The sequence below is a fragment of the Streptomyces sp. NPDC007929 genome (assembly GCF_042959065.1).
GTDB lineage: Bacteria > Actinomycetota > Actinomycetes > Streptomycetales > Streptomycetaceae > Streptomyces.
Genome location: NZ_JBIBKD010000004.1, coordinates 113426 through 171096, shown reverse-complemented (window position 1 = coordinate 171096; position 57671 = coordinate 113426). Strand labels below are relative to the sequence as shown.

The following is a 57671-nucleotide window of genomic DNA, read 5'->3' as shown; positions in this document are numbered from 1 at the left end:
GCTGGAACGGGGTGCCGGTCAGGCGCAGTTCGACGGTGAACTCCTTGAGTTCGCCCGCGAAGTAGGCCTTCAGCTGCTCCTCAGCCTGCGCGAACAGGGTGTCGTCGCGGGTGCCGAAGGTCTCCTGCCGCGGACGGTGGCGCTGGTCGGTCATGTACAGGCCGCACAGGACGCCGTCCTCGGCGACGAGGGTGAGGGGGCCGTACGGGCTGTCGGTCACGGTGTGCTGCTTCATCGGACGTCCCTATACCGGAAGGAAGTTGATCGGGTGGCTGTCGGTCGCCCAGAGGTACTGGACGGCGTAGGCCCGCCAGGGGCGCCAGGCGGCGGCGCGTGCGGTGAGCGCGGCGGGGGTGGACGGCAGGCCCAGTTCCCGGGCCGCGCGGCGGATGCCGAGGTCGGTGGGGAGGAAGGCGTCGGGGTCGCCCAGGGCGCGCATGGCGACGACGTCCACCGTCCAGGGGCCGAAGCCGGGCAGGGCGAGGAGCAGGGCGCGGGTGCGCGGCCAGTCGCTCTCCACGCCGAGGTGGAGGTCGCCGTCGGCGAGCCGGTGGACCAGGGTGGTGAAGGTGGTGCGGCGGGTGCGGGGCATCGCCAGCGACGCGGGGTCGAGCGCCGCGAGGGCCTCGGGGGCCGGGAAGAGGTGGGTGAGGCCGCCCTCGGGGTCCTCGACCGGTTCGCCGTACGCGTCGACCAGGCGGGCGGCGTGGGTACGGGCGGCGGCGGTGGAGACCTGCTGGCCGAGCACGGCCCGGACGGCGAACTCGGCCTCGTCGACCGTGCGCGGCACCCGCCGTCCCGGCGCCTTGTCGACCAGGGGCGCGAGGACCGGGTCGGTGCGGAGCTGGTCGTCGATGGCGACGGGGTCGGCGTCCAGGTCGAGCAGGCGGCGGCAGCGGCTGATGGCGACGGTCAGATCGCGCAGGTCGCTGAGGGTGAGGCGGCAGGCGATGTGGTCCGGGTTGGGGGTGAGGGCCACGATGCCGTGGCCGTACGGCAGGCGCAGGGTGCGGCGGTAGGAGCCGTCGCGCCACTCCTCCACGCCGGGTACGGCCGTGGCGGCGAGGTGGCCGAAGAGGTTGTCGGGGTTGAGCGGGGCGCGGAACGGCAGCCGCAGGGACAGCGCGCCGGGGGTGCTCGCGCCCTGCCGTTTCGGGGCGCGGGCGCGCAGCTCGCTCGGGGGCAGGGCGAAGACCTCGCGGACGGTTTCGTTGAAGGTGCGGATCGAGGCGAAGCCCGCGGCGAAGGCGATCTGCGCCATGGGCAGGGCGGTCGTCTCGATGAGCAGCCGGGCCGTCTGGGCGCGCTGGGCGCGGGCGAGCGCGAGGGGGCCCGCGCCCACTTCGGCGAGGAGCTGGCGCTCGACCTGCCGGGTGCTGTAGCCGAGGCGGCCGGCGAGGCCGGGCACGCCCTCGCGGTCCACGACGCCGTCGGCGATCAGCCGCATGGCGCGGGCCACGAGGTCGGCGCGCTGGTTCCACTCCGGGGAGCCGGGGCTGGTGTCGGGCCGGCAGCGCTTGCAGGCCCGGAACCCGGCCTGCTGGCAGGCCGCCGCGCTGGGGTGGAAGACCATGTTCTCCGGCTTGGGCGGCACCACCGGGCAGCTGGGACGGCAGTAGATTCCGGTGGTCAGGACGGCCGTGAAGAACCAGCCGTCGAAGCGCGCGTCCTTGGAGCGGACGGCGCGTACGCAGCGCTCGGTGTCGGTGTGCATCCCCATCTGCATGGGTCCAGCATCCGGCACCGGGCGGGGGCGGGGCTGGCGAGAATCCGACATCGACGTGCGCCGACCCCGCGGTCGGCCGGTACAGATGAAGATTCATTCATGTGTGCGGACGGGGCCGGTACGATGACGGCATGGGTCATGGAGCCGTCACCCCCGCACCGGAAACCGCCGACCGGGTACGCCTGGACGCGGACAACGTCGCGAAGGTCGCCACCACACTCCAGGCCCTGTCCACGCCCTCCCGGCTGCTGATCCTGGCGCGGCTGCGCGAAGGCCCGCTGCCGGCCACGGAGTTGGCCGCCGAGGTGGGCATGGAGCAGTCGGCCTGCTCGCACCAGTTGCGGCTGCTGCGCAATCTGGGTCTGGTCGTGGGCGAGCGGCGGGGCCGTTCGGTGGTCTACGCGCTGCACGACCACCATGTCGCCGAGCTGCTCGACCAGGCGGTGTTCCACGTGGAGCATCTGCGCCTGGGGATCAGCGACGCCGCCGACTGAGGCGGCGCCGCTGTCCCACCGCCGGTTCTAGTCGGTGGCGGTCGGCCGTCGTGAGGCCTCCATCGCCTCGCTCACGCGCGTCAGCGGACGCAGCCGGTAGGTGTACGCGTAGTCGCGGTTCGCGAGCAGCTTGAACTCGTCGTGCGTGTGCGCGCCCCAGCTGTTGTCGCCGCCCACTCCCATCTGGCGGTGGTTGACCCGCAGGACCACCGCGTCCCGGGGGGTGAGCTGGTAGTCGTGCCGGGCCCCGACGGACAGGTCCTCGGGGGTCAGGTGCGAGGCGTTGACCTCCAGCAGCGGCTCACCGGACACGAGCAGTCCGCGTCCCCTGCCGTCGGTCAGCGCGGCCCACCGCACATCGGTCTTGTTGCCGTTCTCCTGGGGGCGCAGATACGAGGTCCACTGCCCGGAGACGGTTCCCGAGTACAGGCCCACGTCGGTGGCGTTGTCGCGGTCCCACATGTTCTCCTCGGGGCCCCGGCCGTAGTAGTGCAGCCGGTCCAGGCTCCGCGGCAGGAACAGCAGGGTGCCGACCTCCGGGATGTACGGCAGGCCGGCCGCGCCCGGGTGCAGGGTGTTGTCGACCTTGATCTCGCCGTTGCCGAAGACCGTGTAGGTGGTGCTGTACGCCGACTCGGTGGTGGTGGGCAGTGTGCCGGTGACGGTGACCTCGACGGCCCGGCCGTCCAGGGGCCGTACCCGTACGTCGGTCACCTTCCGCTTCGCTCCGGCGTCGCGCCAGGTCTGGTTGCGGGTGTGCTGGCCGTTGCCGCGGTCGTTGTCGGTGGGCGCGCGCCAGAAGTTGGGGACGGGTCCGGAGGTGATCAGACGGGTGCCGCCCGCCTCGTAGGAGGTGATGGTCCCGGTGCCCTTGTCGACGGTGAGGGCGAAGCCCTTGCCCTTGACGGTGACGGTCTTGTCCCCGTCGGTGTGGCTCACGGCGGGCACGCTCCGCAGGGGCGTGGGCCGCACGGCCGGACTGCCCGCGTCCAGGGCGAGTTGCTGCTTTGCCACCTCGAAACCGGCCCTGGCCCACGGGGTGGATTCCCTGGTGGTGAAGGAGAGCTGGAGGAAGTACTCCGTGCCGGGCGCGGGCCGGGCCGGGAGCCGCACCGGGATCTTGACGTCCTTGCTGCTCAGCGGCGCCACGTTCAGCTGGTCGCGGGTGAGGCGGCCGCGCTGGACGACCTCGCCGTCGGCGACGAGGGTCCAACGGCCGTCGAACTCGCGGAGGTTGGTGAACAGGTACTCGTTGGTGAGCGTGACGGCACCCGGGCCGCCGGCGGCCGACGTGGCGTTGACGGCCTGGTAGACCTGTTTGACCTCGGCGGACTTGCCGGTGAGGCCGCGGTCGGCGGTGACGATGCCGTCACCGGCGAAGGCGCCGTCGTTGGGGTTGTCGCCCCAGTCGCCGCCGTAGGCGTAGAACGTCTTGTCGCGCGGGCGCTTCTCGGTGAAGCCGGCGGTGGCGGCGTCGAACCAGAAGCGCACGCCCTCGTCGTCGGGCTTGCGGGCGGTGGAGGCCAGTTCGGCGGCGCTCAGCGCCCGGGCGTACACACGGGCCCGGCGGATGGTGCCGCTGAACTCCCGGGTCGGGTTGTCGATGTCGGTGGCGAGCGACAGGGACGCGGTGTTGTTGGCGGGGCGCCGGGTGGTGGTCCTGGTGCCCCGTACCTGGCCGTCGACGTACAGGGTGAGCGTGCCGGCGTCCGCGTCGAAGACACCGGCGACGTGGTGCTCCGCGCCGGTCCAGCCGTCGGGCAGCGCCCAGCTCGCGGTGACCCACTGGCCGCCGCCGTGGATGAAGAACTCCAGGTTCTCGTCGGTCTGCTTGAGGGCGTACTGGGTGTCGCCCTTGGCGAGGATCGGCTGGTGGAAGCCGGTCACGCGCGGGGTGACCCAGGCCTCCAGCGTCAGGGAGCCCGTGAGGTCGAGGCCGGGGTCGCGGGGGAAGACGGTGCCCCCGCTGACGCCCTTGTCGCGGTCGAAGGTGCCGGCGGGCGCCATGACCTCGCCGCGCAGCGCGCCCGGGCCGGACTCGGTGAGCAGCTTGCGGGTGGGAGTGGGCCAGCGCAGGGCCTGGTCGGCGAAGTCCCAGATCCAGCCGCCCTGGAGGACGTCGTAGCGGCGGACGATGTCCCAGTACTTCTTGAAGTTGCCGCTGGAGTTCCCCATCGCGTGGGAGTACTCGATCATCACGTACGGCCGGGTGTCGCCGGTGTCCTTGGCGCGCTGCTCGACCCGCTGCGGGCTGTCGTACATCTCGGAGCGGATGTCGCTGATGCCCGGGCGGTCGTCGCCCTCGTACTGGATGACGCGGGTGGAGTCGTAGGAGCGGATCCAGTCGTGCATGGCGTTGAAGGTGGTGCCGCCGCCGGCCTCGTTGCCGAGCGACCAGATGACCACCGAGGCGTGGTTCTTGTCGCGGTGGACCATGTTCTGGGCGCGGACCACGCACGCCTCGGTCCACTCCGGGTGGCCGCTGCCGGGGAACTTGTCGCGGATGCCGTGGGTCTCGAGGTTGGTCTCGTCGACGAGGTACAGGCCGTACTCGTCGGCGAGTTCGAGCCAGAGCGGGTTGTTGGGGTAGTGCGAGGTGCGGACGCTGTTGATGTTGAGGCGCTTGATGATCCTGATGTCCTCGACCATCTGCGCGCGGGTGAGCGCCGAGCCGGTGACGGGGTGCATCTCGTGCCGGTTGGTGCCGCGGAAGGAGACCGGTTTGCCGTTGATGCGCATCAGGCCGTCCTTGAGCGCGAACTCGCGGAATCCGACCCGGTGCGAGAGGGTCTCGACCACCTTGCCGGCCGGGTCGCGCAGGCGGAGCACGGCGGTGTAGAGATTCGGGTGCTCGGCCGACCACAGCCTCGGCCCGGGGACGGCTCTGGACGCCTTGACGGTGGCCTCGTCGCCGTCGGGGACGTCGACGGGCCGGTTCAGGGGCCGCGACCAGACGGCGTGGCCGCGCGCGTCGTACAGCTGGGTCTCGACGGTGTAGCGGCCCGCGCCCTTGCCGCCGTAGTCGCGGACGTGCGCGGTGACCTTGAGTTCGGCGCTGGTGTAGCCGTCGCCGAGCGGGGTGTCCAGGCGGAAGTCGCGCAGGTGGACGCTCGGCGTGGAGTAGAGGTGGACCGAGCGGAAGATGCCGCTCAGCCGGATCATGTCCTGGTCCTCCAGCCACTCCGCGTCGGAGTAGCGGTACACCTCGACGGCGATCTGGTTGGTGCCCGGCTTGAGGTGGCGGGTGATGTCGTACTCGGCGGGGGTGTAGGAGTCCTCGTGGTAGCCCACCAGTTCGCCGTTGATCCACACGTAGTGGGCGGACTTGACGCCCTCGAAGTGCAGGAAGGTGCGGCGGCCGGACCAGTTGCGGGGCAGCGTGAAGGTGCGGCGGTACTGGCCGACGGGGTTGTAGCGGGTCGGGGCGGCGGGCGGCTGGGCGTCCTCGCCACCGCCGTTGGGGCCCCACCAGGGGTAGGTGATGTTGACGTAGATCGGGAAGTCGTAGCCGTGCAGCTGCCATGCCGAGGGCACCGGGACGGTGTCCCAGCCGGAGTCGTCGACGTCGGTGCCGTAGAAGTCCTTGTCCCGGTCGTCGGGGCGGTCCGCGTAGGCGAACTTCCAGGTGCCGTCCAGGCTCAGCCGGTACGGCGAGCGCTCGCGGTCGCCCTTCAGGGCCTGTCCGAGGTCCGCGTAGGGCATGAGGGTGGTGTGCGGCGGCTCGGTGCCGACCCGGTAGACGCTCAGGCCGTCGTTCCACTCGGGCGGGCCGTCCGCCGCCGGACGCCGGCCGGCCGCGTGGGCCGCGGCAGGCGACGCGGACAGGGCGAGCGCGCCGAGTACGGCGGCACCCCCTTCCAGCAGACGGCGGCGGCTGACGACGGGCCGTTCGGCGGGGGTCGGGTGGCTGGGGTGTGGCATGAACGTGGCCTTCCTCGGTTCGACAGGTGCGGTGCCGCACGGACTGAGGGCACGTCAGATGCGATCCTCAACTGCGAACCCGGGATGGGTGTTTCTGTTGAGTCGCGTGACAACTGACGGTGAGGGAGCAACTGCTGAGCAGGCACACCCTAGGACTCGCACACAATCGAAGCAATGATCCCGTCGGACTTTGTTCGGTCCTGATGGTTCCCCGAGGGTGGAGGGCGTCTCAGGTCGTGAGGAAGGTGAGCAGCTCGCTCGTCAGCCGGGCGGGGGCGTCCAGCGGGACGAGATGCCCGGCCTTGGGCACGGGCACCAGCCGCGCCCCCGGGATCAGACCCGCGAGCTCCTCCCCCTTGGCGAACGGGATCCAGGTGTCCTCGGTGCCCCAGCAGACCGTGACGGGCAGGTCCATCGACGGGTAGAGCGGCTGGATCTCGTCGGTGTAGCGCTGGTCGGCCTGCGCGATCTGCCGGTAGAAGGCGGCCTGCCCCTCCTCAGTCGTCCACGGTCCGACCAGCGCGTCGAGCGTGGCGGGGCGCAGACCGGTGTGGCTCGCGGAGGAGACGTACTCGCGCACCAGGGCCTCGTGGAGCGCCGCCGGGAGCTGTTCGAAGACCCGGCTGTGCTCCCCGACCAGCCGGAAGAAGGGCGAACCCCAGGGCCGCAGGGCCACCGGGTCGACCAGGGCGAGCCGCCGGTAGCGGGCCCCGTGCAGGAGGTGCGCCCGCAGTGCCACGCACCCGCCGAAGTCGTGCGCGATCACGGACGGCTCCCGCAGCCCCCAGTGCGCGAGCAGCTCGGTGAGGATCGCGCCCTGGGCACGCAGGGACACGTCCTGGCCGGCGTGCATGGCGGAGGAGCCGTAGCCCGGCATGTCCCAGAGGTGCACCCGGTACCCGGCCGCGGCGAGGGCGGGCGCGATCTCGTGCCACACGTACGACGAGAAGGGCGTCCCGTGCAGCAGCACGACCGGCTCGCCGCCCGGATCGCCGAGCCGCTCCCAGCGCACCGTTCCCGACGCGGTGACCAGGCTCTCCCCCAGGGTCCGGACCTTCATGCCGCCACTCCCTCCCACCACGGGCGAGGACCCGCGGTTTTTTGTCATTTCGGCGCGACAGTGCCGCCGCTCCGCCCGTAATGTGACCTCATCGGACAGCCCGCGCAACAGATCATGGCGGTACCTTTTGCCGCGCCGGAAGGAGCGGCTCGCATGAACGGGTATGCGACCTCGGATCGCGATGCCGTCACGGCCGCGCCCGGCGGGCTGCTGGATCTGCTGAAGGTCGCGGCGGTGGTCCTGGACGCCGGCGGGCACATCGCGCTGTGGAGCCCCGAGATCGAGCAGCTGCTCGGCTGGAGCGCCGAGGAAGCCCTGCGCCAGCGCGCCGACACCCTCCTGGTCTCCCCCGAGAACCGGCACCGGGGCAGGGAGCTGTTCGCCCAGGTCAGTACCGGCGCCCGCTGGGCCGGTGTCTTCCCGCTGCGGCACCGCGACGGCACGGAACGCGCCGTGGAGTTCCGCACGATGCGCCTCCTCGACCCCGACGGCCAGCCCCATCTGCTGGGACTCGCCACCGACGCGACGACCGTACGGCAGGTCGAGCGCGACCTCGCCCTCTCGCACAGCCTCGTCAACCAGACCCCGCTCGGCATCGCCGTCTTCGACAACGAGCTGCGCTGGGTCGGGGTCAATCCCGCCCTGGAGCGGATCAACGGCCTGCCCGAGGAGGCCGTGCTGGGGCGCCGGGTCGGGGAGGTGCTGCCCGACCTCGATGTGACGGCCATCGAGGCCCGGATGCGGCACGTCCTGGAGACCGGCGCGCCCCTGCTCGACCAGCAGACCGTCGGACGGACGGCGGCGGACGCCCGGGACCGCGCCTACTCGGAGTCCTACCACCGCATCGAGGACACCGAGGGCCGGGTCCTCGGCCTGGCGATGGCGGTGCTGGACGTCACCGAGCGCCAGCAGGCCGCGGCCGAGGTCGCCCAGGCCCGCCAGCACCTGTCGGTGATCGCCGACGCGGGAATGAAGATCGGCACCACGCTGGACCTCCAGCAGACCGCCCGGGAGCTGGCCGACGTGGTCGTGCCGCACCTGGCGGACCTGGCCGCCGTGGACGTCCTGGAGTCGGTCGTGGCCCGTGGCACCATCGCCCCCGTGTCGGGCGGCTCCCCGGCCGAGTTCCGGGCGCTGGCCGTGGCGGCCGGCTATCCCACCGACGCCATCCACGCCGCCGACCCGGTGGGCGAACTGGCCACGTACGGCTCGTCGCGGATCATCACCCAGTGTGTGCGCAGCGCCCGCCCGGTCCTGGTCGAGCGCGTGGACGGCAAGATGCTGCGGCGGCTGGCCCGCGACTCCCGCGCCGCCCTGGCCCTGCACGAGGCCGGCGCCCACTCCTACCTGGCGCTGCCGCTGGTGGCCCGGGGCAAGGTGCTCGGCACGCTCTCGCTGTACCGCACGGTCAACGAACGCCCCTTCGACGACCGGGACCAGGTGCTCGCCTCGGAGCTCGCCGCCCGCGCCGCGATCTGCATAGACAACGCCCGCCTCTACGGCCGTGAGCGCGGCACCGCCCTGACCCTCCAGCGCAGCCTGCTGCCGAGCACGCCCGCCCAGCGGGAGGGGCTGGACATCGCCGCCCGCTACCGCCCGGCCCTCAGCGAGGTCGGCGGCGACTGGTACGACGTGCTGCCGCTGGGCCCGGGGCGCACCGGGCTGGTCGTCGGGGACGTCATGGGCAAGGGTGTCCAGGCCGCGGCGATCATGGGGCAGCTGAGCACGGCGACCCGGGCGCTGGCCCGGCTGGACCTGCCGCCCGCCGAGCTGCTGCGGCACCTCGACGACATCGCCGGCTCCCTCGGCGACGCGATCGCCACCTGTGTGTACGCGGTGTGCGACCTGCGGCGCGGGACCTGCGAGCTGTCCAGCGCCGGGCATCTGCCGCCGGTGCTGGCCAGGGCGGACGGCGGTGCCGAGCTCGTCGAGGTGCCGGGCGGGGTCCCGCTCGGGGTCGGCGGCGTGGAGTTCGGCACGGTGGAGGTGGAACTCGCCCCGGGCTCGCTGCTCGCCCTGTACACGGACGGGCTGGTCGAGAACCGCGGGGAGCCGATCGACACCGGCCTGGACACCCTGACCCGGCTGCTCGGGAACGCGGGGCCCAGTCTGCAACGCGCCAGCGACAGCCTGCTCAGCGCACTGAGCCCGGAGCCGGACGACGACGTCGCCCTGCTGCTGGTACGCACCCGCACCTGAACGCGGGGCGAAGGGCCCGGCGCGCCCGTACCCGCGGGGGCCGAGGGCGTGGTGCGGCCGTACCCGCGGGAGCGAAGGGCACGGCGGGGCCGTACCCGCGGAGGCGAAGGGCCCGGCCTGGCCGTACCCGCGGGGGTCGAGGGCGTGGTGCGGCCGTACCCGTCCCTTCCGGGCGGGCACGGCCGGACCGGGGGCCGGCTCCTACATGTCGCTCCTCTTCACGGTGCACAGGGCCCAGATGATGAACGCGGACATCGCGATCATCACCACCGACCAGACCGGGTAGGCCGGCAGGGAGAGGAAGTTGGCGATGAGGACGAGTCCGGCGATCCCCACGCCGAGGACGCGGGCCCAGGTGGAGGCCTGGAACAGCCCCACGCTGATGAGCACGGCGACCACGCCCAGCGCGAGGTGGATCCAGCCCCAGCCGGTGGTGTCGAAGGCGAAGACGTAGTTCGGGGTCGTGACGAAGACCTGGTCCTCGGCGATGGCCGAGATGCCGCGCATGATCGCCAATATGCCGGCGATCATCAGCATGACGGCGGCGAAGATCATCAGGCCCGCGGCGGCGGCTCCGTGCCTCGCCCGCGAGGTCCCGTGCGTCGGGTGTGTGGCGGTCATCCTGCTGCCTCGATTCTGCTGCGTCCGGCGCGGTCAGCGACCGGAGGTGGGGGTGCCGGGGGCCGAGGCGCCCGAGGCTCCGGAGCCGCTGAGCACCAGCTCCTTCGCCCTGCGGAACTCCTCGTCCGTGATGTCGCCGCGGGAACGGATCTCGGACAGCCTGGCGAGCTCGTCGACGCTGCTGGTCCGGTCCGAGCCGCCCCGGGCGGTCTCCCTGATGTAGCTGTCGAAGGCCTGCTGCTGGGCACGGGCCCGGTCCGTCTCCCGGCGGCCCATGTTCCGGCCGCGGGCGAGGACGTAGACGAACACGCCCAGGAAGGGCAGGACGACGCAGAAGACGAGCCAGCCGGCCTTGGCCCCGCCGCTCAGGGAGTCGTCGCGGAAGATGTCGAGGATCACCCGGAAGAGCAGGACGAACCACATGATCCAGAGGAAGAACCACAGCATCGACCAGAAGGCGCTCAGCAGCGGAAAGTCGTACGCCAGGTAGTTCTGCGCGCTCATGTCGGTCCTCCGTCCCGGGTGCACGACCGGCAGTCGTCCCCGTCGGCACCAGCGTGCCGGGGGCCGTGGCCGGGCTGCCTCACCCGTGGCGGGTGATCCGTGCGGGGCGCCCGGACGCTGAGGTGGTGGGGCAGGCCTTGTGGGGCGCCCCGGCAGCGGGGCCGGACCGAGACCGAGAGACACGCGATGGACGATCCAGCGGAGGTTCCCGGCCGGCGGCGGCCGGAGCATCGCCGGCGCGCGGCGGCCACGGCACTGGTACGGGCCGCGCTCATCGCGGCCGGGCTCGTCACGGTCTACTACGTGCTGCCCCTGGACGGGCGCGGCACGAGCGGCGACTCGGTGCTGCTGGCCTGCGGTCTGCTGCTGGTGGTCGTGGTGTTCTGGTGGGAGGTGCGGGCCATCGTGGCCTCGGCCTACCCCCGGCTGAAGGCCGTGGAGGCCCTGGCCACGACGCTGGCGCTGTTCCTGCTGCTCTTCGCGGGCGCCTACGTCCTGCTGGAGCACACGACCCCGGGCTCGTTCAGCGAGCCGCTGACCAGGACGGACTCCCTGTACTACACGCTCACCACGTTCACCACCGTCGGCTACGGCGACATCACGGCCCGCTCCCAGACCGGGCGGGTGCTGACGATGATTCAGATGGTCGGCGGGCTGCTGCTGGTGGGCGTGGCGGCACGGATCCTGGCCGGCGCGGTGCAGGCGGGGCTGCGCCGGCAGGGCCGGGAGTCCTCGGACGACTTCCCCTCGCGGCCGGAGCGCTGAGCCATGACCGTACCGACTCCCTTCACCACCTTCATGTCACCGGCCGAGCGGGCCGCCGTGGGCCGCGACGCCCGGCGGCGGGTGCCGCGCTCCTCCCACGCCGGGTTCGAGGCCGGGTCCGACCGGTTCGACCCCGTCGAGGTGGTGGAGCGCCAGTCGGCCACCCGTGTACCGGAGTTGGTGCCGATCCGCTACGGCCGCATGCTGGAGTCCCCGTTCCGCTTCTACCGCGGCGCCGCGGCGATCATGGCGGCGGACCTCGGGGCCACCACCGACACCGGGCTGCGGGTGCAGCTGTGCGGGGACGCCCATCTGCTGAACTTCCGGCTGCTGGCCTCGCCTGAGCGGCATCTGGTCTTCGACATCAACGACTTCGACGAGACACTGGCCGGGCCGTTCGAGTGGGACGTCAAACGGCTCGCGGCCAGCTTCGCCATCGCGGGCCGCGCCAACGGCTTCTCGGCGACCGAGCAGAGCAGCGCGGTGGAGGCGTGCGTCAGGGCCTACCGGCGGCGGATGCGGGACTTCGCCGGGATGCGCACCCTGGACATCTGGTACGCCCAGGACGACACCGACCAGCTGCGGGAGCTGATGGCCGCGTCACTGTCCAAGGAGGCCCGGCGCCGCACCGCGAAGGCCACGGCCAAAGCCCGGACCCGGACCCATATGCAGGCCTACGAGAAGCTCACCCGGGACACGGCCGTGGGGCGGCGGATCACACCGGACCCGCCGCTGATCACCCCGCTGCGGGACCTGCTGGAGGACGACTCGGCGCACTTCCGGGAGAAGGAGCTGCGCGCCGTCCTGGAGGGTTACGCACGCAGCCTGTCGTCCGAGCGGCGGCATCTGCTGCGCCGCTACCGCCTGGTGGACGTCGCCCGCAAGGTGGTGGGGGTCGGCAGTGTCGGTACCCGCTGCTGGATCGTGCTGCTGCTCGGCCGGGACGACGACGATCCGCTGCTGCTGCAGGCCAAGGAGGCGCAGGCGTCGGTCCTCGCCGCCCATACCGGCGGCGACGGCTGGGACAACCAGGGCCGGCGCGTGGTGGCGGGGCAGCGGCTGATCCAGACGACCAGCGACATCCTGCTCGGCTGGACGCACGCGGTGGGCCTCGACGGCCAGGAGCGGGACTTCTACGTACGGCAGCTGCGGGACTGGAAGGGCATCGCCCGGCCGGAGACCATGGACCCCGGCCTGCTCCGGCTGTTCGGGCGGCTGTGCGGGGCGAGCCTGGCACGGGCCCACGCCCGCTCCGGCGATCCCGTCGCCATCGCCGCCTACCTGGGCGGCGGCGACCGCTTCGACCGAGCGCTCACGGTGTTCGCCCAGGCGTACGCCGACCAGAACGACCGAGATTTCGAGACACTGGGCGATGCGGCCCGCTCGGGCCGCATCCACGCGACAACGGGGTGACCCCCGGGCCACCGGACCCGGCGAGACGGTCCGACGTCCGCCACCGGAGCGGCAGGAACGGCAAGGCCGGCCGACGCCCGCCACCGGGGCGCCGCCCGGACGGCAACCGCCGCCGAGGCGCCCACAAACGGCGAAGACCGGTCGGCATCCGCCACGGCCCACCGGGACCGGCGAGGCAGGCCAACCGGCCGCCACCGGAGCGCAACGACGAAGCAGCTCGGCATCCACCGCAGAAGCGCCGCGACCGGCGAAGCGGGGCGGTGTCCGCCGGGCCCGGCGCCCGAGACCGCAAGACCGACCGACCCCCACCGCTCGGGCACCCGAACCGGCAAGGCCGGTCGGTATCCTCCGCCGGGGCGCCAGGCACGGCAAAGCCGGTCGGCATCCATGGCAGGAGCACCGGGACCGGCAATGCGGTCAGCGTCTGCCGACGGAGTCGCCCGAGACCGCAAGGCCGGTCGGCGCCCACCGCCGGGGCGCCCGAAACGGCAAGGCAGGCCCAAGCCCGCCACCCGAGCACCACGAACGGCGAAGCCGGTCGGCATCCGCCGCGGAAGTGACGGGCACGGCGGAGCGGGGCGGTGTCTGCCGGTCGCGGCGTTCGCGGGGGGGGTGCGCCCCGGTCCGCCGCGCGTGACGCCGGTGTCGGGCAGGTGGGATCGGCCGTAACCACCCGCGGTGGGCGATGCGCGCGCGGTGGGGCGGGGGGTTCTCTGGAGTTCTCGCACATCATCGACGGAGCCGCGCGGCCCGGCCGGGGCGGCTCGGAACAGGGGTGTCGGCCATGTGCCGCTGGCTCGCCTACTCGGGCACTCCCGTGATCCTCGACGACGTCCTCTACCACCCGGAGCACTCGCTGATCGACCAGAGCCTGCACGCACGGATGGGGGTCGAGACCACCAACGGCGACGGCTTCGGCGTCGGCTGGTACGCGTGGCACCTGCGCACCCCGGCCGTCATCCGCGACACCGGCCCGGCCTGGAGCAACCGCAATCTGCGGGAGATCGCCGACCATGTCCGCTCGCCGCTGTTCTTCGCGCATGTGCGCGCCTCGACCGGCTCGGCCGTGCAGCAGACGAACTGCCATCCGTTCCGGCACGGGCGGTGGATGTGGATGCACAACGGGGCGATCGACGGGTTCCGCGAGCTGCGCCGGGACCTCATGATGGCCGTGGACCCGGAGCTGTTCCCGTCGATGGAGGGCACGACGGACTCGGAGGTGATGTTCCACGTGGCGCTCACCTTCGGGCTGGACGGCGATCCGCCGGGCGCGGTGGCCCGGATGACGGGGCTCATCGAGCGCCTGGGCAGGGAGCACGAGGTGCCGCAGCCACTGCAGATGACGGTGGCGGTGACCGACGGGGAGCGGGTGTGGTTCTTCCGCTACTCCAGCGTGGGGAAGTCACGGTCGCTGTACTACAGCAGCCGGGTGGAGGACGTGCGGGCGCTCCACCCCGACCTGGGGTTCCTGAACCATGTCTCCGACGAGACGCGGCTGGTCGTGTCGGAGCCGCTCGGTGATCTCCCCGGGGTGTGGAACGCCGTCCCGGAGAGCACCTACGGAGTCGTCCAGCCCGGCCGGGACCTGCTGCGCCACTTCGAGCCGGAGCCCGTCTGAGCCCCACCGTGCTGCCGTGCCCTTGCCGTGCCTCTGCCGTGCCCTGCCGGCTGCCCTGCCTAGGGCAACTGCGCGGCGAACGCCTCGTAGGCCCGTTCGTCGAAGAGGACGAATCTGACCTCCTCGACCCCGGTGTCCGCGGCCCGTACCGTCTCGACGGCGATGCGGGCGCCGTCGTCCATCGGCCAGCCGTAGACACCGGTGGAGATCGCGGGGAACGCGACCGTACGGGCGCCGAGTTCGTCGGCGACGCGCAGCGACTCGCGGTAGCAGGACGCGAGGAGGCCGGAGCGGTCCTCGGTCGCGCTGTGGACCGGGCCGACGGTGTGGACGACCCAGCGGGCGTCCAGTTCCCCGGCGGTGGTGGCGACCGCCTGTCCGGTCGGCAGGCCCTTGCCCAGGTGCGCGGCGCGCAGCCGTCGGCAGTCCTCGAGGATCGCGGGCCCGCCGCGGCGGTGGATCGCCCCGTCGACCCCTCCTCCGCCCAGCAGTGAGGAGTTGGCCGCGTTGACGATCACGTCGACGCTCTCGCCGGTGATGTCGCCCCGGACCAGTTCGATGGTGGTCATGTCTGTCTCAGTCGCTTCCAGACGGCCTTCGCCGCGTTGTGCCCCGACATGCCGTGCACTCCGGGGCCCGGCGGGGTCGCCGAGGAGCAGATGAAGACGGCCGGGTGCGGGGTGCGGTAGGGGAACAGGGTGGTTCTGGGCCGCAGCAGCAGCTGGAGCCCGGAGGCGGCACCGGAGGCGATGTCCCCGCCGACGTAGTTGGCGTTGCGCGCGGCGAGTTCGGGCGGTCCGGCGGTGGCCCGGGCCAGGACGCGGTCGCGGAACCCCGGGGCGAAGCGCTCCAGTTGGCGCTCGATGGTGTCGGTGAGGTCGCCGGTCCAGCCGTGCGGGACATGCCCGTAGGCCCAGAAGACGTGCTTGCCGTCCGGGGCCCGGGTGGGGTCCACGACACTCGGCTGGACCGTGATCAGGAACGGCTTGTCGGGCGCCCGGCCCTCCCGGGAGGCCGCGCGCAGGGCGGCGCCGATCTCCGCGCTGCTCGCGCCGACCTGCACCGTACCGGCGGCGCGGGCCTCCTTCGCGGTCCAGGGCACCGGGCCGTCGAGCGCGTAGTCGACCTTGAAGACGCCCGGCCCGTAACGGTAGCCGCCGTAGTGGTTGCCGAACCCGGCGATGCGGGCCAGGGCGGTGGGCGAGGTGTCGAAGACGTACGCCCGGGCCGGTGGCAGATCGTCGAGGCGCTTGACCTCGTAGTCGGTGTGGACGCTGCCGCCGAGGTCTTTCAGGTAGCCGGCGAGCGCGTCGGAGAGGGACTGGGAGCCGCCGCGGGCGACGGGCCAGCCGCGCGCGTGCGCCGCGAGGGCGAAGACCAGGCCGACGGCACCGGTGGCGAGGCCGCCGAGCGGTGCCATGACATGGGCCACGAGCCCGGAGAACAGGGCCTTGGCCGGTTCGTCGCGGAAGCGGCGCATCAGCAGCGTCGACGGGGGCAGCCCGGCCAGGCCGAAGCGGGCGAGGGTCACCGGGTCGCGGGGCAGCGCGGTCATCGGCAGGGACATGAAGTCCCAGGCGAGGGTGTCCCACTTGGGCAGGAAGGGCGCGATGAGCCTGCGGTAGGCGCCGGCGTCGCGCGGGCCGAAGGATGCGGCCGTCTCGCCGACCGTCCGGGCCAGGACGGCCGCCGTGCCGTCCGGGAAGGGGTGCGCCATGGGCAGCTCGGCGTGCAGCCACTCCAGGCCGTACCGCTCTAGCGGCAGGGCGCGGAACGCCGGTGAGTTGATGGCGAGCGGGTGGGCCGCGGAGCACGGGTCGTGCCGGAAGCCGGGGAGGGTGAGCTCCTCGGTGCGGGCACCGCCGCCCACGGTGCTCTTGGCCTCGAAGACGGCGACGGAGAAACCGCGGCGGGCCAGCTCCACGGCCGCGGTCAGTCCGTTCGGCCCCGCACCCACTACGACGGCATCGAGCATCGACGGCACCTTCGGACCCCTTCGTCAGCCGACGGCCACTGGGGATCAGGATATGCCCGGAGACTGACAGTCACCGGCCGCTGGTGATTTCCGTAGGGAAGACCGCTTTGCGGCGACCTATGACCACCCGAAATCTGCACGTTGAGTGATCACCTGTGTGCGCCACGCAACGACCTCGCTCCTACGCCTCACCGGACAGCAGGCCCACCACCCGGCGGGCCGTGGCCGCGTCGCGGGCCGCGGTGAAGGGCAGGGTGTTGCCGCCCCCCACCCGGAACGGCTCCCCCGCCCGGGTCAGATGGACGCCCCCGGCCTCCTCGACCAGCAGCAGACCGGCCGCGTGGTCCCAGGCGGCCTCCCAGCTGAACGCGACGGCGTCCAACTCGCCCCGGGCGATGGCCAGGTACTCCAGACCGGCCGAGCCGCACGGGCGCGGTGCCACTCCGTCGGCGCGCAGGCCGAGCAGGGCCTGCTTCTCCTCGTCCGTCGTGTAGTCCGGGTGGGAGGTGGCCACGCGCAGGTCCCGGCCGGGCTCCGGCACTCCCGCGAACAGCCGCTCCCCGTCGAGACGGGCGCCCTTGCCCCGCCGGGCGGTGGCGAGCCGGTCGTCGGCGGGCGCGTACGTCCAGGACGCGAGCAGGGTGCCGCGGTGGGCCAGCGCGACCAGGGTGCAGAACCCGGCCTCGCCGCGCACGAACTGGCGTGTCCCGTCGACCGGGTCGACGATCCAGACCGGGGCGTCGCCGCGTATCGCGCCGTAGGAGGCGGGGTTGGCGTGGACGGCCTCCTCGCCGACCACGACCGATCCGGGCAGCAGGGCGGCCAGGGCCTCGGTCAGATACAGCTCGGCCTTGCGGTCGGCGTCGGTCACCAAGTCGTGCGGGCCGCTCTTCTGGTCGATCTCGTGGGCGGCCAGCTGGCGCCAGCGCGGCATGATCTCGGTGGCGGCGGCCTTGCGGACGGCCTCTTCGACGTCGGAGGCGTGCCGTGCGAGAAACTCTTCGATGGTTTCGTTGCTGTCGTTCACTCCTCCATGACACCACGTGCCACTGACAACGCCCGCCCGCCGGGTGCACTCCGGGTGGCCTCCCGGTGAACAGCGGTCGGCCAGGTCAGCGGCCCACCGCGTACCCCTGCATCCCGCGCGGGTTCGCCGCCGCCGACAGCACGCCCGTCTCCGGGTCCCGGGCGACGGCGCACAGCCGGCCTTCCGACCAGGGCCCGCCCACGGTCACGTCGTGGCCGCGACGCCGCAGCTGAGCGACGACGGCCGGGTCGGTGCGCGACTCCACGGTCACGCTGCCCGGGCGCATGCCGCGCGGGTAGAACGAGCCGGGGAAGCTGTCGTTGTGCCAGTTCGGGGCGTCGATCGCGCCCTGGAGGTCGGGGCCGCCGCGTACCCGGGCGCGCAGCGCGACCGCGAGGAGGAAGTGCAGCTGCCACTGGTCCTGCTGGTCCCCGCCGGGCGTGCCGAAGGCCATGACGGGCACGCCGTCGCGCAGGGCGATCGAGGGCGTCAGGGTGGTGCGGGGGCGGCGGCCGGGGGTGAGGGAGTTCGGCAGGCCCTCCTCCAGCCAGGTCATCTGGAGCCGGGTGCCGAGCGGGAAGCCGAGTTCGGGCACGACCGGGTTGGACTGGAGCCAGCCGCCGCTGGGCGTGGCCGAGACCATGTTGCCCCAGCGGTCGACGACGTCGAGGTGGCAGGTGTCGCCGCGGGTGGTCCCGTCGGCCGAGATCTCCGGTTCGCCCGGCACGGGGGACGCCGGGCTCTTGGCGACGGTCGGTTCGCCGACGCCCAGGGCGTCGTAGCCGGCCTGGGCCTCGGCCGCCACGCGCGCGTGCGCGGCGAGCCGGGGGTCGCGTCCGCCGGGGCTGCCGGGGCGCAGCTCGTTCTCGGCCCGCTCGCCGACGAGGGCGCGGCGGGCCGTGTTGTAGGCGTCGGAGAGCAGGTCGTCGAGGGGCACTTCGGCGGCGTCGCCGTACCAGGCCTCCCGGTCGGCCATGGCGAGCTTGCAGTTCTCGACGAGGAGGTGGACGTAGTCGGCCGAGCCGTAGGGGGGCAGTTCGGGCGGGAGCAGGGCGAGTTGCTGGAGGAGGACCGGGCCCTGGCTCCAGGGGCCGGGCTTGCACACGGTCCAGCCGTTCCAGTCGTACGTCGCCGGTGCCTCGTAGGTCGCGGACCAGCCGGCGAGGTCGGCGGCCGTGAGGGTGCCGGTGTGCCGTTCGCCGCTGGTGTCCTTGGTGGGCCGCCGGGCCTGCCGCACCAGGGCCTCGGCGATGAACCCGGTGCGCCACACCTCCCGCGCGGCCTCGATCCGCGCCTCCCGGTCGCCCGCGCCGGCGGTCTCGGCGAGCAGGCGCTTCCAGGTGGCGGCCAGTGCGGGGTTGGCGAAGAGCTCGCCGGGGCGCGGCGCCTTGCCGCCGGGCAGGTAGACGTCCGCCGACGAGGTCCACTCCGTCTCGAACAGCTCGCGCACCGTCTCGACGGTCTCGCCGACGCGCTCCACGGGTGCGTGCCCGTGCTCGGCGTAGCCGATGGCGTACTTCAGGACCTCGTCGAGGGAGCGGGTGCCGTGGTCGCGCAGCAGCAGCATCCAGGCGTCGAAGGCGCCCGGCACGGCGGCGGCGAGCGGCCCGGTGCCGGGGACGAGGTCCAGGCCGAGGCCCCGGTAGTGCGCCACGGTCGCGCCGGCCGGTGCGACGCCCTGCCCGCACAGCACCCGCACCTCGCCGCCGGCCGGGGCGAGCAGGATCGGCACCTCACCGGCCGGGCCGTTGAGGTGCGGCTCGACGACGTGCAGCACGAACGCGCCCGCCACGGCCGCGTCGTAGGCGTTGCCACCGCTCTCCAGGACGGCCATCGCCGACTGCGAGGCGAGCCAGTGGGTGGAGGACACCATGCCGAAGGTGCCGCTCAGCGTGGGGCGAGTCGTGAATTGCATACCTGACCTCGGTGATTGTGTACGTCGACGGGCCTACGTGAGAGCGGAATGGGCCGACGGGGAGGTAGGGGGGAGAACGAGCGCGAGAACATCTCCTCCCGATAGCCCCATCTCCACCGCGGGCCGGGGCAGGCTGTCGTTGTCGGCCACTGCCGCACGCAGAGTAGATGCGTGCTGCCGACCGACACCACCCTTCTCACGGGCTTCGTCTCGGCCTGGTCGTGACCTGCTGTCAGGTGTTGATGATGCGGTCGGAGGAGCGTCGGGCAGTGCTCCGGGCCGGGGCTCAGTGGAAGGGCGTCCATTAGAGTGGTGCGTGGGCCGTGACTGGCGCTGAGGTGGAGCACCACCGGGGAGCGGTCTGACGAATCGGTCGATGCCGTGCGCCTGGGCGAGTGGTCAGCGACGCCTGGAGGCGACCATGTCCCAGACACAGACAGCCCGGCTGATGGACGGCGTTGGCCTTGCCCGACGCATCGTTGAGGACGCGTCAGGCAAGGCGGCAGAGCTTGCGCGACGTGTCGGCGTGACGCCTTGCCTGGCAACGGTGCTGGTGGGTGAAGATCCAGCTTCGGTGACGTACGTCCGGATGAAGCGGGCCCGTTGCGCGAAGGCGGGCATTGAGTCCCGGCTTGTCAGCCTGCCGGCCACCACCACGACCGCTGAGCTGGTGGAGACCCTTCAGTCCCTCTCTCAGGACGCCGGGGTGCACGGCATCTTGCTCCAGCACCCCTGTGGTCCTCACATCGATGAGCGTGCGGCATTCGAGGCCATCGCGCCGGAGAAGGACGTCGACGGGGTCACGATGAGCTCCTTCGGGGCCATGAGCTTCGGACTGCCTGGTTTCGCATCGTGCACCCCGGGCGGGATCATGCGGCTCTTGGACGAGTACGACGTCGATCTCGCAGGTCAGCATGCCGTTGTCGTGGGTCGAAGCGCGATCCTCGGCAAGCCTGTCGGAATGCTCTTGCTCGCCCGGGACGCCACAGTCACCTACTGCCACTCCCGTACGACCGATCTGGCCGCGAGGGTGCGGGAAGCGGATGTTGTCGTGGCGGCCGTGGGACGGCCTCGGCTTGTTCGCGGTGAAGACGTCAAACCAGGGGCCGTCGTGATCGACGCCGGATACAACCCGGGCAATGTCGGCGATGTCGACTTCGACACCGCCTGCACTCGTGCCCGCTTGATCACGCCAGTCCCCGGTGGGGTCGGCCCCATGACCATCGCGGTACTGCTGGCGCAGACGGTCGATGCGGCGTACGCCCAGCTCGGGCCGGCCGGCCGGTGAGCGCGGACGCCTCCGGTCCTGCCGTCGACGACGAACAGCCGGCCCGCTGATCCTGTGGAGGTAGTCAGAAGGCGGTCAGTCGCCCCCGGGGCTCGCGGATGCGGCTACTTCATTCCCGTGGTCGCGATTCCCTTGACGAGGTAACGCTGGCCGACGAGGAAGACGACGAAGACCGGGATGAGCGTGATGACGGACATCGCGAACAGTGATCCCCAGGAGGCTCCGCTGGTGGCGTCGACGTAGTTGCGCAGGGCGACGGGCGCCGTCTGCAGTTCCGGTTTGGTCAGGTAGATCAACTGGCTCAGGAAGTCGTTCCACGTCCAGATGAAGGTGAAGATCGCGGTGGTGGCCAGGGCCGGCAACGAGATCGGCAGGAGGATGCGGAAGTAGATGCGCCAGTACCCTGCTCCGTCGATCTTGGCCGCCTCGTCCAGCTCGGTGGGCAGACTCCGGAAGAACTGGACCATCAGGAAGATGAAGAAGGCGTCCGTGGCCAGGAACTTGGGGACGATCAGCGGGAGGAAGGTGTTGACCCACTCGATCTTCGAGAACATCACGTACTGCGGAATGATCAGGACGTAGATCGGCACCATCAGGGTCAGCAGCATCATGCCGAAGAAGAAGGCCCGCCCGCGGAACTTCAGCCGTGCGAAGGCGTAGGCCGCCATGGAGCAGCTGACCAGGTTGCCCAGCAGTGCCCCCAGGACGACGATCGCCGAGTTCACCAGGTACAGACCGAACGGGTGCGACAGCGCGTTCCAGCCGTCGGAGTAGTGCCCGAAGTCGGTCTGCGTGGGCAGCAGGGAAGGCTCACGGAAGATCAGGGCGTCGGGTTTGATCGAGCTGGCGATCATCCACAGCAGCGGGTAGATCATCACGAGCCCGAAGGCGATCAGCACGACGTGCTTGAGGAACGCCCGTGCGCGGGCCGTCCGCCTGCGGCGTTGCGCGGCGGGGAGAGGAGCGTGAGCAGGCGAAGGCATGACCTCGGCCTTGAGAGGTGTCATCTCACTTACCGTCACCGTAGAACACCCATCTCTTGCTGAAGTAGAAGTTGATCGCGGTCAGGGCACCGACGATCACCACGAGCAGCCATGCCATGGCCGAGGCGTAGCCCATGTGGAGTCGGCCGAAGCCCTCGTCGTACAGGTACAGCGAGTAGAAGAGGGTCGAGTCCGAGGGGCCTCCCGTCCCGCCGCTGACGACGAACGCCTGGGTGAAGGACTGGAAGGAGCTGATGACCTGCAGAACGAGGTTGAAGAAGATGATCGGGGTCAGCAGTGGCACGGTGACGTGCCGGAACTGGTTCCAGCGGCCGGCGCCGTCGAGGGCGGCGGCCTCGTAGTACTGCTCGGGGATCTGCCGCAGGCCGGCCAGGAAGATCACCATGGAGGAGCCGAAGGTCCACACGTGCAGGACGACGAGGCTGTACAGCGCGGTGTCCGGGTTGGAGATCCAGCCGGGGCCGTGGACGCCGAACAGTGCGAGGAACTTGTTCACCAGGCCGTCGGTGCCGAAGACCTGACGCCACAGGATGCCCACCGCGACCGAGGCGCCCAGGAGCGAGGGCAGGTAATAGACCGACCGGTAGAACGCCAGCCCCTTGATGCCCCGGTTGAGGACCATCGCCAGGGCGAGGGCGACCGCCAGCAGCAACGGCACGCTGAGGGCGACGTAGACGAGCGTCACGGTCAGGGACTGGCGCAACCGGGGGTCGTCCAGCATCTTGCTGTAGTTCTCGAAGCCCACCCACTGGGGGGAGCTCAGCAGGTTGTAGTCCGTCATCGAGAAGTACAGCGAAGCGATCATCGGGCCGAGCGTGACGCCGGCCATGCCGACGAACCACGGCAGAAGGAAGACCCATGCGGTCCGTTCTTCTTTTCTGGCCGCCTGGCTGAGGGGTCTGCGGAGCACAGTCATCGTCCTCGGGTTCTTGGCTGGGGTGCGGGCTTCAGGAGTCGCTCGACGACGGCTCGTCGTGCTGCGACGTGGCCGACGGACTGCGCACGACAACGACGTCCGCCGCGTCGAGGACGAGGCTCTGCCCGGCGTCCAGACGGCGTCCGGTGATCAGGTCGGTGCCGGCGCGGTCGAGCGTCACGGTCGCCTTGTCCTGCCGGTGGTTCAGCAGGAACAGGTAGGTGCTCGCGCCGGTCCGTCGCTCGGTGACTTCGACGCCCCTCGGTGCGGCGTGCACGGGGTGCACCCCGGCACGGTCCAGGACGTGCTGCACCAGGGCCTCAAGGGCGTCGTCGTCCAGACGTGTGCCGACGTACACGGCACGGCCCCGGCCGAGTTCGTGCTCGGTCACCGCGGCTCGGCCGGTGAGATGGCCCTTGCGGTAGACGGCGAGCGGCCGGGCGGTCTCCGTTTCGAGGTCGTCCTGCCACCCGGAAGCGGTCGCGAGGAATCCGTTGAGCGCGGTGTTCTCGGCTGCCGCCTGCACGGCAACCGTGGCCTCGGCGGGCAGCGGGGAGAACTCCTGGACGTGCGCTCCGATGATCTCGCGCAGGGCGCCGGGGTATCCGCCTTCGACGATCCGGTCGTCCTCGTCGACGATCCCGGAGAAGTACGAGACGACGAGATGGCCGCCCTGCTCCACGAACGTCCGCACCGCAGCGCTGTGGTGACGATCCATCAGGTACTGGTTGGGAATGACCAGGACGCGGTAGGGCGACAGGTCGTCGTCGAGGGTGACGACGTCGACGGCGACCTGGCTGTGCCACAGGGCCCGGTGGTGGCGGGCCACGGTGTCCCGGTAGTCGAAGGTGTTGTCGGGGTGGGCGCAGCCTTCGACGGCCCACCAGTTCTGCCAGTCCCACACGATCGCGACCTGCGCGGCGGTGCGTGCGGTGGTGACCTCGTCGAGGGTGCGAAGTTCGTTGCCGAGCGCTTTGACCTCCTGCCACGTGCGGGTCTTCTCACCGCCGTGCGGGAGCATCGCCGAGTGGAACTTCTCCTGTCCTTGGCGGGAGGCCCGCCACTGGAAGAACATAACGGCGTCGGAGCCGTGCGCGACGGCCTGGTAGGAGCCCAGGCGCATCCGGCCGGGCTGTTTGACCTGGTTGGTCTTCCACTGGCTCACCGCGCCGGCGGCCTGTTCCATCAGCATCCAGGGCCGGCCGCCACCGAGTGAGCGCATGAGGTCGTACTGGAAGGCGGCGACGGTCATCGACAGGGGCTTTCCCGGGTCGGGGTAGCAGTCGAAGGCGATGACGTCGAGTTCCTTCGCCCAGCGGTGGCTGTCGGTCAGCCGGCAGCCGAAGAAGTTGGTGGTCGCCGGCACGTCGGGGGTGATCGCGTGCAGCAGGTCGCGCTCCTGTGTGACGAGTTCCAGCAGGAGATCGGAGGTGAAGCGGGAGAAGTCCAGCTCACGGGAGGGGTTGACCGAGCCGCGCACGGGCTGTGGCAGATGTACCTGGGACCAGTCGCTGTAGCGCTGGCTCCAGAACGCCGTGCCCCAGCGGTGGTTGAGCTCGTCCAGTGTGTCGTACCGCTGCCGCAGCCACGCGCGGAAGCGGTCGTCGCACAGGTCGCAGAAGCAGTCCGAGTGGTACTCGTTGCCGATGTGCCACATCGCCAGACCAGGGTGCTCGCCGTACCGCTCGGCCAGCCTGGTGGCGATGCGCCGACTGCGGTCCCGGTAGACCGGAGAGGAGGGACAGAAGTGCCCCCGGCTCCCGATGCCGTGCCGCACGCCCTGCCGGTCGACCGACAGGATCTCGGGGAAGTCCGTGGCGAGCCACGGCGGCGGCGCGGCGTTCGGCGTCGCCAGGTTGACATGGATTCCGTTCGCCCACAGCAGGTCCAGGATCTCGTCGAGCCAGGAGAAGTCGAACCGGCCGTCGGCCGGCTCCAGCATGGCCCAGGAGAAGACACCCAGGCTCACGAGCCGCACTCCTGCCTCTCGCATGAGCCGGACGTCCTCCTGCCACACCTCTCTCGGCCACTGCTCCGGGTTGTAGTCCCCGCCGTAGACGACTCCCGGCAGTCGACGGCGAAAGGTGTTCATGCGCTGATCGTTCATGCGCGGAGCGTTCCTGCGCGGATCGGACACGGCGGGGATTCCTTCCGGAAGCGTTCCTACGAGGGGGCTGCTCAGAGCTGGGACTTGATCTCGGAGATGAACTTCCTGGCAGCTTCCTTGGGCGACAGACGGTTGAACAGCACGTCCTCGTTGAGACGCTGGAACGTCTCGGGGACAGCGGGTCCGGCCTTGGCGTTGGGGATGTGCAGCGGGGTCGGCTTCAGGGCGTTGACCCGGCCTATGTAGTCCGCGATGCGCTTCTCCGTGGGGGACAGCTCGGGTGTGATCGCCTTGAGCACGTCGGGGTTGTCGGGTACGCCGCGGTCGAACTTCTGGATCTTGGCCGCCTCGGGAGAGTTGACCAGGAAGTCGAGCAGCTCCGCGGCCTCCTTCGGGTGGTCGGTCTTGGCGGAGGCGGCGAAGAAGATGCCGGGCTTGGCGTAGGCGCCGACCTGAGAAGCCCCGTTCTCCCCGGGGAAGAGGAGCAGCTTGGTCTCGCGTCCGCTGGCGCCTTCGAGCGCACCGAGCTGAGTCACGGAGACGTCTGTCATGGCCGCCTTGTGCTGAGCGACCAGATTCTGCTCGACACCGGCCCCTGACGCGAGCGCCTCGACCGCCGCGTCCGCGCTGGTCGTGCCGCCGCTGTCACGCAGCTTGACGACCCATTCCCAGTAGCCGGTCATGGTTTCCTCGGTGAAACCGATCTTGCTGCCGTCCTTGGTCCAGTAGTCCTCGCCGTGCTGCCGCAGCCACGGTCCCAGGTCGTTGGGGTAGAGCGGCATCACCGTGCCGACCAGGCCCTTCGTCCTGGAGATGGCCTTGGAGATCTTCACGTAGTCGTCCCACGACCACGTGGTGTCGTCCGGCATCGGCACACCGGCCTTCTTGAACGCCGCCGGGTCCGCGGCGATGCCGAACGCGCTCTCGCCGGCCGGGACACCGTAGAGGCCCCCCTTGATGGTCGTCATCGACATCGAGTTGGGGGGCAGCTTGTCGGTGTGCAGCTCGTCCTTGACCTTCTTCAGGTCCATCAGCTGCCCGTTGTCGATGTAGGAGTACATGAACGGGTCGGTCATCTGCATGACGTCGGGCATGTCACCGGCGGCCGCACTGGTCGACAGCTTCTTGAAGTAGTCGTCGAAGTTGGAGTACTCGACCTGGACCAGGATGTTCGGGTGCTCCTTCTCGAACAGCGCGATCATCTGCTTGGTCATCACGTGCCGGGAGTCCGATCCCCACCAGTTGAACCGGATGACGGTCCTGCCGCCGTCGCTTCCGGAGGAGTCACCGGCGCAGCCCGCGGTCAGGACGAGGGCGAAGACCGAACAGGTCAGCCCGACCGCACGGAGTCGAGAGCGTCTGCTCGGACGGGACGAGTGGTTCATGTTGGGGCTCCTCTGCTGCCGTTGCTGGGCGGTGCGCCCAGAAGGGGGAAACGTCTTCTCAGGAGGCCGGCGCAGGACGCCGGCCGAATCGCCGCGGGGCTGCCGACTCACGCTGCGGCCGCTTTGCGGTCCGCGAAAGTTACTTGCGATGCGGTTGTCGGCAGCCGGCCCGGCTCGTCGGAGTCCAGGTGGACCGCAGGGCTCTGAACGGGGTTTTTGTGAACGAACGCCGAAGCCTAGGTCGGTGTGCCGAGCTGATCCGCGGGTTGACCGCGAGCATCGCGCCGAGTTGCGCTGTGTGCGTCAGCAATAGTGAACGTTCACGCGGTGAGCGTAGTAACCCACCACATCCCGGTCAAGACTTCTTCACGTAACACTTGGGTACTTTGCAGGACTTCGCCGGTACCGGAACGGGAGTGGAACGGACCGCGCGGGAACATGCCGGGTCGGCGCGTTCCGCCCGGTGCGGACGGCACGGTCGGGCAGGACCAGAGGTCCACCCGAACTCCCCTTGCACGACGGCCGGTTGGTGGGGCCGACGGGCTACGGGGTGTGGTTCGTTCTGGCCGGTCCGGACGACTCGCGCAGCACGAGGCGGCAGTCGAGGTCCAGACGCAGCTCGGGCTCGGTCTCCTCGCGGATGCGGGCGAGCAGGGCCCGCATGGCCCGTCGGCCCATGGCCTCGCGGTCGAGATCCACGGTGGAGATGGACGGGTTGAAGTACTCGGTGAACTCCTGGTTGTCCCAGCCGAAGACGCTGACGTCCTCCGGGACCCGCCACCCGCGGTCCTGGAAGCCACGGATGACGCCCATGGCGACGTCGTCGTTGGCGGCGAGAACCGCGGTGACACCGGAGTCCGCCGACAGTCCCCGGGCCGCGTCGTATCCGGACCGCACGGACCAGTCGCCGTCGATGACGGCGTAGTTCTCCAGGCCCCGCTCGGCGACCGTCCGCAGATAGACCTCGCGTCGTTTGCGCGCCGACATCCAGTCCGTACTGCCGGCGACATGGACGAAACGCCGATGGCCCAGCGAGACGAGGTGATCGATGATCATGGCAGCCGGCTCGCCGTCAGCCGTGATCCCGTGGGACCTCATCTGGTCGTCGTACTCGCCTATGACGACGGTCGGGGTATGGCTCAACCCCAGCTTCTCCAGGTCGCCGATGGGAGTGAAGGTCAGCACTCCGTCCGCCTGACCGGAGTCGAGGAGAGCACGGACCCGGTCGCCCCTGACCCGTTCGTCGCCTTCGAGGCCCACGATGTCCAGCAGGTAGCCGGCCGCCTGTGCCTCCGCGGACGCCCCCCGCAGGATCTGCGAGGGCACGAACGTCGTCATGGCCGGCAGGACCACGGTGACGCGGTTCGACATGCGTGTGCGCATCGACCGGGCCACCAGGTTGGGCCGGTAGTCGAGGTCGGCCACGGCTTGCTCGATGCGGGCCACCGTCTGCGGCTTCATGCCTCCGTTGCCCCGCAGGAAGCGTGAGACGGTCTGATGCGAAACCCCCGCGTGCGCCGCTACGTCGAGGATGGTGGGACGCTTCCTGGTCGGCGGCTTCGGCTGTTTCACGTCCCGCTCCGCTCGCTCCGGTCCCGTGTCCGCGCCCACCGTGCCGCCCCCCGCCGCATCTCCACGTCCCACACGCCCGTCGGTACTCTACTTCCGAGTACGCCAGGGCGGGCCGGGCCCTGTCCGCTCGCCGTTTCGCCGGAGCCGAGCGCATCGGCCGGTCGAGCCCGGCTCCCCCGCGCATCGCCCGGCCCGACCGGCCGCTTGGTCCCTGCCCGGACCGTGCGGCCGGCCGCCGAGTCCGCCGTCACCGGGCGGCACGTGTTCCTCATGTCAGACCTGACAGCGCCCAGTGCTGGTTCTTGTGCTGTTCGTCGTTCCAGCACGTGTACTGCAGCAGCCGGGCCCCGTCCGCCGTGAAGGCCCGGTCCACGTCGAGGCACTTGCCGGAGTGACGGGCGATGATCTCGACGTAGCCGGTACCGGTGTCGCTCAGCCGCCACTGCTGACTGGTGCGGCCGTCGCAGGTCTGCTGGACGGCCGGGGCGGTGTTCGCCGTGGAGGAGCCGGCCACGTCGAGGCACAGTCCCGAGTGCCGGGAGAGGATCTGGTAGTAGCCGCCACCGGCTTCGTGCAGCTGCCACTGCTGGTCGTCGCCGCTCGCGCAGCCGTCCTGCTCGATCGCCGTCCCCGCCGCGGTCGAGGAGCCGACCGCCTGGGCACACTTGCCCGAGTGCCGCGCTTTGAGCGTCGTCGTGTCGGCAAGCCGGGACAGTTCCGACGACAGCACGGGGACATAGAAATCGGTGATCCCGGCGATGTTCGGATGCGTGCCGCTGCCGCCGCTGCCCGGGTAGCCGCCCACGAGTCCGTCGAAGGTGTACGCCACCCGCTGGGCGTCGACGCGCGTGTCGAGCGTCGTGTCCCCGAAGACGTCGGCCACCGTGACGCCCCACTTCTGGGCCGCCTGCAACTGCACTTGGCGCAGGGCGAGCTGGGTGTCCCAGTCACGCGAGCCCATCTGGTGGGCGGCCACGTAGACCAGCTGGGCCGTCGGCCACTTCTGCCGCATCGTGGAGATGGTGGTCTCGAGCGCCCCGGCGTAGGTGCCCGGGTCGAGAGTGGCGGGGTCCTGGGAGCCGCTGACCGTGCCGACCTCGTAGGTGTGCGCGTCGTGGATCTCCATGGCGTCGTTCGTGCCGCCGTCGAAGACGACGAAGTCGGGAGCCTGGGAGCTCGCCGACTGCACCTGGGCGAGGATCTGTCCACCGCTGGCAGTGGGCGCCGGGCCTATGGTCGCGCCGTTGCGGGCGTACTTCGTCAGCGTCATGCCCTCGCGTTCGGCGACGAAGTTCACGAAGCTGCGGGAGTACTGATGCCCGTAGACGATGCTGTCACCGAAGGCGTAGACGGACGAGCCGGCGAGGGAGCCGTAGGCGGGGTTCTCGGGGCGGGTCAGGCGGAAGTTGTCGATCGACTGCACACCGGTGCCGTAGTAGTTGCAGGCGACGAGCTTCGCCAGGTTCTGCCCCGTGATGCTCTTCGTGGTGGAGACCAGCACCTTCGGCGCGGCCTCCTTGCTGGTGACCGTGTACTGGACCTTGCCGAGGGTGAAGTCCAGGTGCAGATCGACCGTGTACGACTTGGTCCGGTCGAAGCTGATCTTGGTCCAGGTGGGATTGAGCGAGTCCGGGGCGGAGGTGGAGTCCGAGTCCGGGCCGGTCGCGGCGTGACGGAACTCCGCGCCGGTCGCGGCCATGCCGAAGACCAGGTGTCCGGCGCTGTCGCGCAGCTCCAGACCGGTCTTCATACCGGTGCTCGCGATGGCCGTCTTCCAGTCGAACCGCAGGTCGAGCGTCTTCTCCTGGGTGATCGACGACGCGAAGGGCCGCACGGACGTCGTGTAGTTGCCCATGCCCTTCGTGATCTCCAGTACGCCGTTGCCGACGGCGGCCCCGACCGGGAAACCGAAGTTCACGGGGTTCGTCTGGGCTTCGAACGTCTCGTCGATCAACGTCGCGCCCGGGGTTTCGGCGGCCGAGGCGGCCGGAACCGCGAGGAAGGTGCCGAGGAGCAGGAGGCCGGCGGCGAGGGAGCCGGCCCATCTTCGGGGCCGGCGGCCCGTTCTGCGCATGACCGTGTACACGTGATCTCCCTTGATCTCTGGTGATACCGACCGGTGCCCGGCGGGGAGGAAGAGAGCCCGGCCGTGACTCGGCCCGAGGGCACACAGAAAAGCCACGAAGTACCGGGAGCGATGAGGTGTCCGATAACAGCAGGGGCAACGTAGTGATCGTTCACCCGAGCGGTCAAGACATCTGCGGGTGATCGTTCACTTCGTGGGGGCTCCCTCGGTGCGACCGGAGCCGACCTGCTGTGGGCCGCGGCGAAACTCTCCCTGTCCCCACCATTGACACGCAAGCGTTACAGCCAGTCTTATGTGCGCCATCGCTGGTTTGGTCACCATCTGATCGCCAGGGCCCCGCCATCGCCTGTCGGCTCGATCGCGCCGCGCCCGGCACCCCCGCCTCGAAGGATCCTGACGGGCGCCGTCGCACCCGCATCGTGATCGTTCACTATCCGGCAGCAGCCCACCTGACACGGAGGTAGCGCAATGAAGTCGAAGAACGGCCCGTGGTCACGCCGCAGATTCCTCGCCACGAGCGGGGCGGCAGCCCTGGGAGGCATGGCGCTGAACCTCGTCGGCGGCCTCCCGAGGGCCGTCGCGGCCGGCGGCGTGGTCTCCTACGTCGACACATCGAGGTCCACGTACGACAAGATCGCCCTGATGGTGGACGGGAAGCCCTTCTACCACAGTGGCGTCCAGTTCCGGTACGAGAAGCACAAGTACACGTACGGCTGGACGGACGCCCAGCTGAAGCCGGTGCTCGGGATGATCCGGGACGACGGTTTCACCGTGGTGAACATCCCGCTCTGGTGGTCGCAGATCGAGACCTCGAAGGACGTCTTCGACTGGACCGACCTCGACAAGTACCTGGCATGGTGCGGGGAGTACGGCCTGAAGCTGGAACTGCTGTGGTTCAGCCATGAATCGACCGGCCAGTCCATCGCGGCCAGAATTCCGGCCTACGTGATGAACGACTACCAGGTCGTGGTGAAGTCCGACGGCACCCCACTCGCCCTGAACGGCAACCCCCTCCTGGACAAGACCGACCCGAACATGCTCGCCAGGGAGAAGTTCGTGCTGGGCCGCCTCATGAGCCGCCTCGCCGCCGTCGACACCGCGCACACCGTCGTCGGCATCCAGGTGCTGAACGAACCGAACGTGTCGAAGCAGCAGGGCGGCCAGTCCATCGCCCGGAGCTTCAGCACCTACAGCACCGACCTGTTCAACAGCGGCGGTTACACCGACACGACGAAGTTCCGCAAGGACGTGCTGCTGAACTACCTGACCCAGCTGGGACAGGTGATCAAGCAGTCGGACTACTCGGTGTACACCCGGACCAACCTCGCCGGCAGCGCGGACACGGTGCCGGTCGCCGAGAACGAGGCCCTCAGGAGCCAGGGAACGGCGACCATCGACTTCTTCGGAAAGGACCCCTACACCAAGGGTTTCGACACCCTCTACAACTACGGGCAGGACGCCACCTGGGCCCAGGGGAAGAACTTCCCCATGGTCATGGAGAACTTCGGAGGTTCCTCGACGGTGGACGTCGAGAAGTTCAACGCCATCGCCGGCAATGCCGCCCACAATCTGTACGCCGCGCTGGACCCGGACTCCAGCACCGGCATCAGCGACCACGGCCTGTACAACTGGAGGCCCGACACCAAGGTCGTCACCCGCAAGACCCCCTCCCTCAAGGTCGCCCGGCTCAACCGCGCGCTGAAGAAGATCCACCGGGACCTCGCCAGCAGGACTCCGGTGGAGCGCGGGGGAACCACCCTGCAGACCTTCAACCGGAACGCGACCGCGAGCGTCACGACCACCAAGCCCCTGGGCGGCGTCAACATCACGTACACGACCTCCGTCGGTGCGCAGGCATTCGGCGTCCGGCGCGGTCCGGCCGAGTTCGCCTTCGCCACCACGACGGAGGCCACGTTCACGCTGCCGGGAACCATCGGGGTCGTACGGTCCGTCGAGGTGGGCCACTACGACGCTGACGACACCTGGGTGAAGTCCGGCACGAAGGCGTACAGCACCGTGTCCGGGAACACCGAGATCACCCTGGCGACCGAGGAGTGCGTACGGGTCTCGTACCTCGTCAGCGGCGCAAAGTACAAGCTGAGGAACATGTCCTCGGGCAAGTACCTCGACACCGACGCGGACGGTGCGGTCATCCTCTCGTCCGGGACCGTGTACGACGACCAGGACTGGATCGTCGCCAAGGACTCGTCAGGGTCCTGGACCATCAGGAACGTGCGAACGGGACGCTTCTATCTGGAAGCCGTCGCCACCGACAACAACGTCATATGGAACACCGGCACTGTCGCGGACGCCTCGCTCTGGAACCTTGAGGGTGTCGCGGCAGGTGGGCTCCGCGTCCGGAACACCCACACGGGTAGGGCCTACCTGTACGGGACCTCCGCGAGTGAGGCGAAGTGGAACACGGGCACGCAGGACGCGAACACGGTCTGGGAGTTCCAGCCCAGGTAGCCGCGCCCGCCGTCCCTTCCCCCGCGAGGCCGGAAAGGCGGTCCACGCGGGGGAAGGGACGGCGCAGGGTGCCCGTGTAATGATTGCCGCATGACTCAGGCCGACGTGTTGCGGGCTCTGGATGCCAGGGCCGCCGGTCAGTGGGGTCTGGTGACCACCGCGCAGGCGAAGCTGGACGGTGTGCGGGGCGTCCAGCTCCTGCGGCTGGAGCGGTCCGGGGCGCTGGAGAGTGTGGGCCACGGGGTGTACCGCCTGGCCGCCTCTCCCCAGCCGGAGCACCTCCGGATCAAGGTGGCGTGGCTGCGGCTGGATCCCGGGACCCCGGCGCGGGACCGTTGTACGGACGTCTCCGGAGCGGGCGTCGTCTCCCACACCTCCGCGTGTGCGGTGCACGGCCTGGGTGGCCGGCCCACCGATCCCGTGGAGCTGACGGTCTCGTCACGCCGTACCACGCGTGACGAGACCGTCGTGCTGCACCGCGCGGCCACGGACGCCGAGGACGTCACCGTCGTCGACGGGCTGCCCGTGACCACCGTGCCGCGTACCGTCGTGGACCTGCTCCAAGCCGGTGCCGACGCGGCCCGTACGGGCACGTTCCTCGCCGAGGCCGCCGCCCGTGGCCTGGTGCGCGTCGACGACCTCGCGCCACGGGTCGCTGGCTTCGTCGGTGCCTACGGACTGCCCGCGGACGCGTCCGGCGCGGAGCTGCTGGAATTTCTGTGCGAGCAGGCGGGGCGCCCTCTGCGGGCACGGCATGCCGGCCGGCCCGCCACGAAGGGCGCCGGTCCGGGGGCGGCCTCCACCCCGGAGAGGAAGCGGCCCACCATCTGGGAGGTCGCCAAGCGGGCCGGCGTGTCGCACCAGACCGTGTCCCGGTTCCTGAAGAACGACAGCGGCATGAAGCCCGCGACGCGAGCGAGGATCGAGCGGGCCGTCGCCGAGCTGGACTACCGGCCCAACCTCATGGCGCGGTCGATGCGCACGCAGCGGTCCCAGCGGATCACCATCGTGTTGCCCGAGTTGAGTGGCTTCGTTCCGATCCCTCTGCTCAGGGGCGCCTCGGCCGCGGCGCACGAGGCCGGGTACATGACCGACGTCGTCGGGCTGGAGGGTGGCGAGTCGCGGCGCGCCCGCAGCGTGCTGTCCCTGCTGGAGGCCCGGCAGGCGGACGGGGTGCTGTCGCTGGTGCCGCTGGGGGACCTGGCCGGCGGCCGGGGCGCCGGGCAGTGGCCGGTGATGGTGCTGGGCGAGTACGACGACAACCTCCAGTCCCGGGGACGGCTGGCCGACGGGCGGCCCGCCGAGGAGATCCTGCGTCACCTCGCGGAGCAGGGACACCGCCGGTTCCTCCACGTCGCGGGCTCGCAGGACTGGGCTTCGGCACGCAACCGGCGGGCGGTGTACGTGGAGGCCGTCGAGCGACTGGGCCTTACGTCCTACGGCGTCGTCGACGGGGACTGGTCCGTGCGCTCCGGCTACGAGGCCGCGCGGGACCTGCCCGCCGATTCCGGCGTGACGGCCGTGCTGGCCGCCAACGACTATGTCGCCCTGGGGGTGCTGCGCGGCTTCCAGGACCGCGGTGTGCGGGTGCCCGAGGAGGTGAGCGTCTTCGGCTGGGACGACGAGGAGTTCACCCGGTACTTCTCGCCGAGCATCTCGACGGTGCACATCAACAAGGAAGAGGTCGGCCGGCAGTCGATGCTGTCGCTGCTCGCCCTTCTGCGCGGCGAGCCCCAGTCGAAGCCCGAGGTGGCGGATCTGTTCCGTCTCGTGCCGCGAGGGTCGAGCGGCCCGGTCGACCGCTGAATCCGGTCGGCTGCCCGGTAAGGCCTCACACGCAATGTGAACGATCACTACGCAACTCTTGACCCTGAAGGTGATCGTTCACTACGTTCGGCTTGCCGCCCTGCCCGCATCGGCGGGCGCCGAGCTTCGTCCGGCGGAGCCGTTCCCCCCGACCGCGCGGTCACGCGTGCACGCCTTGGGCTGAGCAGGTCGAACCGACCTTCTTCGTCAGCGGTTGACGAACCCCCGGTGCCGCGCCCAGGTACCGCCCGAGTTTCCACGAAAGAGCCACATGACTGAGTACAGCCAGCCCGCGAGGGTGGCGATCGTCGGTGCCGGCAACATCGCCGACGGCTGCCACATGCCCGCCGTCCAGGCCCAGAACGGCGAGGCGACCGTCATCGCCGTGGTCGACGTCGACCTGCGGCGCGCCGAGGCGTTCGCAGCCCGCTGGGGCATTCCCGCCTCCTACGACAGCCTCGACCTCATGCTCCGGGAGCAGCACCCGGACCTGGTCATCGTCTGTACGCCCCCGATCGCCCACGGCGAGGCCATCACCGCCTGTCTGGACGCCGGCGCGTCGGTGTGGTGCGAGAAACCGCCCACCCTTTCCGTCGCCGAGTACGACGCCGTCGCCGCCCACGAGCGCGAGGGCGGCCCCTATGTCTCCTACGTCTTCCAGCACCGGTTCGGGTCCGCCGCCCGGGCCCTGCGGGAGCACATCCGCAGCGGCAGCCTCGGCGCTCCCCTGGTCGGTGTCTGCCACACCCTGTGGTACCGGGACGACGCCTACTTCGAGGTCCCCTGGCGCGGCAAGTGGGAGACCGAGGGCGGCGGTCCCACCATGGGCCACGGCATCCACCAGATGGACCTCATGCTGGCCCTGATGGGGGAATGGACCGAAGTCCGCGCAGCCATGGGCACGTTGGCCCGCGAGGTGGAGACCGAGGACGTCTCCATGGCCATGGTCCGCTTCGCCAGTGGCGCCATGGTGTCCATGGTCAACAGCCTCCTCTCCCCCCGGGAGACCAGCTACCTGCGCTTCGACTTCCCCGAGGCCACGGTCGAACTGTCCCACCTCTACGGCTACGACAACACGCACTGGACGTGGACCCCCGCCCCTCACCGGGCCGAGGCCACGGCCGCCGAGCTCGGGGCACCGCTCGACGACGAGGCCAGTTCGCACGCCGCGCAACTGCGCCTGCTGCTGCGCTCCCTGCGCGCCGGGCGACGCCCCGAAGCCAGTGGTGACGACGGCCGCCGCGTCCTGGCCTTCATCGCCGCCCTGTACGAGTCGGCGAGCACCGGACGCCCCGTGTCCCCGGACATGATCACCCCGGCCAACCCGTACTACCACTCCATGAACGGCCGCCCAGCCGTCCGGGACAACACCGTCAAGGAGAAGACCGGTGTCTGAGACCCCCTTGCGCATCGAGCACGACGCCGCCGGGACCCAGTTCGTGGTGTCGGCCGCGGACGTGGACCTCGCCACGTACGTCTACCGGCCGGACACCCCGCTCGAAGAATCACCCAAGCCCTATGTCTACCCCCTGAAAACCCTCTCCGGCGCACCCGTGGGCGTCTACCGGCCCTGGGACCACCGCTGGCACAAGGGCCTGCAGATGACGTGGTCGCATCTGTCCGGGGACAACTTCTGGGGCGGGCCCACCTTCGAGGCGGGCGCACCCGGTCACGGTTACGTCTGGCGTGAGAACCACGGCAGCCAGGTGCACCGCGCCTTCGACCGGCAGGACGTCGGTGACAGCGAGGTGACGGTCGTCCAGGGCCTGGACTGGATCGCCTCCAGCGACGAGGTGTGGATCGACGAGACCCGCACCCTCCGCTTCCACAGCGCCGATTCCGGCGACGGCGTCTGGGCGCTGGACTTCACCACCGACCTGACCAATGTCCACCACGAGCCGCTGGAGATGGGCAGCCCCACCACCCACGGCCGCCCGGGCGCCGGTTACACGGGACTGTTCTGGCGCGGACCCCGGGCCTGGACCGGCGCGGACGTCATCGCCGACGGGGGCCATGACGGTGACGCCGTCATGGGCACGCGGGGCGCCTGGGCCGCCATCGCCGGCGAGCACGACGAGATCGACGGCGGCGCCACGGTCCTCGCCTACGCCGGCACCACCAGCGCCTCCACCCCGCTGACCTGGTTCGCCCGCAGCAGCGCCTTCGCCTGCCTCAACCCCTCACCCGCCTTCCACACCGAGATCAAGCTGGAACCCGGTGACACCCTGTCCCTGAGCCACCGCTTCGTGTTCCTCGACCGAGTGGTGGGTCGCCGTGAACTGGAGCCGATCGTGCGGGAGTTCGCGCTGTGACGGCCCTCCCTGCCCTCCCGGGAGCCGTGGGGCTCAGCCAGCTGGAGGTGTACCCCTGGCCCACGGCGGACGACGCACACGGCGGCTCGCCCCATATGCATCTGGCCTGCGCGGAGTGCTACGTCGTCGTCAGTGGTCGCGGCCGACTGGAGACCCTCGACCACAACGGGCCCAGGACGACCGAGCTGCACCCGGGTGACGTGGTCTGGTTCACCCCCGGCACGATCCACCGCGCCGTCAACGACGAGGACCTGCGGGTGATCGTCGTCATGCAGAACAGTGGTCTCCCGGAGGCAGGCGACGCGGTCATGACCTTCCCGCCCCAGTACCTCTCCCCCGGCACCTATCCGGACGCGGCCTCGCTCCTCGACGCCGACGACAGCCCCAGCCCCGAGCGCGCGCGAGCCCGCAGAGATCTGGCCGTCGAAGGGTTCACCGAACTGAGACGGCAGTGGCGGCGAGGAAACCGCTCGGCGTACGAGGACTTCTGCGCGGCGGCGGTTCGGCTCGTCCAACCCCGCCTGGACACCTGGGAGAAGACGGTCGACGACGGTGCGCTGGCCGCCGCGCACACGGCACTGCGGCAGATCGACGCGCTGCGACGCGACGACTTCGACTACCTGTTCGACGCGGAAGTCTCGCGCATCGCCCGACCACACCGGCAGACCCTTGGCATGTGCGGTTTCTTGCGCGCCTATGCGACGGCCCACCAGGCCGGCGAGTAGGAACGTGTTCCCTCGCCGAGCTCCCCACGGACGTTGCCCCGCGCGATTTCCTGCACGTGCTCACCTCACCTCAAGGTACGTACTTCCCTGCGGTAAGTAACTCGGCCAGAGTGAGCGAGCCAACCCCTGATCGTCACCCGGACACCCGCTGACACCTCACCCAGCATTAGGAAAGAACATGACACCGGAAACCGTGCACCAGCGCTTCGCCCAATACCTCAAGGACCAGGACCTCGACGGACTGGGTTCCCTGTTCGACGAAAACGCCATGTTCGTACCGGGACCGGGGCAGGAGCCCGTCCACGGAAGAGAAGACATCAAGGAAGCGCTGAAGCCCTACCTCGCCGCGCCCGGCACCTTCGAGATGGGGGCCGCGTCGGTGCATCAGAACGGCGACCTGGCGATGGTCCAGGTGCCCTGGCGGATCACGGGCGAGGACGGCACCCTGGAAGGAAAGTCGGTCGAGGTGATGAAGAGGACGAGCGAGGGCGACTGGGTCTACATCATCGAAAACCCCTACGCCGTCTGATTCTCGTCGTCCCGGCATCATCGTCGGGCGACGGAACCTCCTCACGGCAGCGGCGGCCGCATCGACCTTCTCGGTGCGGCCGCCGCTTGCTGTCCGGCGTCGGTCTCTGTAAGGGCAAGGCCAGTCGCGTGGGGTCTCGGGGTCGGCAGGGGACAGAGTCGGGGGCACGTCTCGGCAGGAACCACCCCAGCCCCACGGCTACGGTCGCACCTGCCGCAAACCACCCTCCGGCGTCTCAACTGGCCGAATCCGGGCGGTGAACGATGGGTCCCCGTCACCGCGCGGCCACGGAGCGAGTTCGCACTTCCGCCTCACAGACACACGTGTGACACTGTCGTTCCGTCCGCCGTGCGGACCCGCTCCGCACCTTCCGTCCCCACGAGAAGGGCGCCGTGCGTTCTCTACCTCTGCCCCTCGCCCTGACCGCCCGGCTGTCCCCGGTGGTGGTGCTCGCCGCGGCGGGCTGGGCGCTGTCGTCCGGCCCGTTCGCCGCGCCGCAGGCCGCCGCGCACAAACCGGCCGAGGCGAAGACCGAGAACCGGTCCGCCTCCGCCTCCGCCCCGTCGACGTCGACGGCGCCGAAGGCCTACGCGGCCGCGCCCGCACCGTGCGGGAGCATCGCCAAGAAGACGATCCAGTCGCTGGTGCCGGGCGCCAAGACGGCCGGCAAGGAGATACCGTCCACGGACGCGGAGCTGCGCCGCACCTGCTCCTGGAACGCGCTCAAGGGGTACGACTACCGCTGGCTCGACGTGTCCTTCGAGGTGATGGAGTCCGACGACGCCGCACGGAAGTCCTACGAGACGCACCTCGGCAAGAAGAGCGGCGGCGGGGCCGTCCCCGGTCTGGGCGACAGCGCTTACTCCGTAGTCACCCTCACCACCGAGGACAAGCAGCAGACCCGCGAGGGCGTCGTCATCGCCCGCGCCTCCAACGCACTGGTGACGATCACCTACAACGGCAGTGACTTCGAGTCGAAGAAGGCGCCGAGCACGGACACGATCAACAAGGGCGCCATCAAGGCCGCGAAGGAAGCGGTGGCCGCGCTGGAGAGCGACAAGGGCTAGGCACTCTCCAGCACGCCCACGCGCCCTTCCTCAGACGGTGCTGCGGCCCCGCAGGGCCATCAGCGCCAGGTACAGCACCATCGACGTGCCCAGGCCCACCGCCCAGCCGTAGTCGGCCAGATCGGCCAGCGCCGGGACGGGACGGCCGTCGATCAGCGGCTTGAAGCTCGCGCCGCCGACGGCGAGGACACCGCCGACCGCGAAGGCGACGACGGCGCGCCAGTTCCAGCCGCCCTCGTACCAGTAGCGTCCGCCCGGGCGGTACAGGTCGGCGAGGTCGAGCCGGGCGCGGCGCAGGATCCAGTAGTCCGCGATGAGGATGCCCGCCACGGTGCCGAGCAGGCCGCCGACCAGGCCAAGCCAGGTGAAGATGTAGCCCTGCGGGTCGGAGTACAGCTTCCAGGGGAAGATGAGCACGCCCAGGACGCAGGTGGCGAGGGCGCCCGCCCGGAAACTGATCTTCCGCGGGGCGATGTTGGAGAAGTCGAACGCCGGTGAGACCAGGTTGGCCGCGACGTTGACGGAGAGCGTCGCCACCAGGACGGTGACGAGCGCGAAGAGCAGGCCGACCGTGCTGTCGGTCTTGGCCGCGAGCTGGACCGGGTCCCAGATCGCCTCGCCGTAGACGGCCTGCGAACCCGAGGTGACCATCACGGACAGGAACGCGAAGAGCGTCATCGTCGTCGGCAGGCCGAGCGCCTGGCCCCGGGTCTGCGCCTTCTGGCTCCTGCCGTAGCGGGTGAAGTCGGGGATGTTCAGGGACAGTGTCGACCAGAAGCCGATCATGCCCATGAGGGCGGGGGCGAACAGCTTCCAGAAGTCCGGGCCCCAGCCGAGTTTGGAGGGCTGGTCGAAGAGCGGGCCGAAACCGCCGGCCTTGTCGCTCATCCACCACAGCATCACGAACGCGCCGACCAGCACGAACGGCGCCGCCCAGTTCTCGAAGCGGCGGATGGTCTCCATGCCCCGGTAGATGATGACGACCTGGAGCGCCCAGAAGATCGCGAACGACAGCCACATCGTCCAGGCGTGGCCGCCGACCTTCGCGGCGTCCGTCCAGCCGGTTCCGATGAGCTTGCCGGCCAGGAAGTAGATGGCCTCGCCGCCGATCCAGGTCTGGATGCCGAACCAGCCGCACGCCACCAACGCCCGTACGACGGCGGGCAGGTTGGCGCCGCGGATCCCGTAGGAGGCCCGGGCGAAGACCGGGAAGGGTATGCCGTACTTGGGTCCGGCGTGGCCGGTGAGCAGCATCGGTATCAGCACGATGACGTTGGCCAGGGCGATGGTGAGCACCGCCTGCTTCCAGTCCATGCCGACGGCGATGAGCCCCGAGGCCAGGGTCCAGGAGGCCGTGTTGTGGGCCATGCCGACCCACAGCGCGGAGAAGTTGTACGTGGTCCAGGTGCGCTTGGCGACGGGGACCGGCAGCAGGTCCTCGTTGGCGTAGGGGCCGGTCGGTGCGGGGGCGCCCGGGGCGATCTCCACCCGGCCGTCGGCGAGGGTGACTTGGGTGGCTGGCGGTGGGGCGGTGGGAGCGGTATCGGTCATGGGCCGGGCCAATCAGGGGAGGTGGGACGGGAAAGGCCGTGCGGTGGCGCCGATGGGGGGTGCGCTCCGGGTGCACCGGGGGGCGTCCTGGGCCCCCTTCCCGAGCCGCTGGGAAGGGGGAGTTCACAGGGGGTGGGGCGGTGGAGGTCAGCCGTTGACGGCCGGGATCACCTGGGATCCGTAGGCCTCGATCACGGCCTCCTGCGCGTCGTGCATGTCGTAGACGGCGAACTGGTCCACGCCGAGCGCGCGCAGCGCCTCCAGTTTCTCGATGTGCTTCTCGACCGGGCCGATCAGGCAGAAGCGTTCGACGATCTCGTCGGGCACGAACTGGGCGTCGGGGTTTCCGCTGCGCCCGTGGTGGGAGTAGTCGTAGCCCTCGCGGGCCTTGATGTACTCGGTGAGTTCGTCGGGGACCTGGGCGGAGTGCTCGCCGTACTTGGAGACGAGGTCGGCGACATGGTTGCCGACCATGCCGCCGAACCAGCGGCACTGCTCACGCGCGTGGGCGAGCGCTTCGGGCGAGTCGTCCTCGGTGACGTACGCCGGTGCCGCCACACAGATGGTCACCTGGTCGGGGTCCCGGCCGGCGGCGACCGCCGCGTCCTTCACGGCCTTGACCATGTACTCGGTGAGGTAGAGGTCGGCCAGCTGGAGGATGAACCCGTCCGCCTCCTCACCGGCCATCTTCAGGGCCTTGGGGCCGTACGCGGCCATCCACACGGGCAGTTCGGCGCCCTCGCCGATCCACGGGAAGCGGACGACGGTGCCACCGCCGAGGTCGGCCTCCCGTCCACTGGCGAGGTCCCGGATGACCTTCATGGCCTCGCTGATCCGGGCCAGGGTGTTGGGCTTGCGTCCGGCCACGCGCATCGCGGAGTCACCGCGGCCGATGCCGCAGACCGTGCGGTTGCCGAACATGTCGTTGAGGGTGGCGAAGGTGGAGGCGGTGACCTCCCAGGTGCGGGTGCCCGGGTTGGTCACCATCGGCCCGACCTTCAGGGTCGTGGTGTTGGCGAGGATCTGGCTGTAGATCACGAACGGTTCCTGCCACAGCACGGCGGAGTCGAAGGTCCAGCCGTGGCTGAAGCCGTTGCGTTCCGCCCGCTTCATCAGGCTGATCACCCTCGAGGCCGGCGGGTCGGCCTGCAAAACGAGTCCGAAGTCCATCCGCACCACTCCTAGTTGAGGTACTGACAGGTGGATCGCGGGGTGAACACGCCGTGCCCGGCGTGGCCGGTGTACTCCCGCTCGGTGATGACGGGTACGCCGCGCGAGAGGACCGTCTCGACCCGGCCGGTGGTGCGTTTGCCCTCGTACGCCGAGTAGTCGACGTTCATGTGATGCGTCTGGGCGGAGATGACCTGCTCGGCGTGCGGGTCGTAGATGACGACGTCGGCGTCGGCGCCCGGCGCGATGGTGCCCTTCTTCGGGTAGAGGCCGAACATCCGGGCCGGGGTCGCGCAGGCGATCTCGATCCAGCGGCGGCGCGAGATGTGCCCGTCGACGACCGCCTGGTGGAGGAGGTCCATACGGTTCTCCACGCCCGGCAGGCCGTTGGGGATCTTGGAGAAGTCGCCGCGGCCCAGGTCCTTCTGACCGGTGAAGCAGAAGGGGCAGTGGTCGGTGGAGACGACCTGGAGGTCGTTCGTCCGCAGCCCGCGCCAGAGGGCGGCCTGGTGCTCCTTGGGCCTGAGCGGGGTGCTGCACACGTACTTGGCGCCCTCGAAGTCGGGCTCGGCGAGGTTGTCGGTGGACAGGAACAGGTACTGCGGGCAGGTCTCGCCGAAGACGTTGAGCCCTTCGTCGCGGGCCCGGGCCAGTTCGGCGACCGCCTCCGTCGCCGAGACGTGCACGACGTACAGGGGCGCGCCGGCCACCTGCGCGAGTTTGATGGCCCGGTGGGTGGCCTCGGCCTCCAGCAGGGCCTTGCGGACCTCGCCGTGGTAGCGCGGGTCGGTCTCGCCCCGGGCGAGCGCCTGCTCGACCAGGACGTCGATGGCGATGCCGTTCTCGGCGTGCATCATGATCAGGCCGCCGTTGTCGGCGGAGCGCTGCATGGCGCGCAGGATCTGGCCGTCGTCGCTGTAGAAGACGCCCGGGTAGGCCATGAACTGCTTGAAGGAGGTGATGCCCTCCTCCACGAGATGGTCCATCTCCTTGAGCGTGTGTTCGTTGACGTCGGAGACGATCATGTGGAAGCCGTAGTCGATCGCGCAGTTGCCGTCGGCCTTGGCGTGCCAGGTGTCGAGGCCCTCGCGCAGGCTGTGGCCAACGCTCTGCACGGCGAAGTCGATGATCGTCGTCGTGCCGCCCCAGGCGGCGGCGCGGGTACCGGTCTCGAAGGTGTCGGAGGCGAAGGTGCCGCCGAAGGGCAGCTCCATGTGGGTGTGGGCGTCGACGCCGCCGGGGATGACGTACTTTCCGGTGGCGTCGAGGGTGCGGTCGGCTGTGAAGGACTCGGCGGCGGGTGTCCCCGTGGCTGCGAGGGCGGCGATTCGGCCGTCCTCGATCAGGACGTCGGCGTGGATCTCGTCGGATGCGGTGACTACCAGGCCGCCGCGAATGACTGTACGGCTCATCGGTCGCTCCTCACGGTGTGCACGTGACGGTTGTTCGTGGCTGGTCGCGCCCGCGCGGCGGTAGCCGCATATCGAAAACAGCCCCGCGCCCCTTTCGGGGCGCTTACGGTGCCGTCAGCGGTCCGTAGGCGCCCGGCGCCCGGTCCCGGTAGAACTGCCAGCGGTCGCGGACCTCTCGGAGTTTGGCCATGTCCAGGTCGCGCACCACCAGTTCGGGCTCCTTGTCGCTGGCCACCTCGCCGACGAACTGGGCCTCGGGGTCCACGAAGTACGAGGTGCCGTAGAAGTCGTTGTCGCCGTACTCCTCGACGCCGACCCGGTTGATCGCGCCGACGAAGTACTCGTTGGCGACGGCCGCCGCCGGCTGTTCCAGCTGCCAGAGGTAGCCGGACAGGCCGCGGGAGGTCGCCGAGGGGTTGAAGACGATCTCGGCCCCCGCGAGGCCCAGTGCCCGCCAGCCCTCCGGGAAGTGGCGGTCGTAGCAGATGTAGACGCCGACCCTGCCGACCTTGGTGTCGAAGACCGGCCAGCCGCTGTTGCCCGGGCGGAAGTAGAACTTCTCCCAGAATCCCCTGACCTGGGGGATGTGGGTCTTGCGGTACTTGCCCAGGTAGGAGCCGTCCGCGTCGATCACGGCGGCGGTGTTGTAGAGGACGCCGGGCTGCTCCTCCTCGTACATCGGCAGCACCAGGACGATGCCCAGTTCCTTCGCGAGGGCCTGGAAGCGGCGGACGACGGGGCCCTCGGGAATCTGCTCGGCGTACTCGTAGAAGGCCGGGTCCTGGACCTGGCAGAAGTACGGTCCGTAGAACAGCTCCTGGAAACAGAGGACTTGGGCGCCCTGCGCGGCGGCGTCGCGGGCCGCCTGCTCGTGGACCTGGATCATCGATTCCTTGTCGCCCGTCCAGGCGGTCTGGAAGACGGCGGCGCGGATCACTCGGCTCATCGGGACCTCCGGTCGCTCGGTGTGCCGTGAGCCTAGGGAGGGCGAGGGGCGTCTTTGAGTTGCAGCGTGTCACGTCCCGGGGCGTGCGGCGTGCCACCGTGTCACTCTTTCGTGGACTCATGTTTCACCGCCGTTTTCCCAGGTGGTCGCGTGTTTCACTGCTGTTGCGCGTCGTGTGCGAGGAGTGCGATGTGCACCGAGGCGGCCTGCTCGAAGTCGTCGAGGTCCACCCCGAGGCGGACCTGTATGGACTCCAGGCGGCGGTAGAGGGCCGGCCGGGAGACGTGGTGGAGCTGGGCGGTGCGGGACTTGTTGCGGCCCGTGGCGAGGTAGGTGCGCAGGACCGACAGCAGGTCCTCGTCACTCTCGCGCAAGATCCCGTCCAACTCCCGCTCCGCGAACGACTGCACGTGCGGGTCGTCGCGCAACAGCCGGACCAGGCCCCGCAGATGGACGTCCCTGAGGCGGACGACCGGCGGCAGGTCGAGGACGGCACTGGAGTCGGCGACGGCGTCCGCGACGTGCTGGGCCTCGCGCAGTCCGGTGGGTACGTCGTCCCAGGCGGCGCGGGGTTCGGCCGCCGCCACGACGGTGTGGTCCGGGCCGGTCTCGGTGCGCAGCCGGGTCGCGAAGTGCGCGGCGAGGGCGCCCGCGTCCTGGTCGCGGGGCAGGCTGAGCAGCACGGCGGTGGTGCCGTCGGCGAGTTCGGCGACCAGGCCGGGCAGGCCCAGCAGCCGCAGGAGCCGTTCGAGGCGGGCCGGGTCGCCGTCGCGGACGGCCAGCGGTACGAAGGTGCGCCGGTTGACCGGGAGCCCGGCCGCGCGGGCCCGGGGCAGCAGCTGGCGTGCCGGTACGACGCCGCTGACCAGGTCGGTGAGCAGGCTCTGCGCGGACTGCTCCTCCCAGGAGCACGCGGAGCCGCCGCCGAGCATGCGGTGCAGGACGAGGGCCTCGGCGGCGCGGTCGGCGAGCAGCCGTCCGGTGGCGGTGTCGCCGCGGTAGCCGCACAGCACGATCCGGCCCCAGCGCTCCCCGCGTCCGCCCAGTTCGGCGCGGATCCAGCCGTCGCCCTCGGTGCCCCCGGCCTGCCGGGCGATGCGCTCCCAGTCGCGCAGCACGTCGTCGACCGCGGGCCGCTCCCCCGCCGTGCCGAGGACGCGGTGGGCGAGGTTGGTGACGACGACCGGGCAGGCGCTGTGCCGGGCGACCTCGTCGAGCAGGCGTTGCAGTGAGGCACCGGCGGTGATGAGGGCGGTGAGTTCGGTGCGCACGGCCTCGGAGAGGCTGACGGCGGCGAACTTGCGCCGTACCAGCCGGGACTGGACCTCCTCGGTCAGTTCGGCGAAGGGGAACGGCCGGTGCAGGACCACCATCGGCAGTCCGCACCGCTCGGCGGCCCGGCGCATCACCTCCGGCGCCGCGGGGAAGGCGCGGCCGAGTCCGAGGACGACCGCGGCGGCCTCCGCGCGGTGCAGCGAGCGGACGTACTCGGCCTGCTTGTCCTCGTCGCCGGCGAGCAGCACACCGGTGGTGAGGACCATCTCGCCGCCGGTGAGCATCACTCCGACGTCGGCGGCCTCGGCGACGTGCACCCAGCGCACCGGCCGGTCGAGGTGGCTCGCGCCGGCCACCACCTCGGGCTCCCCGGCGAGCACCCGCTCCAGGGTGAGGACCTGCCGCACCGACAGCTCGGGCTCCAGGGAATCCAGGGTGATGGTCATGGGCCGTGTCCCTTGCTCAGTGCAGTGCTACGGGATGCTCCGCAGAGCGTTCTCGAGGATCGCGGCGCCTTCCTCGGCCTCCGCGACGTTGAGGGACAGCAGCGGCGCGACGCGCAGCGAACTGGTGTTGTGCCCACCGCCCTTGCCGATCAGCAGGCCGCCCTCGCGGGCCGCCTCCTGCACGGCGGCCGCGGTCGACGGATCGGCCTTGTCGGTGCCCGGCTCGGTGATCTCGATGCCGATCATCAGCCCGCGTCCGCGTACCTCCCGTACGGCCGGGACGTGCGCGGCGACGGCCCGCAGCCGCTCGATGAGCAGTCCGCCGACGCGCCGGGCGTTGCCCTGGAGGTCGTGTTCCAGGAGGTAGTTGAGGTTGGCGAGGCCCGCCGCCATGGTGATCTGGGTGCCGCCGAAGGTGGAGATGCTGTTGGAGTCCAGGCAGTTCATGATCTCGGAGCGGGCGACGACCCCGCCGATGGACATGCCGTTGCCGATGCCCTTGGCGAAGGTCATGATGTCGGGCGGCCCGCTCTGCCCGTGGGCCTGCCAGCCCCAGAAGTGCTCGCCGGTGCGGCCCCACCCGGTCTGCACCTCGTCGGCGATCCACAGGATGCCGCGCTCGTGCAGCACCTCGCGGAACGCGGCGTACAGGCCGTCCGGCGGCGCCGTGAACCCGCCGACGCCCTGGACGGGTTCGGCGATCAGCGCGGCCGGTGCGCGGGTGTGGCCGAGCAGGTCCTTCAGGTCCTCCACGCAGGCGGCGATGTAGGCCTCGTCGCTGAGGGAGGCGAACGGGCCGCGGGTGCGCACCCCACCGTGCACGTACAGCGTCTGGAGCGGGGACAGCGAGGTCGGCGACCAACCGCTGTTGCCGGTGATGCCGACGGCGCTGAAGGAGCGGCCGTGGTAGCTGTTGCGCATCGCGAGGATGGTGTTGCTGCGCCGGTACGCCGTGGCCAGCAGCAGGGCGGTGTCGTTGGCCTCGGTGCCGGACGTGGTGAAGAAGACGCGGGCGTCCGGGATGCCGCTCAACTGGGCGATGCGTTCGGCGAGTTCGACCATCGGGCGGTTGAGGTAGAGGGTCGAGGAGTGGATGATCCGCCCGGCCTGCTCGCTCACCGCCTTGGTCACCTCGGGCAGCGCGTGCGCCGTCATGGTGGTGAGGATGCCGCCGAAGAAGTCGAGGTACCGGTTGCCCTGGGCGTCCCAGACGTGGCGGCCCTCGCCGTGGGTGAGTTCGAGGGGCTCCTCGTAGTAGAGGGCGAGCCAGTCGGGGAGCACGGCCCGGTGGCGGCCCAGGAGGTCGTTGGTCACGGCTGCACCAGCCCTTCGTAGGCGTCGGGACGGCGGTCGCGGTAGAAGGCCCACGTCTGCCGTACCTCTTCGATGAGGTCGAGGTCGATGTCCCGGACCACGAGCTCCTCCGCGCTGTCGCTGGCGACGTCCCCGACGAACTGCCCTCGGGGGTCGACGAAGTAGCTCGTGCCGTAGAAGTCGTTGTCGCCGTACTCCTCCTGCCCGACGCGGTTGATCGCGGCGATGTAGTACCCGTTGGCGACGGCGGCCGCGGGCTGCTCCAGCCGCCACAGGTGGGAGGAGAGGCTGCGGTGGGTGGCGGAGGGGTTGTAGACCAGCTGGGCCCCGGCCAGGCCGAGCTGGCGCCAGCCTTCCGGGAAGTGGCGGTCGTAGCAGATGTACACCCCGACCTTGCCGGCGACGGTGTCGAAGACGGGCCAGCCGAGGTTGCCGGGCTTGAAGTAGAACTTCTCGCGGAAGCCCTTGAGCTGGGGGATGTGGTGCTTGCGGTACTTGCCGAGGTAGGTGCCGTCGGCGTCGATCACGGCCGCGGTGTTGTAGTAGAAGCCGGGCTGCTCCGCCTCGAACACGGGCGCGACGATCACCATGCCGGTCTCGCGTGCGAGGGCCCGCATACGGCGGACCGTCGGACCGTCGGGGACGGGCTCGGCCCAGCGGTAGTGCTCCGGCTCCTCGACCTGACAGAAGTAGGGGCTGTTGAAGACTTCCTGGAAACCGATGATCTTCGCGCCCCGGCGGGCCGCCTCGCGGGCGTGCTCCTCGTGTTTCGCCACCATGGACTCGGTGTCGCCGGTCCAGGTGGCCTGGACCAGGGCGGCACGTACGACGTTGGCCATGAGCTGCTCCTTCGACGCGACGTCTGCGCCTCTACGCCCGTAGAAGCGGGCCGTAGAGCCACGAACGTAAGCCTCCGGCACGGGGTTGCCAAGACCATCGTCGCCAACCCGCGGGGCATTGCGCGATTCACACTCCTGTGGGTGAGCCGCCCGGGGCGCACTCTCGCCGGTCAGGCGGCGTGTCCGGCGACCCGCAGGGCGTGCACGAGATCCCAGTGGCGCTCGTCCGACACGCCCCGGGCGGCCTCCAGCAGGAGCGGCACGAGGCGCCGCGGATCGGGCTCGGCGCTGCGGGCGGCCTCCTCGGGGACACGGGCCTTGACGTACGCGTCGAGCAGGACGCGCACCTCGCGGTGACGACCTTCGGCGGCCAGGGCCAGGACGGCCCGGCCGACCTCGCCGGGCGGCCGGGCGACGCCCTGCCGCAGCATCTGCCGCCCGTCCTCCGCCCGCCCGGCCTCGACCAGCGCGTCGGCGGCGGCGACCAGCCGTCCGGCGGGCAGCGAGGCGGCCTCCCACAGCAGCGTCTGCCAGTCGGCGTCCAGCCCGGCGAGGTGCAGCCGCTCCGCGAGCAGCGGAAACCGCCCGGGCTCCCACCCGGCGACCTCGGCCAGCAGGGCATGGGCCTCCCCGCTGCGCCCCTCGCCGCGCAGCCGCCCCAGCATCTCGACGGTCCGCCCGACCTCCACCCGATCGACGGCCCCGACGGCCCCGCCCTCCCCCACAGCCCGTTCCACCACGACCTCCTCACCGGCCCCGGCGAAACGCGCGCCCCGGGGAGTACGGCCGGTGGCCACGGGCGCGGGGGCGGGCAGGTCGGGCAGCTCGGGCACGGCAGTGGGCGGCACGACGAGGGGCGCGGCCTCCTCATCGACCAACCCGGCAAAACGGGCACCGCCGCGTCTGCGTTTACGGGGTTTGGGGGCCGTCCCCGCAGCGGCCTCCCCCACCCCGGCCCGACCGGCCGCAGGGCCCTGCCGACCGGGCCCCGGCGTCTCGGTCCCGGCGGGGGCCGTGAAACCGCCGGGCGCCATCCCCGCAGCGGCCTCACCGGAGCCGGGCCGGTCCGCCGGGTGCCGTTGCGTGGGCCGACCCGCGCCGGAACCGGCCGGGTCGGTGAAACCGTTCGGGGCGGACCCGGGAGCGAGTTCTCCCCAGGGGTTCCGGTTCCCGCTCGGCGCGGGGTGCCGGGCCGGCCGGTCGTCCTGCGGGTGCTGCGGGCCGGAGCGGACGGAGGGGCCGGGCGCGGCGTCCGTGGGAGCCCCGCCGGAGGCGCCTCGGGCGGTCGGGTGCTGTCGGCCGGGCCCTTCGGGCTCCGGTTCGGCGGCGTCGTACCGGCCCGGCGCCGCCGTGGTCGAGTCCGGGCCGCCGCGGTGGCCCGGCGCCGCCGTGGTCGAGTCCGGGCCGCCGCGGTGGCCCGGCGGCGCCGTGGTCGAGTCCGTGCCGCCGCGCTGTGGTGCGGCGGCCTGCGGACCTGCCCCGGCACCCGCGCCCCGCTCCGCCCGGGCGTGTCCGTCCACCCGGGCCAGCCGGGACCGGAGTTCCGCGCAGCGGGCCGCGGCGCGTGTGTGGTCGTCCTGGGCCCAGGCCAGGTCCCGGCGGAGGGCGTCGGCCTCCCCGGGCGTCGTGGCCGAGGTCAGGTGCCGGGCCAGGGCGGCCTGGCGTTCGGCGGCGTACCGCTGTTCGCGGAGCATGCCGTCGAGACGACCGGCGAGGGCGTCGCGGCCCCCGGGGCGGGTGTCGTGCACGGCGAGCGCGGCGGCGTGCAGGGCGCGGGCGCGCTCCGTCTCCGGGCCGGCTCCCCCCGGGCCGTACTGCCCGGCGAGATCCTGGAGCAGGGCCTCGACCACGTCCCAGGGCGGCATGTCGCGCCCGTCGAGGCAGGCCCGCATGCCCTCCGGGTCGCGCTGCCAGAACACCGCGCACCAGCCGCCGGCCGGGTCGAGGCGTGCCAGCAGGCCGTTCAGGTAGGTCGCGAACTCGCCGACTTCAGCCGGGAGTTGATCCGCCGCCATCGCTCAACTCCCGTGAGGCCGGAGCATTCCGCCCCGAAGGCAACACCAGTCGTGTTACGGGCGTGCTACGGGAAGTTTTCACGCACGGCGCGGGTTCCTCAGAGGGGCACCGGCACGCACTGTCCGACCAGGTCGTCCATGGACAGCCCGAGGACTCCGGCCAGCGCGGCGACCGTGAAGAAGGCCGGGGTCGGCGCCCGGCCGGTCTCGATCTTGCGGAGGGTCTCCGCGGAGATGCCCGCGCTCGCCGCGATCTCCGTCATGCTCCGGCCACCACGCGCCTCGCGCAGCAGCCGGCCGAGCCGCTCGCCGCGTTCGCGTTCTTCGGGGGTGAGAGGGGTGCGCACCATGCCCCCATTCTAATACCGGTATAGTAATTGGCATGGTGGAGCTGAAGACAGACACGTCCATCGACGCGATGCACGAGGCGGGCCAGGTCGTCGCCCGCGCCCTGACGGCCGTACAGAAGGCCGCCGGCGTGGGCGTCTCCCTGCTGGAGCTGGACGAGGTGGCGCACGGCGTGCTCCGCGAGGCGGGCGCGACCTCGCCCTTCCTGGGCTACCGGCCGGACTTCGCACCGACCCCCTTCCCCGCCGTCCTGTGCGTCTCGGTCAACGACGCGATCGTGCACGGCGTCCCGGGCCGCTACCGCCTGCGCGACGGCGACCTGGTCTCCATCGACTTCGGTGCCGAACTGGAAGGCTGGGTCGGCGACTCGGCGCTCAGCTTCGTCGTGGGCACCGCGCGCCGGGCGGACCTGCGCCTGATCGAGACCGCCGAACGGGCCCTCGCGGCCGGCATCGAGGCCGCCGTCGTGGGCAACCGCATCGGCGACATCGCGCACGCGATCGGCACGGTCTGCCGCGGCGCCGGATACGGCATCCCGGACGGCTTCGGCGGTCACGGCATCGGCCGCCGTATGCACGAGGACCCCGGGGTGCCCAACGAGGGCCGCCCGGGACGGGGCATGCGACTGCGGCACGGCATGGTGCTGGCGATCGAGCCCATGGTCATCGCGGGCGGCACGGACGGCTACCACGCGGCCCCCGACGGCTGGACCCTGAAGACGAACGACGGCTCCCGCGCGGCCCACGCGGAGCACACCGTGGCGATCACCGACGCGGGCCCGAGGATCCTGACCGCCCGCTGACCCATGCCGGAATGACCGGAAACATCCCGAAGGTGCCCCTCGTCGGCGATCGTGCGAAGGTGTTCTACGAGCGCGCCCCAGGTGTAACCGGCTGCCACCCGGGTTACCCGACCCCGGCACGTCGACCAGCGAGGGCGTCCCCCGCCCGCGCGCCGGGGACGCCGGGAACGGAAGGCCCATGAGCAGCGGCTTCACCAGCCCGGAGGGCTACGGCTCGGATCCCTTCGGAGAATTCCTCGCACGGTTCTTCGGCGGACCGCGTCCCGGTCCCCGGCAGATCGACCTCGGGCGGCTGCTGAGCCAGCCGGCCCGGGAGCTCGTCCGCGGCGCCGCCCAGTACGCCGCCGAGCATGGCAGCCGGGACCTCGACACCCAACATCTGCTGCGGGCGGCGCTCGCCACCGAACCCACCCGCACCCTGCTCAGCAAGGCCGGTGCGAACCCCGACTCGCTGGCGTCGCAGATCGACGACCGCTCGGGGCCCGCCCAGCACACCCCGGACGACGCCCCGCCGCCGACCGCGCTCTCCCTCACCCCGGCCGCCAAGCGGGCCCTGCTGGACGCCCACGACATGGCCCGGGCCCGCGGCTACGGCTACATCGGTCCCGAGCACGTGCTCAGCGCCCTGGCGTCGAACCCCGACTCCGCAGCCGGGCACATCCTCAACGCGGCCCGCTTCGCCCCCTCCGAGCCGCCCGAGGCACCGGAGGCCCCCGCGTCCGAGCGCCCGCGCCCGACGAACACGCCGACCCTCGACAAGTACGGCCGCGACCTCACCGAGCTGGCCCGGCACGGCCGGATCGACCCGGTGATCGGCCGGGACCAGGAGATCGAGCAGACCGTCGAGGTCCTGTCCCGGCGCGGCAAGAACAACCCGGTGCTGATCGGTGACGCGGGCGTCGGCAAGACGGCCATCGTGGAGGGGCTCGCGCAGCGCATCTCCGAGGCGGACGTGCCCGATGTGCTGATCGGGCGCCGCGTGGTCGCCCTGGACCTCACGGGCGTGGTCGCGGGCACCCGCTACCGGGGTGACTTCGAGGAGCGGATGAACAACATCGTGGGCGAGATCCGCGCCCACTCCGACCAGTTGATCATCTTCATCGACGAGCTGCACACGGTCGTGGGCGCCGGTTCCGGTGGCGGCGACGGCAGCTCCATGGACGCCGGCAACATCCTCAAGCCCGCCCTCGCCCGGGGCGAGCTGCACATCGTGGGCGCCACCACGCTGGAGGAGTACCGCCGGATCGAGAAGGACGCGGCGCTGGCCCGCCGCTTCCAGCCGATCATGGTGCCGGAGCCGACCGCCGCCGACGCGATCGAGATCCTGCGCGGCCTCCAGGACCGCTACGAGGCCCACCACCAGGTCCGCTACACCGACGAGGCCCTGGTCGCGGCCGTGGAGCTCTCCGACCGCTACCTCACCGACCGCCGCCTCCCCGACAAGGCGATCGACCTCATCGACCAGGCCGGTGCGCGGGTGCGGCTGCGGGCCCGGACCAAGGGAACGGACGTACGGGCCCTGGAGCGGGAGCTGGAGCAGCTGACCCGGGACAAGGACCAGGCCGTCGCGGACGAGAGTTACGAGCAGGCCACCCAGTTGCGGGACCGGATCGTGGAGGTCAAGCAGCGGATCACCGAGGCCGGCGGCGACAGCGAGGTCGACGAGGGGCAGGACCTGGTGGTCGGGGCCGAGGCGATCGCCGAGGTGGTGTCCCGGCAGACCGGGATCCCGGTCGCCAGCCTCACCCAGGAGGAGAAGGACCGTCTGCTGGGTCTTGAGGAGCATCTGCACCAGCGGGTCGTCGGCCAGGACGAGGCCGTACGGGTCGTCTCGGACGCGGTGCTGCGTTCCCGCGCCGGGCTCGCGGCCGCCGACCGGCCGATCGGCAGCTTCCTGTTCCTCGGCCCGACGGGCGTCGGCAAGACCGAACTGGCCCGGGCGCTCGCCGAGGCGCTCTTCGGCAGCGAGGACCGCATGGTGCGGCTCGACATGAGCGAGTACCAGGAGCGCCACACCGTCAGCCGGCTGATCGGCGCCCCGCCCGGTTACGTCGGCCACGAGGAGGCGGGCCAGCTCACCGAGGTCGTACGCCGTCACCCGTACTCGCTGCTCCTGCTGGACGAGGTGGAGAAGGCGCACCCGGATGTCTTCAACGTCCTGCTCCAGGTCCTCGACGACGGCCGGCTGACCGACTCCCAGGGCCGCACCGTCGATTTCAGCAACACGGTCATCGTGATGACGAGCAACCTCGGCTCCGAGGCGATCACCCGCCGGGGCGCCACGACGGGCTTCGCCGCGGGCGGCGCCGACGCGGACGAGGAGGCCCGCCGCGAGCAGATCCTGCGCCCGCTGCGCGAGCACTTCCGCCCGGAGTTCCTCAACCGCATCGACGAGATCGTCGTCTTCCGCCAGCTCACCACGGAGCAGTTGCGCCAGATCACCGACCTCCTGCTGGACCGCACCCGCTCCCTGGTCCGCGGCAAGGGCGTCACGGTGACCTTCACCGACCGCGCGGTGGAGTGGCTGGCCGACCGCGGCTACCAGCCGGAGTACGGCGCCCGCCCGCTGCGCCGCACGATCCAGCGCGAGGTGGACAACGAACTGTCACGCCTGCTGCTGGACGGCAGGGTGTCGGAGAACGGCCAGGTGACGGTGGATGTGGAAGCCGGGGAGCTCATGTTCCAGACGCAGGGTCCAGAAACGCCCCGTTAGGGGCGCGGGCTGTGTCGATGTGCGGCTCCGCCGCGGGGGCGCGCTGAGCCCCCGCGGCGGAGCCGCACACGGCCATCAACGCGCCGGCCGCACCACCATCGCCGCACCACCACCCCGCCGCACCGTCTCCGCCGCGGCCAGCCACTTCCCGCCCGGCAGCCGCTGAACCCCCGTGGCCGCACCGATCTCCGGGTTGGCCTTGAAGGAGTGCCCGATCGCCTCCAACCGCGACCTGACCCCACTGTCGAGACCGGGCTCCAGCTCGGTCTGCGCGGCGTTGCGCTGACTCGCCCGGGGCGCCGCGATCGCGTCGACCAGCGGCAGCCCCCGGTCGACGAACCCGGTGAGCGTCTGCAGAACGGTCGTGATGATCGTCGCGCCACCCGGCGACCCCAGCGCCACCACGGGCTGATGGTGCCGGTCCAGCACGATCGTCGGCGACATCGACGACCGCGGCCGCTTGCCCGGCCCGGGCAGGTTCGGGTCGTGCACGGCCGGGTTCGCCGGGGCGAAGGAGAAGTCCGTCAGCTCATTGTTGAGGATGAACCCCCGCCCGGGGACGGTGATCCCGCTGCCGCCGGTCTGCTCGATGGTGAGGGTGTAGGAGACGACGTTGCCCCACTTGTCGGCCACCGTCAGATGCGTGGTGCTGTCACCCTCGTAGGTCGTGGGAGCCGCCGTGCCACCGGAGCCGCACCGCTGCGGATGGCGCGGATCGCCGGGCGGCACCGGGCTGGTGAGCACCGCGTCGTCCTTGATGAGGCACCCGCGTGAGTCGGCGAACTTCTGCGACAGCAGTTCCTTCGTCGGTACGTCCTCGAAGGCGGGGTCACCGACCCAGCGCCCCCGGTCGGCGAACGCGATCCGGCTGGCCTCGATGTAGCGGTGCAGGTACTTCGCCTTGCTCGCCTTGGACAGGTCCGTGCGCTCCAGGATGTTGAGCGCCTCGCCGACGGTCGTACCGCCGGAGGAGGACGGCGCCATGGAGTAGACGCCGAGGCCGCGGTAGGAGGTCCTGGTGGGCGCCTGGAGCTTGGTGCGGTAGCGGGCCAGGTCCTTGGCGGTCAGGTCGCCGGGCCGGGCGTTCCAGCCCGAGCCGGGGTCGACCGGCGGCTTGTTGACGGTGTCGACGATGTCCCGGGCGAGCCGGCCGCGGTAGAGCGCGTCGACGCCCTGGTGCGCCAGCTCCGCGTACGTGCGGGCGAGATCGGGGTTCTTGAAGGTGGAGCCGACGACGGGGAGCCGCCCGTTCGGCAGGAACAGCTCGGCCGTGTCCGGGAAGTGGCGGAAGCGCTCCTCGTTGGACGCCGTCTGGGAGCGGAAGGTCTCGTCGACGGTGAAACCGTCCCGCGCCAGCCGCTCGGCCGGCTTCAGGACGCTCGCGAGCCGCTTGCTGCCCCACCGGTCGAGGGCCGTCTGCCAGGTGGCGGGCGTGCCCGGGGTGCCGACGCTCAGACCGCTACTGACGGCCTCGGCGAAGGGGATGGGCTTGCCGTCCTCGAGGAACAGGTCCTTGCCGGCGCTCAGCGGGGCGGTCTCGCGGCCGTCGATGGTGCGGACCGTGCGGGACTTGGCGTCGTAGTACACGAAGTAGCCGCCTCCGCCGATGCCTGCGGAGTAGGGCTCGGTGACGCCGAGCGCGGCCGCCGTGGCGACGGCGGCGTCGACGGCGTTGCCGCCCTTCCTCAGGACCTCGATCCCGGCGGCGGAGGCGTCGGGATCGACGCTGGAGACGGCGCCCCCGTAGCCGACGGCCAGCGGGGACTTCTCACCGCCGGGGCTCTGCGCGGCGGGGGGCGGCGCCGCCGCCCCCACCGACACCACCACAGCGGCCGAAACCGCCAGTACCGTCAGATTCCGTGCGACAGGGCGACGCATCCGCACCTCCAGTCAAAAAGCCGTCCGCGCAGCTTAATTCATCGCCATGGCCGCGTCAGGCAGGCGTCGAACACCGGTGCGTCGGGGCCCGCTACCATGCGCGCCCATGAGTGACGACGTGCGCAACATCGTTCTGGGTGTCGTCGCGGCGGGCATCAGCGCCGCGCTCGGCTGGGTGGCCCGCACCTACCTGTTCAAGCGCAAGCTCCGCCGCAAGCAGGTGTTCTTCGGGCTGCCCGACAACTCCGAGTCCCTGCTGGTGGTGAACCGGGGCGCGGCCGGGCCGGAGTTCGCGGTGATGCGCTACGACGTGTTCGCGCTGCTCGAACTGGCCGCGCTGATCAAGGACTGCAACGCCCACGCCCAGATCCTCCCGCACGACACGGCACGCCAGGGCTTCGGGGAGCGTACCGAGTTCTGTGTGGGCGGCCCGGCCTCCAACCGCCGGATGGCGGCCCATCTGTCCTCCCTGCTGCCGGGGGTGCGGGTGAACGTCGACACCGAACCGGGTCCGGACCGGGGCGCGTTCCAGATCGGCGCCGAGCGCTACCGGGTGGACAACGGCAGGGAGGAGTACGCGCTGCTCGCCCGGCTCACCGCGGACCGCAGCCGGCAGACCCGGCCGGTCTTCCTCTTCTGCGGCCAGACGTCGATCACCAACCAGGCCACCACGCGCTACCTCGCCCGCAACCACGAGAAGCTGACCCGCAAGTACGGCAGCGGTTCCTTCGTGCTGCTGCTGAAGGTGATCAACTCGCAGGCGTACGGCCCGGACGTCGTCGAACTGGTGGAGGACGTGACGCGCGCGGCGCAGACCGCGCTGCCCGCCGCCACGACCACGGCTCCACGCAACTCCCACCGCGCCTCCTGAACTCCTCCACTGCTCAACAATCGTTACTGGCACGTAACTTACCGACGGGTTACCCCTGGTAAAGGGGCGAGGTTACCGTTCGGTCACTTTGCACTGACACGAGTGAGGAGTGACCGTGGGACCCCACCGCAAGGCCCTGCGCACCACCGCCGTAGGCGCCGTCTCGGCGACCCTGCTCGCCGGCACCGCCCTCGGATTCGCCCCCACCGCCCAGGCGGCCCCGAACCCTGTCCGCTTCGTCGACATCGCCGGCGACGGCGGCACCGTCCTCAAAGCCAATGTCGTCACCCCGGCCGGGGCCCGCGGCACCGACCGCCACCCGCTGCTCGTCATGCCCACGAGCTGGGGTCTCCCCCAGGTCGAGTACCTCGCCCAGGCGCAGAAGCTCGCCGACTCCGGGTACGTCGTGGTCACCTACAACGTGCGCGGGTTCTGGCAGTCGGGCGGCGAGATAGAAGTGGCCGGCCCACCCGATGTCGCCGACGCGTCGAAGGTCATCGACTGGGCGCTCACCCACACCCCCGCCGACGCCGCCCGCATCGGCATGGCGGGCGTCTCCTACGGCGCGGGCATCAGCCTGCTCGCCGCGGCGCACGACAAGCGGATCAAGGCGGTCGCCTCGCTCAGCGGCTGGGCCGACCTGATCGGCTCCATCTACGCCGGACGCACCCAGCACCTCCAGGCCGCCGCCCTGCTGGACGGCGCGAGCGTGGTGACGGGCCGCCAGAGCCCGGAACTGCGGCAGACCTTCAACGACTTCTACAGCTCCAACCTGGCGAAGGAACCGGAGCTGATCGCCTGGGGGAAGAAACGTTCCGCTGCGACCTACGTCGACCGGATCAACGCCAACGGCGCGGCCATCATGCTCGCCAACGCCTGGGGCGACAGCATCTTCCCGCCCAACCAGTACGCCGACTTCTACGAGAAGCTGACCGGCCCCAAGCGGCTGGAGATGCGGCCCGGAGACCACGCCACCGCCGAGCTGACCGGCCTGTTCGGGCTGCCCAACGACGTCTGGAAGGACACCCGCCGCTGGTTCGACCACTACCTCAGGGGCGAGGACAACGGCATCGACCGCGAGCAGCCCGTCCAGCTCAAGTCCCGTTCCTCCGGCGGCTACGAGGGCTACCCGGACTGGAAGTCGGCCGCCGCGACCGACCGGAAGATCGCCCTCGGGGGCGCCAAGACCATCCGGGCGAACGTGAACTCGGGGGCGGACGGCGGTGTCGTCTTCCTGTCCAGCATCCTCGACCAGGTGGCCCAGCTGCCGCCGATGGCCTCGATACCGCTGCTCCCCCGCCGCTGGGCCGCGGTGTGGCAGTCGGAGAAGTCGGGCCGGGCCCAACAGGTGCGCGGGACGGCGAAGTTGCACACCACCCTCACCCCGACCAAGGAGAGCGGCACCCTCGTCGCCTATCTGTACGACGTGGGGCCGCTCGGCCTCGGCAAGCTGGTCACCCACGCGCCGTACACCTTCCACGGGCGCACCCCCGGAAAGCCGTTCGGCGTGGACCTGGAGCTGTACTCCACGGCCTACGACGTCCCGGCCGGGCATCGCCTCGCCCTGGTCGTCGACACGGTCGACCC

The 57671-nt window shown here is 70.9% G+C and carries 43 protein-coding genes and 1 riboswitch (2 of these 44 running past the window's edge); of the genes, 17 read left to right on the top strand and 26 right to left on the bottom strand.

Going from position 1 to position 57671, the window contains the following annotated elements; all coding sequences use genetic code 11:
• Both ACFZDE_RS14385 and ACFZDE_RS14380 read right to left on the bottom strand, forming a co-directional pair.
• Positions 1–235 carry the beginning of a methylated-DNA--[protein]-cysteine S-methyltransferase gene (locus ACFZDE_RS14385; protein ID WP_390995285.1) on the bottom strand. The gene continues 248 nt to the left of window position 1, outside the view, so 235 of the gene's 483 nt are visible here — the first part of the coding sequence; its start codon is at positions 233–235; its stop codon lies off the left edge, out of view.
• A 9-nt stretch (positions 236–244) separates the two neighbouring features.
• The gene (locus tag ACFZDE_RS14380; RefSeq protein ID WP_391200494.1) at positions 245–1714 is read right to left on the bottom strand and encodes an AlkA N-terminal domain-containing protein; all 1470 of its coding nucleotides are present in this window, start codon (positions 1712–1714) and stop codon (positions 245–247) included.
• Between the two features lie 143 nt (positions 1715–1857).
• Between ACFZDE_RS14380 and ACFZDE_RS14375 the strand changes: the two genes are divergently transcribed.
• The gene (locus ACFZDE_RS14375; RefSeq protein WP_391200062.1) at positions 1858–2220 is read left to right on the top strand and encodes a metalloregulator ArsR/SmtB family transcription factor; all 363 of its coding nucleotides are present in this window, start codon (positions 1858–1860) and stop codon (positions 2218–2220) included.
• 27 nt (positions 2221–2247) lie between these two features.
• On the opposite strand, the gene ACFZDE_RS14370 is transcribed toward ACFZDE_RS14375, so the two are convergent.
• Both ACFZDE_RS14370 and ACFZDE_RS14365 read right to left on the bottom strand, forming a co-directional pair.
• The gene (locus ACFZDE_RS14370) at positions 2248–6141 is read right to left on the bottom strand and encodes a glycoside hydrolase family 2 TIM barrel-domain containing protein (protein WP_391200061.1); all 3894 of its coding nucleotides are present in this window, start codon (positions 6139–6141) and stop codon (positions 2248–2250) included.
• Positions 6142–6370: 229 nt separating this feature from the next.
• Positions 6371–7201: an alpha/beta fold hydrolase gene (locus ACFZDE_RS14365; protein ID WP_390995276.1), complete on the bottom strand. Its 831-nt coding sequence runs from the start codon at positions 7199–7201 to the stop codon at positions 6371–6373.
• Positions 7202–7354: 153 nt separating this feature from the next.
• Between ACFZDE_RS14365 and ACFZDE_RS14360 the strand changes: the two genes are divergently transcribed.
• Complete coding sequence (locus ACFZDE_RS14360; protein ID WP_390995273.1) at positions 7355–9400, top strand: SpoIIE family protein phosphatase; 2046 nt, start codon at positions 7355–7357, stop codon at positions 9398–9400.
• 201 nt (positions 9401–9601) lie between these two features.
• Here ACFZDE_RS14360 and ACFZDE_RS14355 read toward each other — a convergent pair whose 3' ends face one another.
• Positions 9602–10021: a hypothetical protein gene (locus ACFZDE_RS14355; RefSeq protein ID WP_391200060.1), complete on the bottom strand. Its 420-nt coding sequence runs from the start codon at positions 10019–10021 to the stop codon at positions 9602–9604.
• Positions 10022–10054: 33 nt separating this feature from the next.
• Entirely contained in the window at positions 10055–10525 is a 471-nt protein-coding gene (locus ACFZDE_RS14350) for a PLDc N-terminal domain-containing protein (protein WP_390995268.1), read from the bottom strand.
• Positions 10526–10711: 186 nt separating this feature from the next.
• Between ACFZDE_RS14350 and ACFZDE_RS14345 the strand changes: the two genes are divergently transcribed.
• The 3 genes from ACFZDE_RS14345 to ACFZDE_RS14335 all read left to right on the top strand — a co-directional run bounded on the left by ACFZDE_RS14345 (position 10712) and on the right by ACFZDE_RS14335 (position 14321).
• Positions 10712–11290: an ion channel gene (locus ACFZDE_RS14345; protein ID WP_390995265.1), complete on the top strand. Its 579-nt coding sequence runs from the start codon at positions 10712–10714 to the stop codon at positions 11288–11290.
• A 3-nt stretch (positions 11291–11293) separates the two neighbouring features.
• A complete protein-coding gene (locus ACFZDE_RS14340) occupies positions 11294–12703 on the top strand; it encodes a DUF2252 family protein (RefSeq protein ID WP_391200059.1) in 1410 nt (469 codons plus the stop codon).
• A gap of 784 nt (positions 12704–13487) precedes the next feature.
• A complete protein-coding gene (locus ACFZDE_RS14335; RefSeq protein ID WP_391200058.1) occupies positions 13488–14321 on the top strand; it encodes a class II glutamine amidotransferase in 834 nt (277 codons plus the stop codon).
• A gap of 59 nt (positions 14322–14380) precedes the next feature.
• Here ACFZDE_RS14335 and ACFZDE_RS14330 read toward each other — a convergent pair whose 3' ends face one another.
• The 4 genes from ACFZDE_RS14330 to ACFZDE_RS14315 form a co-directional block, all read right to left on the bottom strand.
• Positions 14381–14890, bottom strand: a complete 510-nt coding sequence (locus ACFZDE_RS14330; protein ID WP_391200057.1) for an O-acetyl-ADP-ribose deacetylase — start codon at positions 14888–14890, stop codon at positions 14381–14383.
• Positions 14887–16305: an FAD-dependent oxidoreductase gene (locus ACFZDE_RS14325; protein WP_391200056.1), complete on the bottom strand. Its 1419-nt coding sequence runs from the start codon at positions 16303–16305 to the stop codon at positions 14887–14889. The genes ACFZDE_RS14330 and ACFZDE_RS14325 overlap by 4 nt, the downstream gene beginning before the upstream one ends.
• Positions 16306–16477: 172 nt before the next feature.
• Positions 16478–17323 carry an inositol monophosphatase family protein gene (locus ACFZDE_RS14320; protein ID WP_391200055.1) on the bottom strand — a complete coding sequence of 282 codons (846 nt, stop codon included), beginning with the start codon at positions 17321–17323 and terminating at the stop codon, positions 16478–16480.
• Between the two features lie 85 nt (positions 17324–17408).
• Positions 17409–19238 carry a gamma-glutamyltransferase gene (locus ACFZDE_RS14315; protein WP_391200054.1) on the bottom strand — a complete coding sequence of 610 codons (1830 nt, stop codon included), beginning with the start codon at positions 19236–19238 and terminating at the stop codon, positions 17409–17411.
• A gap of 313 nt (positions 19239–19551) precedes the next feature.
• Positions 19552–19638: riboswitch (ZMP/ZTP riboswitch) on the top strand.
• 21 nt (positions 19639–19659) lie between these two features.
• Here ACFZDE_RS14315 and ACFZDE_RS14310 point away from each other — a divergent pair.
• Complete coding sequence (locus ACFZDE_RS14310; protein ID WP_391200053.1) at positions 19660–20526, top strand: tetrahydrofolate dehydrogenase/cyclohydrolase catalytic domain-containing protein; 867 nt, start codon at positions 19660–19662, stop codon at positions 20524–20526.
• Positions 20527–20630: 104 nt separating this feature from the next.
• Here ACFZDE_RS14310 and ACFZDE_RS14305 read toward each other — a convergent pair whose 3' ends face one another.
• From ACFZDE_RS14305 to ACFZDE_RS14280, 6 genes are all read right to left on the bottom strand, one after another.
• Complete coding sequence (locus tag ACFZDE_RS14305; protein WP_391200052.1) at positions 20631–21533, bottom strand: ABC transporter permease subunit; 903 nt, start codon at positions 21531–21533, stop codon at positions 20631–20633.
• A 1-nt stretch (position 21534) separates the two neighbouring features.
• Positions 21535–22446: an ABC transporter permease subunit gene (locus ACFZDE_RS14300; RefSeq protein ID WP_390995240.1), complete on the bottom strand. Its 912-nt coding sequence runs from the start codon at positions 22444–22446 to the stop codon at positions 21535–21537.
• Between the two features lie 31 nt (positions 22447–22477).
• Complete coding sequence (locus ACFZDE_RS14295; protein WP_391200051.1) at positions 22478–24553, bottom strand: beta-galactosidase; 2076 nt, start codon at positions 24551–24553, stop codon at positions 22478–22480.
• 71 nt (positions 24554–24624) lie between these two features.
• Complete coding sequence (locus ACFZDE_RS14290; RefSeq protein ID WP_391200050.1) at positions 24625–25938, bottom strand: extracellular solute-binding protein; 1314 nt, start codon at positions 25936–25938, stop codon at positions 24625–24627.
• Positions 25939–26481: 543 nt separating this feature from the next.
• Positions 26482–27510: a substrate-binding domain-containing protein gene (locus tag ACFZDE_RS14285; protein ID WP_391200049.1), complete on the bottom strand. Its 1029-nt coding sequence runs from the start codon at positions 27508–27510 to the stop codon at positions 26482–26484.
• Between the two features lie 268 nt (positions 27511–27778).
• The gene (locus ACFZDE_RS14280) at positions 27779–29596 is read right to left on the bottom strand and encodes an RICIN domain-containing protein (protein ID WP_391200048.1); all 1818 of its coding nucleotides are present in this window, start codon (positions 29594–29596) and stop codon (positions 27779–27781) included.
• A gap of 468 nt (positions 29597–30064) precedes the next feature.
• On the opposite strand from ACFZDE_RS14280, the gene ACFZDE_RS14275 reads away from it, so the two are divergent.
• The 7 genes from ACFZDE_RS14275 to ACFZDE_RS14245 all read left to right on the top strand — a co-directional run bounded on the left by ACFZDE_RS14275 (position 30065) and on the right by ACFZDE_RS14245 (position 38504).
• The gene (locus ACFZDE_RS14275) at positions 30065–32065 is read left to right on the top strand and encodes a DUF4978 domain-containing protein (RefSeq protein WP_391200047.1); all 2001 of its coding nucleotides are present in this window, start codon (positions 30065–30067) and stop codon (positions 32063–32065) included.
• Between the two features lie 90 nt (positions 32066–32155).
• On the top strand, positions 32156–33871 hold the full coding sequence (locus ACFZDE_RS14270; protein ID WP_391200046.1) for a substrate-binding domain-containing protein: 1716 nt from the start codon (positions 32156–32158) through the stop codon (positions 33869–33871).
• A gap of 271 nt (positions 33872–34142) precedes the next feature.
• The gene (locus tag ACFZDE_RS14265; RefSeq protein ID WP_391200045.1) at positions 34143–35267 is read left to right on the top strand and encodes a Gfo/Idh/MocA family oxidoreductase; all 1125 of its coding nucleotides are present in this window, start codon (positions 34143–34145) and stop codon (positions 35265–35267) included.
• The gene (locus tag ACFZDE_RS14260) at positions 35260–36183 is read left to right on the top strand and encodes a DUF6807 family protein (RefSeq protein WP_391200044.1); all 924 of its coding nucleotides are present in this window, start codon (positions 35260–35262) and stop codon (positions 36181–36183) included. The genes ACFZDE_RS14265 and ACFZDE_RS14260 overlap by 8 nt, the downstream gene beginning before the upstream one ends.
• Positions 36180–36908 carry a cupin domain-containing protein gene (locus ACFZDE_RS14255; RefSeq protein WP_391200043.1) on the top strand — a complete coding sequence of 243 codons (729 nt, stop codon included), beginning with the start codon at positions 36180–36182 and terminating at the stop codon, positions 36906–36908. The genes ACFZDE_RS14260 and ACFZDE_RS14255 overlap by 4 nt, the downstream gene beginning before the upstream one ends.
• A 178-nt stretch (positions 36909–37086) precedes the next feature.
• The gene (locus ACFZDE_RS14250) at positions 37087–37437 is read left to right on the top strand and encodes a DUF4440 domain-containing protein (protein ID WP_391200042.1); all 351 of its coding nucleotides are present in this window, start codon (positions 37087–37089) and stop codon (positions 37435–37437) included.
• A 392-nt stretch (positions 37438–37829) separates the two neighbouring features.
• Positions 37830–38504, top strand: coding sequence for a hypothetical protein (locus ACFZDE_RS14245; RefSeq protein ID WP_390995211.1), 675 nt, complete (start codon positions 37830–37832; stop codon positions 38502–38504).
• Between the two features lie 30 nt (positions 38505–38534).
• Here the strand turns inward: ACFZDE_RS14245 and ACFZDE_RS14240 are convergent, their stop codons facing one another.
• From ACFZDE_RS14240 to ACFZDE_RS14200, 9 genes are all read right to left on the bottom strand, one after another.
• Entirely contained in the window at positions 38535–40055 is a 1521-nt protein-coding gene (locus ACFZDE_RS14240; RefSeq protein ID WP_391200041.1) for an NCS1 family nucleobase:cation symporter, read from the bottom strand.
• 147 nt (positions 40056–40202) lie between these two features.
• Positions 40203–41225 carry a TIGR03842 family LLM class F420-dependent oxidoreductase gene (locus ACFZDE_RS14235; protein WP_391200040.1) on the bottom strand — a complete coding sequence of 341 codons (1023 nt, stop codon included), beginning with the start codon at positions 41223–41225 and terminating at the stop codon, positions 40203–40205.
• A gap of 11 nt (positions 41226–41236) precedes the next feature.
• Complete coding sequence (gene hydA / locus ACFZDE_RS14230) at positions 41237–42637, bottom strand: dihydropyrimidinase (RefSeq protein WP_390995202.1); 1401 nt, start codon at positions 42635–42637, stop codon at positions 41237–41239.
• Positions 42638–42740: 103 nt separating this feature from the next.
• Positions 42741–43583 carry a nitrilase-related carbon-nitrogen hydrolase gene (locus ACFZDE_RS14225; RefSeq protein WP_391200039.1) on the bottom strand — a complete coding sequence of 281 codons (843 nt, stop codon included), beginning with the start codon at positions 43581–43583 and terminating at the stop codon, positions 42741–42743.
• 155 nt (positions 43584–43738) lie between these two features.
• Positions 43739–45304 (bottom strand): PucR family transcriptional regulator ligand-binding domain-containing protein, encoded by a 1566-nt coding sequence (locus ACFZDE_RS14220; RefSeq protein WP_391200038.1) that lies wholly within the window; start codon positions 45302–45304, stop codon positions 43739–43741.
• Between the two features lie 27 nt (positions 45305–45331).
• Positions 45332–46618 carry an aminotransferase class III-fold pyridoxal phosphate-dependent enzyme gene (locus ACFZDE_RS14215; protein ID WP_391200037.1) on the bottom strand — a complete coding sequence of 429 codons (1287 nt, stop codon included), beginning with the start codon at positions 46616–46618 and terminating at the stop codon, positions 45332–45334.
• On the bottom strand, positions 46615–47457 hold the full coding sequence (locus ACFZDE_RS14210) for a nitrilase-related carbon-nitrogen hydrolase (RefSeq protein ID WP_391200036.1): 843 nt from the start codon (positions 47455–47457) through the stop codon (positions 46615–46617). The genes ACFZDE_RS14215 and ACFZDE_RS14210 overlap by 4 nt, the downstream gene beginning before the upstream one ends.
• Before the next feature lie 170 nt (positions 47458–47627).
• The gene (locus ACFZDE_RS14205; RefSeq protein WP_391200035.1) at positions 47628–49472 is read right to left on the bottom strand and encodes a hypothetical protein; all 1845 of its coding nucleotides are present in this window, start codon (positions 49470–49472) and stop codon (positions 47628–47630) included.
• A gap of 98 nt (positions 49473–49570) precedes the next feature.
• The gene (locus ACFZDE_RS14200; RefSeq protein WP_390995188.1) at positions 49571–49822 is read right to left on the bottom strand and encodes a helix-turn-helix domain-containing protein; all 252 of its coding nucleotides are present in this window, start codon (positions 49820–49822) and stop codon (positions 49571–49573) included.
• 32 nt (positions 49823–49854) lie between these two features.
• On the opposite strand from ACFZDE_RS14200, the gene map reads away from it, so the two are divergent.
• Both map and ACFZDE_RS14190 read left to right on the top strand, forming a co-directional pair.
• Complete coding sequence (gene map, locus ACFZDE_RS14195) at positions 49855–50622, top strand: type I methionyl aminopeptidase (RefSeq protein WP_391200034.1); 768 nt, start codon at positions 49855–49857, stop codon at positions 50620–50622.
• Between the two features lie 178 nt (positions 50623–50800).
• Positions 50801–53335 carry an AAA family ATPase gene (locus tag ACFZDE_RS14190; protein ID WP_391200033.1) on the top strand — a complete coding sequence of 845 codons (2535 nt, stop codon included), beginning with the start codon at positions 50801–50803 and terminating at the stop codon, positions 53333–53335.
• A 75-nt stretch (positions 53336–53410) separates the two neighbouring features.
• Here the strand turns inward: ACFZDE_RS14190 and ggt are convergent, their stop codons facing one another.
• Positions 53411–55213 (bottom strand): gamma-glutamyltransferase, encoded by a 1803-nt coding sequence (gene ggt, locus ACFZDE_RS14185; protein WP_391200032.1) that lies wholly within the window; start codon positions 55211–55213, stop codon positions 53411–53413.
• Between the two features lie 106 nt (positions 55214–55319).
• On the opposite strand from ggt, the gene ACFZDE_RS14180 reads away from it, so the two are divergent.
• Together ACFZDE_RS14180 and ACFZDE_RS14175 are read left to right on the top strand one after the other, a co-directional pair.
• Positions 55320–56084 (top strand): hypothetical protein, encoded by a 765-nt coding sequence (locus ACFZDE_RS14180; protein WP_390995177.1) that lies wholly within the window; start codon positions 55320–55322, stop codon positions 56082–56084.
• A 115-nt stretch (positions 56085–56199) separates the two neighbouring features.
• On the top strand, positions 56200–57671 hold the 5' portion of the coding sequence (locus ACFZDE_RS14175) for a CocE/NonD family hydrolase (RefSeq protein WP_390995175.1). 97 nt of this gene lie beyond the right edge of the window; 1472 of the gene's 1569 nt are visible here — the first part of the coding sequence; the start codon lies at positions 56200–56202; its stop codon lies beyond the right edge, outside the window.

What these genes read in the sequence shown, in the direction of transcription:
- ACFZDE_RS14365 (WP_390995276.1), bottom strand. Translation starts at nt 7,201, where the DNA reads ATGAAGGTCCGGACCCTGGGGGAGAGCCTGGTCACCGCGTCGGGAACG.
- ACFZDE_RS14330 (WP_391200057.1), bottom strand. Translation starts at nt 14,890, where the DNA reads ATGACCACCATCGAACTGGTCCGGGGCGACATCACCGGCGAGAGCGTC.
- ACFZDE_RS14205 (WP_391200035.1), bottom strand. Translation starts at nt 49,472, where the DNA reads ATGGCGGCGGATCAACTCCCGGCTGAAGTCGGCGAGTTCGCGACCTAC.
- ACFZDE_RS14360 (WP_390995273.1), top strand. Translation starts at nt 7,355, where the DNA reads ATGAACGGGTATGCGACCTCGGATCGCGATGCCGTCACGGCCGCGCCC.
- ACFZDE_RS14275 (WP_391200047.1), top strand. Translation starts at nt 30,065, where the DNA reads ATGAAGTCGAAGAACGGCCCGTGGTCACGCCGCAGATTCCTCGCCACG.
- ACFZDE_RS14240 (WP_391200041.1), bottom strand. Translation starts at nt 40,055, where the DNA reads ATGACCGATACCGCTCCCACCGCCCCACCGCCAGCCACCCAAGTCACC.
- ACFZDE_RS14225 (WP_391200039.1), bottom strand. Translation starts at nt 43,583, where the DNA reads ATGAGCCGAGTGATCCGCGCCGCCGTCTTCCAGACCGCCTGGACGGGC.
- ACFZDE_RS14265 (WP_391200045.1), top strand. Translation starts at nt 34,143, where the DNA reads ATGACTGAGTACAGCCAGCCCGCGAGGGTGGCGATCGTCGGTGCCGGC.
- ACFZDE_RS14355 (WP_391200060.1), bottom strand. Translation starts at nt 10,021, where the DNA reads ATGACCGCCACACACCCGACGCACGGGACCTCGCGGGCGAGGCACGGA.
- ACFZDE_RS14190 (WP_391200033.1), top strand. Translation starts at nt 50,801, where the DNA reads ATGAGCAGCGGCTTCACCAGCCCGGAGGGCTACGGCTCGGATCCCTTC.
- map (WP_391200034.1), top strand. Translation starts at nt 49,855, where the DNA reads ATGGTGGAGCTGAAGACAGACACGTCCATCGACGCGATGCACGAGGCG.
- ACFZDE_RS14350 (WP_390995268.1), bottom strand. Translation starts at nt 10,525, where the DNA reads ATGAGCGCGCAGAACTACCTGGCGTACGACTTTCCGCTGCTGAGCGCC.
- ACFZDE_RS14235 (WP_391200040.1), bottom strand. Translation starts at nt 41,225, where the DNA reads ATGGACTTCGGACTCGTTTTGCAGGCCGACCCGCCGGCCTCGAGGGTG.
- ACFZDE_RS14290 (WP_391200050.1), bottom strand. Translation starts at nt 25,938, where the DNA reads ATGAACCACTCGTCCCGTCCGAGCAGACGCTCTCGACTCCGTGCGGTC.
- ACFZDE_RS14340 (WP_391200059.1), top strand. Translation starts at nt 11,294, where the DNA reads ATGACCGTACCGACTCCCTTCACCACCTTCATGTCACCGGCCGAGCGG.
- ACFZDE_RS14180 (WP_390995177.1), top strand. Translation starts at nt 55,320, where the DNA reads ATGAGTGACGACGTGCGCAACATCGTTCTGGGTGTCGTCGCGGCGGGC.
- ACFZDE_RS14200 (WP_390995188.1), bottom strand. Translation starts at nt 49,822, where the DNA reads ATGGTGCGCACCCCTCTCACCCCCGAAGAACGCGAACGCGGCGAGCGG.
- ACFZDE_RS14335 (WP_391200058.1), top strand. Translation starts at nt 13,488, where the DNA reads ATGTGCCGCTGGCTCGCCTACTCGGGCACTCCCGTGATCCTCGACGAC.
- ACFZDE_RS14210 (WP_391200036.1), bottom strand. Translation starts at nt 47,457, where the DNA reads ATGGCCAACGTCGTACGTGCCGCCCTGGTCCAGGCCACCTGGACCGGC.
- ACFZDE_RS14305 (WP_391200052.1), bottom strand. Translation starts at nt 21,533, where the DNA reads ATGACACCTCTCAAGGCCGAGGTCATGCCTTCGCCTGCTCACGCTCCT.
- ACFZDE_RS14380 (WP_391200494.1), bottom strand. Translation starts at nt 1,714, where the DNA reads ATGCACACCGACACCGAGCGCTGCGTACGCGCCGTCCGCTCCAAGGAC.
- ACFZDE_RS14270 (WP_391200046.1), top strand. Translation starts at nt 32,156, where the DNA reads ATGACTCAGGCCGACGTGTTGCGGGCTCTGGATGCCAGGGCCGCCGGT.
- ACFZDE_RS14370 (WP_391200061.1), bottom strand. Translation starts at nt 6,141, where the DNA reads ATGCCACACCCCAGCCACCCGACCCCCGCCGAACGGCCCGTCGTCAGC.
- hydA (WP_390995202.1), bottom strand. Translation starts at nt 42,637, where the DNA reads ATGAGCCGTACAGTCATTCGCGGCGGCCTGGTAGTCACCGCATCCGAC.
- ACFZDE_RS14295 (WP_391200051.1), bottom strand. Translation starts at nt 24,553, where the DNA reads ATGAACGATCAGCGCATGAACACCTTTCGCCGTCGACTGCCGGGAGTC.
- ACFZDE_RS14250 (WP_391200042.1), top strand. Translation starts at nt 37,087, where the DNA reads ATGACACCGGAAACCGTGCACCAGCGCTTCGCCCAATACCTCAAGGAC.
- ACFZDE_RS14220 (WP_391200038.1), bottom strand. Translation starts at nt 45,304, where the DNA reads ATGACCATCACCCTGGATTCCCTGGAGCCCGAGCTGTCGGTGCGGCAG.
- ACFZDE_RS14345 (WP_390995265.1), top strand. Translation starts at nt 10,712, where the DNA reads ATGGACGATCCAGCGGAGGTTCCCGGCCGGCGGCGGCCGGAGCATCGC.
- ggt (WP_391200032.1), bottom strand. Translation starts at nt 55,213, where the DNA reads ATGCGTCGCCCTGTCGCACGGAATCTGACGGTACTGGCGGTTTCGGCC.
- ACFZDE_RS14300 (WP_390995240.1), bottom strand. Translation starts at nt 22,446, where the DNA reads ATGACTGTGCTCCGCAGACCCCTCAGCCAGGCGGCCAGAAAAGAAGAA.
- ACFZDE_RS14315 (WP_391200054.1), bottom strand. Translation starts at nt 19,238, where the DNA reads ATGCAATTCACGACTCGCCCCACGCTGAGCGGCACCTTCGGCATGGTG.
- ACFZDE_RS14310 (WP_391200053.1), top strand. Translation starts at nt 19,660, where the DNA reads ATGTCCCAGACACAGACAGCCCGGCTGATGGACGGCGTTGGCCTTGCC.
- ACFZDE_RS14375 (WP_391200062.1), top strand. Translation starts at nt 1,858, where the DNA reads ATGGGTCATGGAGCCGTCACCCCCGCACCGGAAACCGCCGACCGGGTA.